Origin of the sequence: Paraburkholderia tropica (assembly GCF_900109265.1) — a bacterium.
GTDB classification, from domain to species: Bacteria; Pseudomonadota; Gammaproteobacteria; order Burkholderiales; family Burkholderiaceae; genus Paraburkholderia; species Paraburkholderia tropica.
This window is the reverse complement of sequence record NZ_FNZM01000003.1, coordinates 285736-342423: the sequence shown is the minus strand read 5'-3', so window position 1 is coordinate 342423 and position 56688 is coordinate 285736. Positions and strand designations below refer to the sequence as shown.

Annotated in this window: 53 protein-coding genes and 1 riboswitch (2 of these 54 cut by a window edge); of the genes, 14 read left to right on the top strand and 39 right to left on the bottom strand. The window is 64.3% G+C overall.

The window, feature by feature from the left end; genetic code table 11:
• The 6 genes in view from BMY06_RS06035 to BMY06_RS06010 are tightly spaced (at most 8 nt apart) and all read right to left on the bottom strand, a layout consistent with a single transcriptional unit that may run on beyond the window.
• On the bottom strand, positions 1–797 hold the start of the coding sequence (locus tag BMY06_RS06035) for an AMP-binding protein (RefSeq protein ID WP_074982217.1). Its footprint begins 1012 nt before the window's first position; only the first 797 of its 1809 coding nucleotides appear in the window; it begins with the start codon at positions 795–797; its stop codon lies beyond the left edge, outside the window.
• The gene (locus BMY06_RS06030; protein ID WP_176081252.1) at positions 794–1432 is read right to left on the bottom strand and encodes a COG4648 family protein; all 639 of its coding nucleotides are present in this window, start codon (positions 1430–1432) and stop codon (positions 794–796) included. The genes BMY06_RS06035 and BMY06_RS06030 overlap by 4 nt, the downstream gene beginning before the upstream one ends.
• A gap of 8 nt (positions 1433–1440) precedes the next feature.
• Complete coding sequence (locus BMY06_RS06025; protein WP_065060839.1) at positions 1441–1692, bottom strand: acyl carrier protein; 252 nt, start codon at positions 1690–1692, stop codon at positions 1441–1443.
• Between the two features lie 3 nt (positions 1693–1695).
• Complete coding sequence (locus BMY06_RS06020) at positions 1696–1995, bottom strand: phosphopantetheine-binding protein (protein ID WP_065060840.1); 300 nt, start codon at positions 1993–1995, stop codon at positions 1696–1698.
• Positions 1970–2764, bottom strand: a complete 795-nt coding sequence (locus BMY06_RS06015) for a lysophospholipid acyltransferase family protein (protein WP_074982029.1) — start codon at positions 2762–2764, stop codon at positions 1970–1972. Before BMY06_RS06015 ends, BMY06_RS06020 begins: the two co-directional genes overlap by 26 nt.
• Complete coding sequence (locus BMY06_RS06010; RefSeq protein ID WP_074982027.1) at positions 2748–3464, bottom strand: beta-ketoacyl synthase chain length factor; 717 nt, start codon at positions 3462–3464, stop codon at positions 2748–2750. The genes BMY06_RS06015 and BMY06_RS06010 overlap by 17 nt, the downstream gene beginning before the upstream one ends.
• Before the next feature lie 354 nt (positions 3465–3818).
• Here BMY06_RS06010 and BMY06_RS06005 point away from each other — a divergent pair, with 354 nt between their 5' ends.
• The 4 genes from BMY06_RS06005 (at position 3819) to BMY06_RS05990 (ending at position 6825) form a co-directional block, all read left to right on the top strand.
• Complete coding sequence (locus tag BMY06_RS06005; protein WP_309251713.1) at positions 3819–4577, top strand: LysE family translocator; 759 nt, start codon at positions 3819–3821, stop codon at positions 4575–4577.
• 28 nt (positions 4578–4605) lie between these two features.
• The gene (locus BMY06_RS40090) at positions 4606–5721 is read left to right on the top strand and encodes a methyltransferase family protein (RefSeq protein ID WP_244144272.1); all 1116 of its coding nucleotides are present in this window, start codon (positions 4606–4608) and stop codon (positions 5719–5721) included.
• A gap of 109 nt (positions 5722–5830) precedes the next feature.
• Positions 5831–6421, top strand: a complete 591-nt coding sequence (locus BMY06_RS05995; protein WP_244144271.1) for a GNAT family N-acetyltransferase — start codon at positions 5831–5833, stop codon at positions 6419–6421.
• On the top strand, positions 6418–6825 hold the full coding sequence (locus tag BMY06_RS05990) for a RidA family protein (protein WP_074982025.1): 408 nt from the start codon (positions 6418–6420) through the stop codon (positions 6823–6825). Before BMY06_RS05995 ends, BMY06_RS05990 begins: the two co-directional genes overlap by 4 nt.
• On the opposite strand, the gene BMY06_RS05985 is transcribed toward BMY06_RS05990, so the two are convergent.
• The 7 genes from BMY06_RS05985 to BMY06_RS05955 all read right to left on the bottom strand — a co-directional run bounded on the left by BMY06_RS05985 (position 6810) and on the right by BMY06_RS05955 (position 14680).
• Positions 6810–7886: a helix-turn-helix transcriptional regulator gene (locus tag BMY06_RS05985; protein WP_074982023.1), complete on the bottom strand. Its 1077-nt coding sequence runs from the start codon at positions 7884–7886 to the stop codon at positions 6810–6812. The two genes, BMY06_RS05990 and BMY06_RS05985, sit on opposite strands and share 16 nt — an antisense overlap.
• A gap of 180 nt (positions 7887–8066) precedes the next feature.
• Positions 8067–8351: a hypothetical protein gene (locus BMY06_RS05980; protein ID WP_074982211.1), complete on the bottom strand. Its 285-nt coding sequence runs from the start codon at positions 8349–8351 to the stop codon at positions 8067–8069.
• Between the two features lie 60 nt (positions 8352–8411).
• Positions 8412–8804 (bottom strand): hypothetical protein, encoded by a 393-nt coding sequence (locus BMY06_RS39515; RefSeq protein ID WP_156773773.1) that lies wholly within the window; start codon positions 8802–8804, stop codon positions 8412–8414.
• Between the two features lie 373 nt (positions 8805–9177).
• On the bottom strand, positions 9178–10059 hold the full coding sequence (locus BMY06_RS05970) for an NmrA family NAD(P)-binding protein (protein ID WP_074982021.1): 882 nt from the start codon (positions 10057–10059) through the stop codon (positions 9178–9180).
• A gap of 124 nt (positions 10060–10183) precedes the next feature.
• Positions 10184–10768 (bottom strand): TetR/AcrR family transcriptional regulator, encoded by a 585-nt coding sequence (locus BMY06_RS05965; protein ID WP_074982019.1) that lies wholly within the window; start codon positions 10766–10768, stop codon positions 10184–10186.
• A 97-nt stretch (positions 10769–10865) separates the two neighbouring features.
• Positions 10866–13439, bottom strand: a complete 2574-nt coding sequence (locus BMY06_RS05960) for a response regulator (RefSeq protein ID WP_074982018.1) — start codon at positions 13437–13439, stop codon at positions 10866–10868.
• A gap of 17 nt (positions 13440–13456) precedes the next feature.
• Positions 13457–14680: a hypothetical protein gene (locus tag BMY06_RS05955; protein WP_173816916.1), complete on the bottom strand. Its 1224-nt coding sequence runs from the start codon at positions 14678–14680 to the stop codon at positions 13457–13459.
• Between the two features lie 318 nt (positions 14681–14998).
• Between BMY06_RS05955 and BMY06_RS05950 the strand changes: the two genes are divergently transcribed.
• The gene (locus BMY06_RS05950) at positions 14999–15508 is read left to right on the top strand and encodes a GNAT family N-acetyltransferase (RefSeq protein ID WP_065060849.1); all 510 of its coding nucleotides are present in this window, start codon (positions 14999–15001) and stop codon (positions 15506–15508) included.
• Between the two features lies 1 nt (position 15509).
• Here the strand turns inward: BMY06_RS05950 and BMY06_RS05945 are convergent, their stop codons facing one another.
• A complete protein-coding gene (locus BMY06_RS05945) occupies positions 15510–16400 on the bottom strand; it encodes a LysR family transcriptional regulator (RefSeq protein ID WP_074982016.1) in 891 nt (296 codons plus the stop codon).
• Positions 16401–16537: 137 nt separating this feature from the next.
• On the opposite strand from BMY06_RS05945, the gene BMY06_RS05940 reads away from it, so the two are divergent.
• Complete coding sequence (locus BMY06_RS05940; RefSeq protein ID WP_074982014.1) at positions 16538–18118, top strand: MFS transporter; 1581 nt, start codon at positions 16538–16540, stop codon at positions 18116–18118.
• 53 nt (positions 18119–18171) lie between these two features.
• On the opposite strand, the gene BMY06_RS05935 is transcribed toward BMY06_RS05940, so the two are convergent.
• From BMY06_RS05935 to BMY06_RS05920, 4 genes are all read right to left on the bottom strand, one after another.
• Positions 18172–19359 (bottom strand): M20 aminoacylase family protein, encoded by a 1188-nt coding sequence (locus BMY06_RS05935; RefSeq protein ID WP_074982012.1) that lies wholly within the window; start codon positions 19357–19359, stop codon positions 18172–18174.
• 74 nt (positions 19360–19433) lie between these two features.
• Complete coding sequence (locus BMY06_RS05930; protein ID WP_074982010.1) at positions 19434–20771, bottom strand: DUF3100 domain-containing protein; 1338 nt, start codon at positions 20769–20771, stop codon at positions 19434–19436.
• 37 nt (positions 20772–20808) lie between these two features.
• Complete coding sequence (locus tag BMY06_RS05925) at positions 20809–22317, bottom strand: aldehyde dehydrogenase family protein (RefSeq protein WP_074982008.1); 1509 nt, start codon at positions 22315–22317, stop codon at positions 20809–20811.
• 64 nt (positions 22318–22381) lie between these two features.
• The gene (locus BMY06_RS05920; RefSeq protein ID WP_074982006.1) at positions 22382–23263 is read right to left on the bottom strand and encodes an NAD(P)-dependent oxidoreductase; all 882 of its coding nucleotides are present in this window, start codon (positions 23261–23263) and stop codon (positions 22382–22384) included.
• A 162-nt stretch (positions 23264–23425) separates the two neighbouring features.
• Between BMY06_RS05920 and BMY06_RS05915 the strand changes: the two genes are divergently transcribed.
• The gene (locus BMY06_RS05915) at positions 23426–24334 is read left to right on the top strand and encodes a LysR family transcriptional regulator (protein WP_065060855.1); all 909 of its coding nucleotides are present in this window, start codon (positions 23426–23428) and stop codon (positions 24332–24334) included.
• A gap of 18 nt (positions 24335–24352) precedes the next feature.
• Here BMY06_RS05915 and BMY06_RS05910 read toward each other — a convergent pair whose 3' ends face one another.
• Entirely contained in the window at positions 24353–25558 is a 1206-nt protein-coding gene (locus BMY06_RS05910) for a phytanoyl-CoA dioxygenase family protein (protein WP_080180792.1), read from the bottom strand.
• A gap of 106 nt (positions 25559–25664) precedes the next feature.
• On the opposite strand from BMY06_RS05910, the gene BMY06_RS05905 reads away from it, so the two are divergent.
• Complete coding sequence (locus BMY06_RS05905) at positions 25665–26756, top strand: LacI family DNA-binding transcriptional regulator (protein WP_074982004.1); 1092 nt, start codon at positions 25665–25667, stop codon at positions 26754–26756.
• Here the strand turns inward: BMY06_RS05905 and BMY06_RS05900 are convergent.
• The 7 genes from BMY06_RS05900 to BMY06_RS05870 all read right to left on the bottom strand — a co-directional run bounded on the left by BMY06_RS05900 (position 26738) and on the right by BMY06_RS05870 (position 36715).
• Positions 26738–27652, bottom strand: a complete 915-nt coding sequence (locus tag BMY06_RS05900; RefSeq protein ID WP_065060857.1) for an ABC transporter ATP-binding protein — start codon at positions 27650–27652, stop codon at positions 26738–26740. The genes BMY06_RS05905 and BMY06_RS05900 overlap by 19 nt on opposite strands.
• Positions 27653–27735: 83 nt before the next feature.
• The gene (locus BMY06_RS05895; protein WP_074982002.1) at positions 27736–28707 is read right to left on the bottom strand and encodes an ABC transporter permease; all 972 of its coding nucleotides are present in this window, start codon (positions 28705–28707) and stop codon (positions 27736–27738) included.
• A gap of 79 nt (positions 28708–28786) precedes the next feature.
• Complete coding sequence (locus BMY06_RS05890; RefSeq protein WP_065060859.1) at positions 28787–29785, bottom strand: ABC transporter substrate-binding protein; 999 nt, start codon at positions 29783–29785, stop codon at positions 28787–28789.
• A 74-nt stretch (positions 29786–29859) separates the two neighbouring features.
• Positions 29860–31683, bottom strand: coding sequence for an allophanate hydrolase (gene atzF / locus BMY06_RS05885; RefSeq protein ID WP_390970743.1), 1824 nt, complete (start codon positions 31681–31683; stop codon positions 29860–29862).
• A complete protein-coding gene (locus BMY06_RS05880) occupies positions 31680–35279 on the bottom strand; it encodes a 5-oxoprolinase/urea amidolyase family protein (protein WP_074981999.1) in 3600 nt (1199 codons plus the stop codon). The genes atzF and BMY06_RS05880 overlap by 4 nt, the downstream gene beginning before the upstream one ends.
• Positions 35279–35932, bottom strand: a complete 654-nt coding sequence (locus BMY06_RS05875; RefSeq protein ID WP_074981997.1) for an urea amidolyase associated protein UAAP2 — start codon at positions 35930–35932, stop codon at positions 35279–35281. The genes BMY06_RS05880 and BMY06_RS05875 overlap by 1 nt, the downstream gene beginning before the upstream one ends.
• Positions 35933–35941: 9 nt before the next feature.
• Entirely contained in the window at positions 35942–36715 is a 774-nt protein-coding gene (locus BMY06_RS05870) for an urea amidolyase associated protein UAAP1 (RefSeq protein WP_080180791.1), read from the bottom strand.
• A gap of 56 nt (positions 36716–36771) precedes the next feature.
• A riboswitch (guanidine-I (ykkC/yxkD leader) is annotated at positions 36772–36911 on the bottom strand.
• Here BMY06_RS05870 and BMY06_RS38490 point away from each other — a divergent pair.
• Both BMY06_RS38490 and BMY06_RS05865 read left to right on the top strand, forming a co-directional pair.
• Positions 36911–37180 carry a hypothetical protein gene (locus tag BMY06_RS38490; protein WP_124263113.1) on the top strand — a complete coding sequence of 90 codons (270 nt, stop codon included), beginning with the start codon at positions 36911–36913 and terminating at the stop codon, positions 37178–37180. It overlaps the preceding riboswitch by 1 nt.
• Before the next feature lie 295 nt (positions 37181–37475).
• Positions 37476–37877, top strand: a complete 402-nt coding sequence (locus tag BMY06_RS05865; protein WP_074981995.1) for a hypothetical protein — start codon at positions 37476–37478, stop codon at positions 37875–37877.
• Between the two features lie 45 nt (positions 37878–37922).
• Here the strand turns inward: BMY06_RS05865 and BMY06_RS05860 are convergent, their stop codons facing one another.
• Entirely contained in the window at positions 37923–38135 is a 213-nt protein-coding gene (locus tag BMY06_RS05860; protein WP_065060864.1) for a DUF1059 domain-containing protein, read from the bottom strand.
• A 457-nt stretch (positions 38136–38592) separates the two neighbouring features.
• On the opposite strand from BMY06_RS05860, the gene BMY06_RS05855 reads away from it, so the two are divergent.
• On the top strand, positions 38593–39987 hold the full coding sequence (locus tag BMY06_RS05855) for an FAD-binding oxidoreductase (RefSeq protein ID WP_065060865.1): 1395 nt from the start codon (positions 38593–38595) through the stop codon (positions 39985–39987).
• A 64-nt stretch (positions 39988–40051) separates the two neighbouring features.
• Positions 40052–40345, top strand: a complete 294-nt coding sequence (locus BMY06_RS05850; RefSeq protein WP_065060866.1) for a GYD domain-containing protein — start codon at positions 40052–40054, stop codon at positions 40343–40345.
• A 10-nt stretch (positions 40346–40355) separates the two neighbouring features.
• Here BMY06_RS05850 and BMY06_RS05845 read toward each other — a convergent pair whose 3' ends face one another.
• Positions 40356–41603: a hypothetical protein gene (locus tag BMY06_RS05845; protein WP_143064408.1), complete on the bottom strand. Its 1248-nt coding sequence runs from the start codon at positions 41601–41603 to the stop codon at positions 40356–40358.
• A gap of 249 nt (positions 41604–41852) precedes the next feature.
• Between BMY06_RS05845 and BMY06_RS05840 the strand changes: the two genes are divergently transcribed.
• Positions 41853–42509, top strand: coding sequence for a helix-turn-helix domain-containing protein (locus tag BMY06_RS05840; RefSeq protein WP_065060868.1), 657 nt, complete (start codon positions 41853–41855; stop codon positions 42507–42509).
• A 16-nt stretch (positions 42510–42525) separates the two neighbouring features.
• Here BMY06_RS05840 and BMY06_RS05835 read toward each other — a convergent pair whose 3' ends face one another.
• The 7 genes from BMY06_RS05835 to BMY06_RS05805 all read right to left on the bottom strand — a co-directional run bounded on the left by BMY06_RS05835 (position 42526) and on the right by BMY06_RS05805 (position 49221).
• Positions 42526–43551, bottom strand: coding sequence for a substrate-binding domain-containing protein (locus BMY06_RS05835; protein WP_074981991.1), 1026 nt, complete (start codon positions 43549–43551; stop codon positions 42526–42528).
• A 178-nt stretch (positions 43552–43729) separates the two neighbouring features.
• Positions 43730–44722, bottom strand: a complete 993-nt coding sequence (gene rbsB / locus BMY06_RS05830) for a ribose ABC transporter substrate-binding protein RbsB (protein WP_065060870.1) — start codon at positions 44720–44722, stop codon at positions 43730–43732.
• A gap of 84 nt (positions 44723–44806) precedes the next feature.
• A complete protein-coding gene (locus BMY06_RS05825) occupies positions 44807–45748 on the bottom strand; it encodes an ABC transporter permease (protein WP_301947693.1) in 942 nt (313 codons plus the stop codon).
• Positions 45749–45819: 71 nt separating this feature from the next.
• Positions 45820–47337, bottom strand: coding sequence for a sugar ABC transporter ATP-binding protein (locus tag BMY06_RS05820; protein WP_301947692.1), 1518 nt, complete (start codon positions 47335–47337; stop codon positions 45820–45822).
• A 7-nt stretch (positions 47338–47344) separates the two neighbouring features.
• Complete coding sequence (rbsD, locus tag BMY06_RS05815) at positions 47345–47743, bottom strand: D-ribose pyranase (RefSeq protein ID WP_065060872.1); 399 nt, start codon at positions 47741–47743, stop codon at positions 47345–47347.
• A gap of 6 nt (positions 47744–47749) precedes the next feature.
• Entirely contained in the window at positions 47750–48640 is an 891-nt protein-coding gene (rbsK, locus tag BMY06_RS05810) for a ribokinase (protein ID WP_074981987.1), read from the bottom strand.
• Between the two features lie 290 nt (positions 48641–48930).
• Complete coding sequence (locus BMY06_RS05805) at positions 48931–49221, bottom strand: hypothetical protein (RefSeq protein ID WP_065060874.1); 291 nt, start codon at positions 49219–49221, stop codon at positions 48931–48933.
• A gap of 111 nt (positions 49222–49332) precedes the next feature.
• On the opposite strand from BMY06_RS05805, the gene BMY06_RS05800 reads away from it, so the two are divergent.
• Positions 49333–50298: a GlxA family transcriptional regulator gene (locus BMY06_RS05800; RefSeq protein WP_074981986.1), complete on the top strand. Its 966-nt coding sequence runs from the start codon at positions 49333–49335 to the stop codon at positions 50296–50298.
• Between the two features lie 48 nt (positions 50299–50346).
• Here the strand turns inward: BMY06_RS05800 and BMY06_RS05795 are convergent, their stop codons facing one another.
• From BMY06_RS05795 to BMY06_RS05780, 4 genes are all read right to left on the bottom strand, one after another.
• Positions 50347–51747 (bottom strand): sensor domain-containing diguanylate cyclase, encoded by a 1401-nt coding sequence (locus BMY06_RS05795; protein WP_065060876.1) that lies wholly within the window; start codon positions 51745–51747, stop codon positions 50347–50349.
• 109 nt (positions 51748–51856) lie between these two features.
• On the bottom strand, positions 51857–54802 hold the full coding sequence (locus BMY06_RS05790) for a bifunctional diguanylate cyclase/phosphodiesterase (RefSeq protein ID WP_074981983.1): 2946 nt from the start codon (positions 54800–54802) through the stop codon (positions 51857–51859).
• Complete coding sequence (locus BMY06_RS05785; protein ID WP_074982205.1) at positions 54799–56040, bottom strand: ABC transporter substrate-binding protein; 1242 nt, start codon at positions 56038–56040, stop codon at positions 54799–54801. Before BMY06_RS05785 ends, BMY06_RS05790 begins: the two co-directional genes overlap by 4 nt.
• Positions 56041–56617: 577 nt before the next feature.
• A protein-coding gene (locus BMY06_RS05780) for an SMI1/KNR4 family protein (protein WP_074981980.1) crosses the window boundary here: on the bottom strand, positions 56618–56688 show its 3' end. It continues 343 nt past the right edge of the window; only the last 71 of its 414 coding nucleotides appear in the window; its start codon lies off the right edge, out of view; its stop codon occupies positions 56618–56620.

Genomic DNA, 56688 nt, shown 5'->3' with positions numbered 1-56688 from the left:
TAACGCAGCGCGGCATCGGCGGAGAGCGGTCCGCCCGACGAGAAAAACGCGCGCGGCACCGGCGCGAGCGTCGCGAAGCCCGGCAAATCGGGCCAACGCGAAAGTTGCGCGGGCGTCGACACCACCACGGTCGCGCCGCATTGCGCGATCCGCGACTGCAATTGCGCGGGGTCGGCGCAAGTCGCGCGATCGAACGGCCGCCCCGCCGCCAGCGGCCAGAACACGCGGAACAGCAGCCCGTAGATATGGTGATGCGGCACGCTCGCGAGCACGGTCGCGTCGCCGAGGAGCGTGCCCCATTCGGCTTCGAGCGTGCGCACTTCGGCGTCGAATTGCGCGAGCGTCTTGTGGACCGGCTTCGGCGTGCCGCTGCTGCCCGAGGTGAACAGCGTGAGCGGGGCTTGCGGGTCGATCGCTTCAAACCATGCGCTCGATTCGCTCGATCCACGCGACGGCGATCCGGCAACAGCGCCATCGGCGCACCACGCGGCGAATTCGCTGTCGTCGAGCACGGCGTCGTAAGCGTCGCGCAGATCGGCGAGATAACCGGGCGTGGCGTTGGCCGGAATCACCGGCACCTTGCCCGCCGCGAACACGCCGAACAGCGCGCACGCGAACACGTAAGGGTCCTCGCTCCAGAGCGCGATGCGTCGCGCGTCGCGCTCGCGCAAACGCGCGGCAATCGCACGCGCCTGCGCCTGAAACGTCGCGAAGCGCGTGACGCTCGCGCCTTCGATGCAGACCACCGTCTGCGCCTCGCGCGCCGACGCCGCGAGCAATGCGTGCAGCGCGATCACAGCGCCTCCTGTCGCGCCGCGCGCGGCAGCATGATCCATTTGCGCCACGCGATCTCGCCCACGATCAGCAGGCCGATCAGCGCATACGCGAGCGCCCCGTTATAGAGCGACCACAGTTTCGGCGGCCAGGCGAACGCCGTCCACGCGGAAAACGCGCCATTCGCGGCGAAGAATACGCACCAGAGCTGCGTGACGCGGCGCGTATAGCGCACGATATGCGCGGGCGGTTCGGGATAGGTCCGCTGCGCGAACTTCTCGATCATCGACGGACCTTTGACGAGCGTCGCACCGAACGCGACGAGCAGCCCGAGATTCACGAATGCGGGATACAGACGCATGATCCGCGCGCTATCGGTAAACACGATCGCCACCGAAGCAAGGTTCAGCGTAATGGCCACGGCCCAATCCACGCGCGTGAGCTTGCGCAGTTGCGCCGCGATCGCGCCGGTGCCCGCCACGCGTTGCAGCCAGAGCAGCGCGAGCAGCATCAGCCCGACGAGACGCGGCGACTCCCAGCGCCACGCGCACAGAATCACGACGGGATACGCGAGATTGGCGAGCAGCCGCAGCTTGCCCGGCGCACGCGCGGCGACGGGCGCGAGCGGCGCGTCGGCGTGCGCGGAACGAACGGTCACGGACGGCCTCAAGCCTGGGTCGCGAGCAGCGACTCCACAGCGGCGATCACGTCGCCCACCGTGCGCACCGACTTGAACTCTTCCGGCTTGATGCGGCGGCCCGTCATTTCCTGCAGCTTGATCGCCAGATCGACGGCGTCGATGCTGTCGAGATCCAGCTCTTCGAACAGGTGCGCTTCAGGCGTGACGCGCGACGGCTCGATGTCGAAATTTTCCTGAAAGATCTCGCGGATGCGCCCGAGAATTTCTGCGTCGTTCATGATTCAATCCCCCTTGCCTGCAGTGGCTTCCAGCGTTTCGTTTTCGTTGCGATGACCCGCGACCAGCGCCGCGAGCGTGGTGATCGAACGAAAATGGCCGCGTACGTTTTCGTCGTCGGCAGCGATGGTCAGTTGATAGTGTTGGCGCAGCACGATGCCGATCTCCAGTGCGTCGATCGAATCGAGCCCCACGCCGTCGGTATCGAACAGCGGTGCGTCGTCGTCGATATCGGCTGGCGTGAGGTGCTCCAGATCGAGCGCCTCGATCAGGAGCTGCTTAATTTCCAGTTTTAAAGAATCCATAGTCGAACAGGTACTGGGTGATGTGCGCCTCGATGGCGCGCGTGACGTTGCGTGCAGCGAGCGCCGAGGGCATCTCGCGCGGCGCGAGCCGCTCCACGCCGATGGGCGCCAGCACGTTCACGGTCATACGAAAGGGCCGCTCCGGCACGTGATACCAGCGCATCTGCTTGGTGAAGGCGGGCGGGTCGCAGTGCATCAGCACCGGCTGGATCGGCACGCCGGCCTCCAGCGCCGTATGCGCGAAACCGCGCGAAAACGCATGCAGACGATTCGGCGCGGGACTGCGCGAGCCTTCGGGAAAAATGATCATGCTGTAGCCGTTCGCGAGCTGGCGCGCGCAGTCTTCCACGAAGCCCTGCGGATCGGCGTTGCTCACGTACTCGGCCGCGCGCACGATGCCCCACAGACACGGATTGCTCCAGTGCGCGTTCTTGACGACGCAGCAGGCCGACGGCATCAGCGCAAGCAGCACGACCACGTCGAGATAAGTGGGATGGTTCGCGACCACGATGGCGGGCGTGCCCGAGCGCAGCGCCTGCACGCCTTCGACATCGAGCTTCATGACGCCCATGCGCTGCAACGCGGCCACGAGCGCGCGGAAGAACGCGTGAATGATGGCCGACATGGCGCGCTGACGCGACGCGCGATGCGGCCAGACGCACGCAAGCGGAAACGCGACCAGCGAAAACAGCAGCCCGCACACGCCGAACACCACGAAACTGAGCGCCGTGGCGAACAGACGCCAGCCGTAATCAAGCCGTGCCGGCATGCCAGCTCCATTGCCATGTGCCGCCCGCGCCGTCCCACGCAGCACATTCGCCCGCGCTCAGGCAGTGATGCAGCGCTTCGCTCTGCGTCGCGAATTTGCGGAGCGAAGCGGGATTTTGCGTATGAGTTTGCGTAGAAGCATCGGGCGCCACCGAGCACGCGAGGCGGCCTTGCGAAGACTCGCCCGCATCGAGCAGCAACGCGAACGCGCCGCCCTGCACTTCCTGTTCGATATCGCCGTAACGCGCGTGCGCCGGTTCGTCGGCGTAAATCACGAGGACCGGCGCGCCCGGCTCGCTTGCGTATTGCGCGTGCGCTTCGAGCAGCGCGTAGCCCAGCGTTTCAGCGCCGGCCGAGACCGCCGTGGCGGCGGAGCGGTCGCCGCGCGCGATGCCGAATAACCCCGACATGGCGTTGAGCACCGAAAGACTGAACGCGTTCGGCGAGACCGGTTTGCTGGCTTCGATGTCGCCCAGAATGTCGGTCGTGCGGCGCAACTCGCCATGCCGCGACGCGAACACCACGCGCACCGGCGTGCTCGCATCGACGCAATCGCCCGCCACTTTCAGGGCCATCCGCGAAAGCGAACTCAGCCGGCGGCGCATCATCGGGTCGACGAATGCAACAGCCGGCGGGCTTTCCGAAGTGGAAGACCAGAAGGACCATCGCGCCACGGGCACGGTCCAGGCTAAATCAGGCATAGGAGGTGGTCTTGGCGACACAAGCGAGTGTGTCGCGCCCCGAACGGTGTATGTTTATTGTTCCCGCCCCGCGTCAAGGCAGGGGCGAGATCTCGCGCTCACTTTAACGGCATCTCATGAGCTTTATTTAGGGATATCGCCGAAATATTTTAGAATTCCGCGACTATAATCAATACTCACTTTTAAATCAATGGCTTAACAATGTTTTAACATCACCTTCAAATTGACGGCAGAAATAGCCCAATTCGTCAATACGATTCATTCCGCATAGTCTGAATCCGCGCGCCGCTCCGTTCCGCCCCTTATATGGCTGCGTTAGCAACTTTATAGTCATGGCACTCTGCGCGCAAAAACGTGAAGCCCGGCAATAAACCAGGCAGCGGCCGCGAAAGTCGTAAAATGTCGGGCTCACGGCAAGGTTGCGCGCTTCTGGCGGCTACTCTGCCTTTTTGCCGCCCCGCTGCTCGCTCGATGCGGGCCGGCACGCTTGTATCGGTCACTCGTGCTCACCTCATGTTCACCCTTTCCTCTGCCGCGCTGATGGCGTCGGGCTGCGCGATCGTGCTGCTCATGCCCGGACCGACCAACACCCTGCTCGCCGCCGCCGGCTTGAGACTGGGTTTTCGGCGCTCCGCGCATCTGACCGCTTTCGAACTGGCCGGTTATCTCGTCTCGATTACGGTCTGGGGCCTCTGCTTCACGCACGCTTCGCAATCGCTGAGCTGGTTGCCCAAGATTCTGCGCGTGGCCAGCAGCCTGTATCTCGCGTGGCTTGCAATACGTCTGTGGCTCACGGCCGATTCGATCGAAACATCGAACGTTAAAGTGATTGGCCCGCGCACGCTGTTTAGCGCGACGGTGCTCAATCCGAAAGCCATTCTGTTTGCGGGTTCAATTTTTCCGCCCGCGGCATTCGCCACGTTTTCAATCTGGCTGGAAGCCATGGCGTTATTCGCGATTCTGCTGATTCCAATTGGCTGCGCGTGGATTGCCATTGGCGCGGCGCCACGCGAAGGCCGTCTGCCGCTGTTGCGGCCCGCGATTATCCAGCGCTGTGCGTCGGTGGTCGTGGCCTTGTTTTCAGGTTCGCTGATCTGGGCGCTCGCGCATTGAGCGTCATTGAATTCGCGCACGCATAGCCGTGCGGCGAATTCAAACCGTTTCGTCGATACCGATTCACTGCGTATCGACAGGCGGAAAACATCGCGGCATCGCCGTGCTGTTCATTTCGACGATATTCGCGCGCATCACGCCGTATCTCGTGCGGCCCGACCCGCTGCCGATCGCCATCACTGAAGCGTATCCGTTCTACGTCCCCGCTGTGTCCTTACAGCGCGTAACGCTCCGCGCTGCTTTTCAATCTGTTTACGACGAAGTGCTTACTGAACAGTCGCCTTCGATACGCCAGGCCATCGCCGGAATAGCTATATGCGGCACGGGTGATCAATGGCGCAACTCACTACAACGCCTTACGATTCCCTACAGAAATCGAATTCGGCGACCGTTATTGCATGAACTGTCGTCATCGCGCCGCTATTGCGGCAGCCAACCCGAGTTTGTCGAGCGCCGATCCATGTCCCCACCTGCACCCGCGACCCTGTCCGATCCGCCCAAGGCGGACGCTGCGGCTACGCGCGGCGCAACGGCATCGGCAATCGCCCTGGAAATCGTGTTGCGGACCGGCAGCGTACTCCTGCTGCTCCTCTTTCTCCACACGCTGCTGAAACAGTATCGACTCGACGAATCGCGCATTACCTTGCTGATTCTCGCGATTGGCGAAGCCGTGACGATTGCCGTCTCGTTGATGGCGCGCCTGCCGCGTGCGCGCGACTGGCATCCGTTCAGCATCTTCGTAACGTTTGGCGCGAGCTGGTATTTTCTGTTTGTCCAGTTGCGGCCCGGTATTCATCTGCTGCCGGATACCGTGGGCGCCACGCTGCAAATCGGCGGCGTGCTGTTTTCGATCTGGGCGAAACTCTGTCTGCGCCGCTCATTCGGGCTGCTGCCGGGCAATCGCGGCGTGGTCGTGAATGGACCTTATCGATGGGTCCGGCATCCGGTTTATCTCGGCTATTTCATCCGAGATATTGGCTTTCTGCTGCCGAATTTCGGCATCAGAAACCTCGCGGTGATTCTGTGCCTCTGGGCGCTGCAAATCAGCCGTATCGTGCGCGAAGAGCGGCTGTTGTCAAACGATCCCGCCTACCGTGATTATCGCGAGCGCGTGCGTTTTCGGCTGCTGCCGAGGTTCTTCTAAAGGAATCGCGCGCATTCGGGCGCGCATGCTGGCAATCAACCCGTTCGCGAATTGCTAAATGCCAGGGGTTGAAATATCCTGCGCCATTCACACGCGGATATTGCTCGCCATGTTCGAACCTGTCACGCTGATCACGGCACGCCTGCGCGTGCGCCCGCTCGAACAAACCGACGCGCGCGCATTCTTCGCCATCTGGTCCGACGCACAAGCCATGCGCTATTTTTCGTTCGCGCCCATGCAGCACGCGCACGAAGCCGAAGCGCGCGTCGAGAAAGTCCTGCAATCGGCCGCCAATGGCGAAGTGTTCGTGAGCGCCATTGAGACGCTGGATAGCGGCGAAGTCATCGGCGGTTGCGATCTCTTTCATCTGAACGCACAATGCCGCCGCGCCGAAATTGGCTTCAGCCTGCAACGGCGGCATTGGGGCAAAGGCTATATGAGCGAGGCGGCGGCGGCCGTCGTCGATTACGCGTTCGATATCGCGAAGCTCCATCGCCTCGAAGCCGATATCGATCCGCGCAATCTTGCTTCCGCGCGCGTGCTGGAGCGGCTCGATTTCGTGCGCGAAGGTCTGTTGCGCGAACGCTGGATCGTCGGCGACGATATCAGCGACAGCGCACTATACGGGCGATTGCGGCGCGATTGGCGTGCGGGTTTGAAATACGCCCAGCCTGCTTTTACCGAAGGATCGCGTTCATGACCGACCGTGAAGTCATCATTCCGCCTGCCATGCAGCGCATTGTCGAGCACGCGGGCTACGCGCCCGCCGTGAAGGTTGGCGCAACCGTCTATTGCGCCGGACAAGTCGGGCGCACCGCCGACCTCGACGTGATCGCCGATCCCGAGGCGCAGTTCCGCGCGTGCTGGGACAATCTGCGTATCGTGCTGGAGGCGGCGGGCTGCACATTCGACGATATCGTCGACATGACGACATATCACGTTCAGATGCAGGCGCACATGGCCGTCTTTCGCGAGGTGAAGAATCGCGTTTTCCCGCGCGGAACCTGCGCCTGGACGGCGATCGGCGTAGCGGAACTCGCGCATCCAGGCTTGCTCGTGGAAATCAAGTGCGTGGCGGTGCAGCGCGCTCAGGGCGCGGTGTAAGCGTCGACGTCGGAGTCCACGTCGGAATTCCCATAAGGCGTCGCATAGCGTGTAGCCGCCGCCATCAGCGTCTGGGCAATCTCCGCACGCAGGTGCGCTGGCGAAAGCAGTTCCACCGTGGGCGCGTGTTCGAGCAGCAGATTGCGCAACGCGCGCGAAGGCGTGAGTGTCGCCGTGAGAATAAAACCGCCCGCAACTTCCTCGATCACCTGATCGTCCGAGAGACGCGCCGCGCGAAACGCACTCGGAATGCCATTCGTCTCCGTCACGCGCAACACGCACCGCTCGGGCATTTCCGGAAACCATTCGAAAACGCGTTCGCTGCGAATGAACGCGGCGAGATCGAAATTCGTATCGCGCTTCAAATCGTAGCCGCGCGGTGCGACCGATTGCACACGGTCCATGCGTAGCAGGAAGGGCGCACCCTGCGCGCCGCTCGAACGGCGCAGACTCACGACCAGATACCAGAACGGCGCTTTCTCGACGATCGCATACGGCAGCACGAGATAATCGCGCGTGGCGCCTTCGCTCGCGTCGGCGGATCGATAGGTGATGTGCAGCGTTTCGTCGCGATAGAGCGCAGCGCACGCCGTATCGAACACGGTCTCGTCGATTTCCGGTTCAAGCACCGGATAACCGGGCGCGACGCGCGCGGTCTTGCCGATCCAGGCCTGTGCGTCGCGCGTGCGGGAGTCGAGCGGCGGCACACCGAGCACGCGATTCGCGCCCGCGAGATATTCCCGGAAGTCGCCGATTTTTCCCGGCGGCAAATGGTGTCGCGCGAGTTGACGCAGTTTCAGCAGAGCCAGCGAAATATCGACGGGCGGCCGAATGGTTTCGCTCGGCCCGCGCGCGAGCAGTATCCACGTGGTATTGCGGCCGTTGCCGTCGCGCTCGATCAATGCATCTTCTTCGAGCTTCACAAATAACCGGCGCACGGTCTTCTCGCCCAACTCCGGCAGCCGCGCCAGCACCGCTTCCTTAAGAATATTCGAAGGCCACGCGCGATCCGGCTGCGTGCCCATGATATCGAGTACGGTTTTCTCTTCCTGAGTAAGCATGGAGACTGCTGGTCATTTTTGTTTATCCCTGTGCTTATCGTCAGACCACACGAAAACTTTACGGTGATATTGGCGCATCGTCGCCGAATCACTTTTTCGTTTATCGCAATGATGGATTCAGCAAGGACGTCGTGCTTTACTTGAGCAAACGCCTCAAGTTTTGGCAAACGTTTGCCCGGTTTATTTCGGCGTTTTAACGGGCGCGTGAAGAAAAAAATCATCGACGATTTTTCGTGCGGCGCTATAACCGCCCATGAGCGCGTCGATATCGGTGGCGAACGGACGACCGCCAATATCGCCGAATCTCAATGGAGAAAACACCGAGACTACCTCGCCCCGCCAATAGAGGGTGACGACCGCCACATAGCCCCCACGCTTGAGCGCATGAGGCACGGAGCCGACCATGACGCCGGACTCGACGGACACTTCGAACGTGTAACCTTCGTACTCGTAGTTGCGCAACATGATGCACACCATTCAACGGGCCGAAAGACCAGGCAGCAATTTCGATTCCCGCCCGGCCCGTCAACCCGGCGTCGCACACCGTCGCGAGTCTTCGAGACGATCGAGACGCGCAAGCAGTGCTTTCGCCTGCTTTTCGATGTGAATCGGCAAAAGCGGCATGGCCAGCAAGGTTCGCACTCGCGCGCGCCAGTAGTTCAGGCTGATGCCTGCGCCGGTCGCCGCGGCGCTGTCTTTCCCGGCCGTATGCTCGAGATGGCCCAGGATATTCTGGATGTGCGCCAGATCCTTCTCCGCGAAGTCATAGCCCACGATTGCCCCCGTTGTGTGCACAATAACCACCCCTGAATTTCTATCAGGATGACTAACGACGTACTCGCGTCCAGCGGCACCAGTCGTGATGATCCAGATGACGCAGCAAGTCAGCGCGTCGGCGTTCCCGGCGATAGTGCGCACGCGTGGACATCGCTACCAACGCCAGCACGATTGCACCGGCCGCCAGCCCGATCCAGGATTGCTCCATGTCCGCCTCCTCTACTTCGCCGTCGTCGTTATGTACGCTCGCGCACACAGTTCAGGCCGCCGTCCCGCCGTTGCATTTGCGACCTAGAGATTTCATTCTAACTTTGTTAAATCCGCGTGGAAGGGTGATGCGATTTGGGAGTTTCCCCAATATATGGAACGCCGGCACGCGTGAGTCCCCGACGGCTCAAGGCCGGCGCGCGGACATGACGACTATTTGACGTTCACGTGAACGCTTTAAGGCAATTCGCCGCCAGCGATAAACACGCGAACGCCCGCTCATCCGCGAGCGGGCGTTCAGCACGAATCATGCTGAAAAAAGCTGACTATTGGTGCGCACGAATGCTTCAACGGTTTGCGGCGCCTTGCCAGTCACCTGCTCGATAATATGGTCGCTGCCTTTAAACACACCATTGCGGTAATCGACGGCGACTTCAATGAAATGCTGGATCGCAAACTCCGGCAAATCGTAGCGTTGCAAATGCGCACGATAGTCGTCCAGCGTGCCGGGGTTATAGACAATCTTCCGGCCGATGACTTCGCTGATCTTCTGCGCGATCTCGTGATGATCGAGTTCGACCGGCCCGCACAGCTCGTAAGCCTTGCCGATATGCGCGGACGGCTGCGTGAGCATCGCCGTGATGAAGCGCGCCTGATCTTCCGCCGCGATCGGTGCGTGACGCCCTTCGCCATAAGGCAGCGTGATCTGGCCTTCCTTGACGATCGTGTCGCGCACCCACGGGAAAATCAGCCATTCCGAAAAGAACGTCGGACGAATGTGAACCGTCGGCACGCCCGACCAGTCGAGCACACGCTCGGCAATCCAGTGATCGCGGGCAGCATGGCTTTTCGCATCTTCACGCGCGGAGATTTGTGACATTTCCACGACCACGTCGAGGCCCGCGCGGCGCGCGGCGTCTGCGAAATACGCGGTGCCTTGAATGAAGCCCGGATGCACCGGGTAGCACAGATACGCGCCCGTCACGCCATCGGTCGCGCGAAGCAGATCGTCGTGATCGAGCAGATCGCCCACCACCACTTCGGCGCCCGCCTCGCGCAGCGCGGCGCTGCGCGCGTCTTCGCCGTGAACCATGGCGCGAACGTCGTGGCCCGCCGCCAGCAGATTGTTGACCGTGTAGACGCCGGTTTTGCCGGTCGCGCCGGTAATCAGGTATTTGCGCTTTTCCATGATGACTCTCCGTTCAGGTTGGGTTCAGATGCGGACAAAGAATCGGCTATCGATTCGATATCCTTATTAGTGCATATGCACATACAGCAGTAAAAAAATGCAGCGCGCGATACGCACCGCTCGTTCAGATCGTTTCGAGTTGTTGTTTGATCGTGTTCAGCAGCGAGGCCGAAGCCTCCGGGTCCGCGACGATGCGCGATAGCGTGAGCCCGCCCACCATCGCCGAGAATGCGAGCAGCGCACGCGAACGGTCCGCTTGCGCGTCCTCGCCTTCACCCGCGCGCTCACGGGGGCTGACGAGCAGATCGACCAGTTCGTCGATGCCGCGCGCGGCCACTTCACGCGTCGCGTCGTCCGCGCGCGCCAGTTCGCTGCCCATGCCCGCGATCGGGCAACCGCGCCCGGGCGCGTCGCGATGGCCGGTCGAGAGATAGGCGTCGACCACGGCCTTGAATGCGTCCTCGCCCGCCTGCCCTTGCGCGGCAGCCGCGAGCGTGCCGACGATGCCGCTCAACCCGGCCTCGCAGGCCTCGGCGACCAGTTGATCCTTCGATTCGAAATGGCGGTAGAAGCCGCCGTGCGACAGGCCCGCTGCGGCCATTACGTCGGCGACGCCGGTGGCGTGAATGCCGTCGGCCCGGAATGCCTCGGCGGCGACCGCCACGATGCGCTCGCGCGTTTCGGCGGTTTCGGCCCTCGATTTCCTCATGGTGCGCCTGCTCCGTGATTCGATGATTTAGATGCTAGTCGTCATCTAAATCGAAGTCAAGGCGCATTTCGCGATCATCCGGAGCGATGCAGGCGGCTCATAACGTTAGCAAACGCGTCGCGCTTGCGTTCGTCGCGCGGTCGGGATGGCGCAGCGGCGTGACCGAATCGAAATACGTTTCCAGCGCGTCGGCCGAGCGCTTGCCCAGCGCGGCGATCTGCTCGATCCAGTCGGGCTCCAGCGGCCACTGCCCGTCGACGATACGCGGATAAATCGTGCGCCCGAACGCATGCAGCGATTTCGCGCCGATATTGCCGCTCACGCCCAGCAGCCGATGCAGCGCCGTGTGCGCGGGCTCCGATTCCATCGAGCGCGCGCCGCGCACGAGTTCGTCGACGAGCGCGCGAATCTGCGCCACGCCGTCGAGAAAGGTCTGGTCGATCAACCCAAGCGCCGTCAATTCACCCAGTTGCAGTTCGTCGAGCAACTCGCGGCCGGTGGGCAGCGTGAGATCGTGCACCATCGGCGGCAACGGCGCCGGTTCCGCGCTCGCGGGCGACGCCTTCGCGCCGAGCCGCGCAATCTGCGTCGACACCGCCGCGCACAGCACGGCGGCCTGCACGGGCTTCACGAGCACGTCGTCCATGCCCACGCTCAGGCACTCGCGAATCGCCTCCATATCGGACTGGCCCGTGAGCGCGACGATCGGCACGTTCGCATACGCGTCCGTGCGCGCGCGGATCGCCGCCGTGGTGTCGGGGCCGCCCATGCCCGGCATGTTCATGTCCATGACAATGGCGTCGATGACCTCGCCCGCGCGCAAATGGTCGAGCACCGCGTGGCCGTGCTCGGCCTCGATCACGCGCGCGCCGCTGCGTTCGAGCCAGGCTTTGGCGATCGAGCGGCTATAGGTATCGTCGTCGGCGACGAGGATCGACTTGCCCGACAGCCGTTCGACGCCCTTGCGCGCCACGCGCCGGTCGCCGCTTTCGAACAGCGCCTGCAACGCGCCGATCAGCTCCAGCACGCTGCCCGCCTTGCCGAGCATGACGTCCATGCCCGCGCGGCGCGCGAGCACTTGCGCCACGCCGCCGGGCTGCGCCGCAAAGCCCGCGATCAGGATGTTCTGGATCGCCCGATGATTCGACGCGCGAATGCGCTCCGCGACCGCATAGCCGTCGAGCGCCGGCATGTTCGCTTCGATCAGCACGAGGTCGTAATGCTCGCCGCCGCGCTCGCGCAGCATGGCCAGCGCGAGCTGGCCGTTGTCGGCCTCGCTGACCTGTGCGCCCATGCCCGCCAGCACGCGACGCGTTTTCGCGCGCTGATACACGTCCTCGTCGCAGAGCAGAATGCGCTTGCCTTCGAAAACCGGACGCGCGCGATCGAGCATTTCGCGCTCGTATTCGGCCACTTCACGATCGGGAATCGCCGGAAAATGCAGCGCGAATTCCGTGAATTTGTCCACTTCGGAGCGGCACGCGATAGTGCCGCCAAACGCCTGCATCGCGCGCTGGCAATAGGCGAGACCGAGCCCCGTTCCCGCCGAATTGCCGGACGTGCGAAACGGCTCGAATAGATGCGCGAGCATCTCAGGCGCAATACCGGAACCGGTATCGCGCACGATAATGCTTTGCCGCTCGACCGTGAGCGTCAACGTGGACGATGCGCGCGCCGCCATGTGATGCAGCGCGTTCTTCATGAGATTGAAGAGAATGAACAGATAAACCGTTTCGTCGACCTTGAAGGTGAAGTCTTCACGCACGAGCAGCTTGACTTTGCTGCGTTCGTCTTCGTCGTCGAAACCGAACTCTTCGAGCGCCTTGCGCGTGGTGGCCGCCGCGCTCAGATACGCGAGACGGTCCGAGCGAATGGGTTTGGCGCTCACTTCGTCCAGCGTCATGGCGATAATGCGCAAACCGCGCTCGATCGACGTTTTGCCCTGCGCGAGATGCCGGTAAAGCGCAGCGGCCTTGTCGTGAGACAGCACCGCAGGACGATTCGGCTCGGTGGCCGCGGGCAGATTTTCCTCGACGTTTTCAAGCACGTGTTTCAACTGGCTCAGCGGATTACGCATTTCATGCGCAATAGATCCTGCAAGCGCCTGCAATACCCGATTCTTTTCAACGAAAATACGCCCAATGCTGATTGCATGACTGAATGCCATGCTGCACAACATCACCACGGGCAGCAAGGCGAGATCGGATTGATTGGCCGTGCTCAGCACAACAGGAACGGGCGACGTAACCACCGCCGCCACCGAACTGGTTGCCACGCCGACACCAATACAGGCCATCAGTAAAAGCGGACTGTCGATGCAGAGCGCCATGATAAAAATCATCATGACTTCCGTCATCATCCACATCGTCGAAAATCCATTACGAATAGCCAGAAACGTGCAGACGAACGGCAAGACGTAAATCAGGCAGGCGTGCCAGTAAAGCAGCAGGTAATGATTGAAACGCCGCGGCCAGTACGCCTGGAAGATCAACGGCACGCAAACGAGCGCCGCGCTCAAACGCAGGGCGAGATTGTCGTAGGGCTGCGGCAGGACATAGGTCCAGACCAGGTAATAGATGGGGTGGCACAGGAGGCCCAATATGCCTCCCCATCGGATAGCCAGCCGGCTACGTTCCAGCATCTCCCCCATGCGCTCGCGCGACATCACGATTGGGCCTCCGTTAATCGTTATGGTCCTACCAGTTCCGGTTTGCCGTCATGGCGCATATCCATTTCGATCGGCAAGCCATTTTTCCCGTGAAATGGCCCGACTGAAAAACCGTATTTCTTTACCAGTCCATGCGTATAGGATACGGACCACACGGGCGGACTGCCGATAATGAAATCGGACGCAATGCCCTCTTGCCACGCGGCATAACCTTCGGCAAAGCAGGTATAGCAATCGCGAGTGGACGGTAAGCGGAACGGGAATGCCGTATCGAGCCCAACCGGGCCACGGGCAAAACACTCAATATATAGCGTATGGCCACGCGAAGCGAGTTCCGCTTCGACACTCGCCGCACGCGGATGCGAATCGTCAATCCAGAACTGCGCGCGTTTGAGGTCGGCGGCGGTCAAATACGGCACGCTGGTGCTGCTCGCGAGAATGGCGCCGTCGAATTGTGGCAGCGGCGTGTCGGGGCTGAACGTATGCACGGACACTTTCGTGTGCCCGAGCAGATCCGACGCCAGCAATTCCTTCGCTTGATCGTGCAACAGATTCACCTTGTCGGGCAGATCGATCAGGATCAGCTCCTTCGGTGCGTCCTTGTACGTCGCGTAGCGCGCGACCGTCGTGCCGAGCCGTCCCGCCGCGCCGAACAACGCGAGCCGCGTCTTGCCGAAATCGAGCCCGACTTCGTTGCAGCAGTGCATGGCCCATTCCTTGAGCATCGCCGCCGTGGCCGCGTGACCGGTCGTGATATGAGGCGGCTTGATCGGACGCGGCAGCGCGCCGTAATTGCAGGCATAAGGCGTGGACGCGCCCATCGCCACCATGTTCAGACCCGCGCGGCGCGCCAGTTCGAGTGCCGGAAAAAATTGCGTCTCGCGAAAGCGCTTGATGCCGCGCGGACTGCCGAGCCACATTTCAAGCGGTACCGGACAGGCGATATTCGCGCCGATCATTTGCGTGCCCGAATAGATCGGCGACGCAATGAAAGGCGGCGTGCGCCACAACTCTTCCTCGAATGCCTCATTACGCGTCTTGACGTTATGGAATGAGAATGAAAGCGTCTCCCAGTCGGTGGCATGAAAAAGAAAGCCAATGCCGCCCTGACCGGCCGGCAGGTTGTCGCGGATCGATTCAGGATGAATCGTACGTTTGAGTGCTAACGGCGCGTGGACATCGCCCAGGTTGACGTCGGCAAGCTTGAACTCCGCAGCGAGTTCGTGGTGATAAGTCGTGCTCATCTAATTTTCCTTGGGTTGAGGTTGCGCCTGAAATCGGCGCGGTATCGCCGCTCGTGCATGACCGGCGATCCTTCAACTCTAGAGAAAACCCATAGCGTGTGGCCGTCTGTTCGGGCGCATGACGGTACTCGCCCGTTCGAATCAATCGTCTACCCGGATTTCGGCGATTTTTTATGCAATTTGAATAGCGTCGATAACGCCTGCGAATAGCGCCCCGAATAAGCCCGCCTTAGAGAATTTCGGCACCATTTTTTATTGTGCGACCAGAGAATTTGCTATCTTTCCCTCCCGCCTTTTTGCCCCGATTTCCCGATCCCCATGCGATCCATTCTGCTGAACCGCGTCACGCGCGCCGACGCGCCCGACCTGATTGCCGCGAACCTCGAAAGCCAGTCCCATCATCTGCCCTGGGTCACGTCCTTCACGGATCAGGCGGGTTTCGACGCCTGGTTCGGGCGCGGTCTGAGCGGCCCGAACGCGAGCCTGATTGCGCGCGAGGCCGCGAGCGGCGGCATTGTCGGCGTCATCAATCTCAGCGAGATCGTCGCCGGCGTGTTTCAGAGCGCGTATCTGGGCTACTACGGCATGGCGCGTTTCGCGCGCACGGGGCGGATGACCGAAGCACTGCGCGCCGCCGTGGCCTACGCCTTCGACGATCTCGGCCTGCACCGGCTCGAAGCGAATATCCAGCCGGAAAACAGCGCGTCGATCGCGCTGGTGCGCCGCGTGGGCTTCAGCAAAGAAGGGTTTTCGCCGCGCTATCTGCGGATCGGCGGCATCTGGCGCGATCACGAACGCTGGGCGATCGTCTCGGATCGCGACGCCTGAATCACCTCTCGCGAAACAGCTGCTCGCACATGAAGTCGACAAATACGCGCAGCTTCGGCATCAGTTGCCGGTTCGAGGGCCAGAGAATCGAAAACTGACCGGGCGCGATCGTGTGGTCGTCGAGCACGGTCACGAGCGAGCCGCATTCGAGCGCCTCGCGCGCGAGAAAGTCGGGCATGAAGCCGATGCCGAAGCCCGCGATCACCGCGCCGCGCAACGCCTCCATGTTGTTGCACGTCATCGCCGCGCCGAGGTGGGGCGGCTCCGTGCCGTCGGCTTCGAGCGTCCAAGGCTGCAATTTGCCCGTGGTCGGAAAGCGGTAGCGCACGCAACGATGCCGCGAGAGGTCCGCGAGCGAGCCCGGCAGGCCGAAGCGCGCCGCGTAATCGGGCGACGCGCACAGCACGAAGCGAAACGGTCCGAGGCGGCGCGACATCAGGCTCGAATCGGTGAGCGCGCCGCTGCGGATCACGGCGTCGAAACCGCCGTCCACCACATCCACGAGACGGTCGTTGAAATCGAGGTCGAGTTCGATCTCCGGATAACGCGCGCCGAACGCGGGCAAGACCGGCAGCAAAAAGCGGTAGCCAATCACGGGCAGGCTCACGCGCAGCCGCCCGCGCGGCGTCTGCGCGGCCTGCGAAAGCATCGCTTCGGCGTCGCGCAGTTCGTCGAGAATCCGCTGGCAGCTTTCGTAAAAGCGCCGCCCCTCCTCGGTCAACGTCACGCGGCGCGTGGTGCGGTGAAAGAGGCGCACGCCCAGCGAGCGTTCGAGCTTCGCAATGGTCTTGCCGACCGCCGACGCCGAAATGCCCAGATGCCGCGACGCCGCCACGAAGCTGAGCGTGTCCGCCGTGCGCACGAACGCGACGATGCCGTTGAGATTGTCCATACCCCGATTTGATCCGATCTTTGCCGACGTATTGCGGAATATAGCGCCGCAATTTACGGAACGGCACGTTCTTTTTCGCCGATTGAATCCGAATTATCGTGACTCGCTCCAGCATTCAAGCACTCAGGAGGAGCGTGATGCAACCTTCCCACCCCGGCGACCCGGCGCGACGCCTCGTCGTGCTCGCCGCCGTGTGCCTCGCGGCGCTCGCCATGCCGCTCGCATTTTCGGGCGGCGCGGTCGCCACGCCCGCCATCGGGCGCGATCTGGGCGGCAGCGCCGTCGCCATGAACTGGATCACCAACGCGTTCATGCTCGCCTTCGGCAGCCTGCTGATGGCGGCGGGCACGCTCGCCGACCGCTACGGCCGCAAGCGCATCTTCGCCTGGGGCGTGGCGGGCTTTACGCTCAGTTCGCTCGCGCTCGGCTTCGCGCCGTCGATCGTCGTCGTCGATCTGTTGCGCGGCGCGCAGGGCATGGCGGCAGCCGCGGCGCTCGCGGGCGGCACCGCCGCGCTCGCGCAGGAATTCGACGGCCACGCCCGCACGCGCGCCTTCAGCACGCTCGGGGCGACCTTCGGCATCGGGCTCGCGTTCGGACCGGTGATCGCAGGCGGTTTGATCGCGCAGTTCGGCTGGCGCGCGATCTTCGCGACGGGCGCCGTGGCGGGCGCGCTGTCGCTCGTCTTCGGCGTGCCGCGCATGCGCGAGTCGCGCGATCCGCACGCGCGCCAACTCGACCTCGCAGGCACGCTCACGTTCACCGCGGCGCTCACGGCCTTCACATGCGGCGTGATCGAAGCGCCCACGCGCGGCTGGACCTCCGCGCCCGTGCTCGCGCTGCTCGCGGCCTGCGCCGTGTGCGCGCTCGCGTTCGTGGCGGTGGAAACGCGCGTCGCACGGCCCATGCTCGATCTCTCGCTGTTTCGCTATCCGCGTTTCGTCGGCGTGCAGGTGCTGCCGATTGCGACCTGCTACGGCTACATCGTGCTGCTGGTGATGCTGCCGCTGCGCTTCATCGGCATCGACGGCGTAAGCGAAACGCACGCGGGCCTGCTGATGCTGGCCTTGTCGGCGCCGATGCTCGTCATGCCCTTCATCGCCGCGGCGCTCACGCGCTGGCTCTCGGCGGGCGTGATTTCGGGTATCGGCTTGACGATCGCGGCCGCCGGTCTGCTCGCGCTCGGCGCCACGCTGCACGACGTGGGCGACGCGACGTCCGCGAGCGCAGGCTGGGCGACCTGGGCGATGATCGCGCTTGGCGTGGGCGCGGGATTGCCGTGGGGGTTGATGGACGGTTTGTCGGTGAGCGTGGTGCCGAAGTCGCGCGCGGGCATGGCGACCGGCATTTTCAGCACGACGCGCGTGGCGGGCGAAGGCATCGCGCTCGCGGTCGTGAACGCGCTGCTCGCGGCGCTCGCGCAAGGGCATCTGCACGCGCTGACAACGCATGCCGATACGGCGACGCTCAACGCCGCAGCCGCGCGCCTTGCCACCGGCGATCTCGCGAACGCGAGCGCGCTGTTGCCGGGCGTCGCGCACGCGGCGCTGCAAGCGAGCTATCGCACGGCGTTCGGCGTGCTGTTGCAGGTGCTCGCGGGCATCACGCTGGTCTGCGCGCTCGCGGCGTTCGCGTTCCTCGCGCGCGTGCGCGCCCAGGACGAATGGCGCGACGCGCAAGCCTGCGAAGTCGGCGAAATCAGGACGAGCGCGCCGTGAGGATGCGCGGCGCGCGCGGCGAATGTCGAGCGTCGAAAGTCGAACGCCGAATCTCAGCCGAGGAAACGCTCGACGAGCTTCACGAAGTAACTCGCGCCGACCGGCAGCAGCGCATCGTTGAAGTCGTAGCTCGCGTTATGCAGCAGACACGGACCCGCGCCATGCCCCACCGCGCGATGATCGCCGCTGCCGTTGCCGATGAACGCATAGCAGCCCGGCTTCGCGCGCAGCATGAACGAGAAGTCTTCGGCGGCCATCGTCGGTTCGGCGGTGGCGTTCACGTGCTCGTCGCCGACCAGGTCGCGCATCACCTCGACCGCCAGCGCGGTCTGCGCGGGATCGTTGATCGTCGCCGGATACTGGCGCTCGAAATCGACCTCGCTCTCGCAGTCGAACGCCGACGCCGTCGCCGCCACCACCGCCTTCATGCGGCGCTCGATCAGATCGAGCGTTTCGTCGGAGAACGTGCGCACGGTGCCGCCGAGCCACGCGTCGGTCGGCACCACGTTGAGCGCCTCGCCCGCGTGAATCTGCGTGACGGAGAGCACCGCGCCCTCGATCGGATTGCGGTTGCGCGTGACGATGCCCTGCAGCGCGCTCAGCACCTGCCCCGCCGCGAACACCGGATCGCGGCCCAGATGCGGCATGGCCGCGTGACAGCCCGCGCCGCGCAGCGTGATGCGAAAGAGGCTCGTCGAAGCCATCAGCGCGCCCGGACGCACCGCGAAATCGCCCTCCGGAATGCCCGGCCAGTTGTGCAGGCCAAACACGGCATCGCACGGAAAACGCTCGAACAGACCGTCGTCGATCATCGCGCGCGCGCCGCCGCCCGCTTCCTCGGCGGGCTGGAAAATCACGTTGACGGTGCCGTCGAACGCGCCGTGTGCGGCCAGGTGTTGCGCCGCGCCGAGCAGCATCGCCGTGTGGCCGTCGTGGCCGCACGCGTGCATCGCGCCCGCCACCGTCGAACGATGCGCGAAGGTGTTGGCCTCCTGCACCGGCAGCGCGTCCATGTCGGCGCGCAGACCGATGGCGCGCGTGCTCGAACCGCGCGTGAGCGTGCCGACCACGCCCGTCTTGCCGACTTCGCGCGTGACCGCGAAGCCCCATTGTTCGAGCCGCCCGGCCACCAGCGCGGCGGTGCGCTGCACGTCGTAGCCAATCTCGGGATGAGCGTGAATATCGCGGCGGATCGCCTGCAACGCGCCGGCGTTCGCCTGAATGGAATCGATCAGTTTCATGCGGAGGAAAGCGGAAGAAAGCGCCGCGCGCCCGTCGCCGCACGAAGGCGGTACGGGCGCGCAGGCGCGTGAAATCAGATGTGGAAGAGCTGGGCGACGAGCGTCGCGCCAATGAACGTACCCGCGTTGGCGACGAACGACACCAGCACGATGCGCCAGCCGAGGCGGCGGAACGCCGGAATGTCCTTCGCGATCGAGAGGCCCGCGAAGGCCAGCATCGGCGTGGTCACGCCAAGGAAATCGTTGTGCGCGCTGAGGGCCGAAATCTGCGTGCCCCACGGGCACCACGGCGAAGTCAGGAACATCGCCACGACCGAGACCCAGCAGACGGCCGGAATCTTGCTGCCGGTCACGCGCGCGAGCGCGTCGCCGACGATGGTCGCGCCCACCATGATCGCGATGCCGGGCAGCCCGACCAGCGGCGTGGTGCCGTGCGCCATCCAGTCGCACACGAGCGCCATCGCGGCGGTCACGACCCACGCGAGCAGCTTGCCGCCGTAGCCGAGCGACGGCGCTTCGGTCTGCAAGTCGCCGAGCGACGGACGCGCGCTCGCGTCGTCCTGGGTCGACGCCTTCGTCGTGCGGCCGATCAGCGGTTCGAGTACGCGATAACCCCAGACCGCGAGCGGCAGCGAGATGAACAGCGTGAAATACGTGCCGATGGTCGTCGTGATCAGATTGCTGGCCGCCGCGAACGCGAGCACCGACTTCGCGGTTTCGGCGTCCTGCTGCGCGGCGATCGCGCCCGACGCGGCCGCCATCATGCTGCCCGAGCCGACGCCCGAACCCATCGCCATCGCGAGCGGATCGAAGATGCCGAGGCTCGCGACGAAGCCCGCGAAGATCGCGATGAACACCGCGCCGAACACGGTGCCGGTCAGGTATTCGGCCAGCACGCCGCGCCCTTCGGCGGAATCCATGCCGTACTTCTCGCCGATGATCGCGAGGCTCGGCTCGCGGCCCACCGAGAAGGTCGCGCCGATCGCTTCGCGCTTGATGCCGAGCAGCAGCGCGAGCGGCAAGCCCAGCAAAATCGTGCCGACGAAGTGCCCGAACTCCTGGAACGCGAGCGCCCAGCCCGCCGCCGCGAGCTTCGGCAATGCGCTGCCGACCATCAGCCCGAGCTTCGAGACGAACAGCAGCAGCGCCGGTTGCAGAATGGCCGCCGCGAGAAACTGATTCGACGTGTCGAGACGCGCCGCGCTTTTCCAGCGCTCGCTCGCGAGGCCGAGCGCCGCGCCCAGCAGCAGCGCCCAGATCATCGGCAGCAGCACGACCTTGCCGGGCCCGATCTTGAACGTGAACGAGCCGATTGCTTCCGCGATCAGCAGAATGCCCGCCGCGTACAGCATGACCTTGGCCGTGCCGCTGCCGCCGGCCTGCTGCCGTTCGATCCCCATGGTGTGCTCCATCTCAGTCTCCTTCGTCCAGGCCGCGCGTGCGCCCGTGTTACAGATAGCCGAATGCGGTCGGCGGCGCTTCCGCCGTCTCGACCCACACGCTCTTGGTCTGCGTGTACTCGTACAGCGCCTCGACGCCGCTCGAACGGCCATAGCCGCTCAGGCCGTAGCCGCCGAACGGCGACGCCACGTTGATGGTCTTGTAGCCGTTCACCCAGAACGTGCCCGCGTTGACCTGCGCGGCGACGCGATGCGCGCGCGCCACGTCGGTCGTCCAGGCCGCGCCCGCGAGGCCGAAGTCGGTGTCGTTGGCAATCGCCACGGCTTCTTCTTCGGTGTCGAACGGAATCGCCGCGACCACCGGCCCGAAGATCTCGGTGCGCGCCACGTCCATGTCGTTCGTCACGCCCGCGAGCACCGTCGGCGCGACGAAATAGCCGCCGTCGCCGCGCTCGGCCGAACCGGCCGCGAGCGTCGCGCCGTCCGCCACGCCGCGCGCGATCATCGACATCACGTGATCGTATTGCTTGCGATTGTTGATCGGCCCGACTTCGGTCGCGTCGTCGAGCGGCGCGCCCACGCGAATCTGCTTCGCGCCCGAGGCCACCATCGCCACGAATTCGTCGTACACGGCGCGCTGCACCAGCAGACGCGACCCGGCGACGCAGCTCTGGCCCGCGCCCGCGAAAATCGCGGCCTGGGCGGTGAGCGCGGCGCGCTTGAGGTCGGCATCCGCGAACACGATATTCGCCGATTTGCCGCCCAGTTCGAGCACGCACGGCACCACGCGGCGCGCGGCCGCTTCGGCGATGCGCGCGCCGGTCGCCGGCGAGCCGACGAACACGACCTTGCTGACCGTGCGATGCGCGATGGCCGCCTGGCCGACCGTGTGACCGAAACCGGCCAGCACGTTCACGAGACCGCGCGGCAGACCGGCCTGCTCGGCGATGCGTGCGAGCGCGAGCGAGGTGAACGGCGTCAGTTCCGAAGGCTTGAGCAGCACGCCGTTGCCCATCGCGACGGCGGGCGCGACCTGCCAGCCGCAGGTGAACACCGGCGCGTTCCAGGGCGTGATCTGCAGCACCACGCCGGCCGGTTCGCGGCGCGTGTAATTGAGGTGCGAAGTGGGCACCGGAATCACGCTGCCGTAGAACTTGTCGGTCCAGCCCGCGTAGTACTCGAACATCTCCGAGACCTTGGCGACTTCGCCGCGGCAATCGCGGATCGGCTTGCCCGAGCCCAGCGATTCCAGCCGCGCCATCGGTTCGACCTGGGCGCGGATCGCGCGCGCGACGTCGTTCATCACGCGACCGCGCGCCATGTGCGTGAGCGCCCACCATTCGCGTTGCGCGCGACGCGCGCTCGATGCGGCGTGATCGACGAGCGCCGCGCCCGCGTCGCGGTAGGTGAGCGAGGCGAGGCCGGTGGCCGCGTCGTAAAGCTGAACCGGTTCGCCCTGGCCTTCGACCAGTTCTCCGTCGATATACGAACCGAGCGTCTTCGCGCCCGGGAAGAAGTGCGCGAACGCGGCGAGCAAGAGGTCTGCGTGCTGGGTCATGTCCGTGATTCCGTGCTGATTACGTGCTGATGAGTGGGTGCGTGATGGCGAAAAGCGGCGGCGCTCAGTCCTGAGCCACCGTTTCGACGAACTCGACGATGCGGTTGAAATCCTCCGCGTCGCCGATCGACGCCGCGCTTTCGGCCCACAGACGGCCCGCTTCGCGCGCGACCGGCGCCTGGCTGTCCATCTTGTCGAGCAGCGCCATCGCGAGGCGCACGTCCTTGCGCATCAGCTTCATCGTGAAGCCGGAGTCGAACGCGCCGTTGAAAATCCACGTCGGGTAGTTCGTGAGCGTCGCGCTGTTGCGGCCCGAGCCGCCGTTGAGCGCATCGACGAGCTTCTCGGGATCGACGCCCGCCGCGCGCGCCGTGCGCACCGCTTCGCTCGCGACCAGCAGATGCACGCCGGTCAGCAGATTGTTGAGCAGCTTGGTGACGTGACCCGCGCCGACCGGCCCGACGTGCACGCGTTTCGCGCTGATGGTTTCGAGGATCGGCGCGACGGCTGCGATATGCGCGTCCGCGCCGCCGAGCACCATCGTCATGGTCGCGGTAGCCGCGCCCTTCGGGCCGCCGCTCACGGGAGCGTCGATGAAGCCGATGCCGCGCTCCGCCAGCTCCGCGGCCACGCGGCGCGTGCTGTCCGGATCGGCGGTGGTGGTGTCGATCACGATCGTGCCGGGGCGCGCATTCGCGAGCACGCCGTGTTCGCCGAGCACCACTTGCTCGACGATCGCCGAGGTCGGCAGCGAGAGCAACAGCACGTCGGCGTCGCGGGCGATATCGGCGATCGACTCGCGCGCGCTCACCACGCCCTGCTCCGCCAGCGCGGCGGCCACGCCCGGCGCCGCGTCGAAGCCCAGCACGTTAAAGCCGCCGCGTTGCAGCGAGCCGGCCATGCCGCGCCCCATATTGCCCAGACCAATCACGCCTACCGTTTTCATGCGCGTCTCCAGAAAAACCCTTGGTTCGGCCGGCGGCAAAGCCCCGCCGGCGCTCGATTGACCTCATGTTCGGCGACGCGAGCCGTATAATCAATCTCATCCAATATTGGTTTTGTTCTAATTTTTAGAACACTCGCCCGATCCTTTACCCCGAGCACGACGATGAGCGACACCCTGACCGACAGCCGGATCGTCTATTTTTACGAGGCCGTGCGCTGCGGCACGATCCGCGCGGCCGCCGACTGGCTGGACGTGGCGCCGTCCGCCGTGAGCCGCCAGATCGGCCTGCTGGAGCAGGAACTGGACGCTGCGCTGATCGAGCGCCACGCGCGCGGCGTCACGCCCACCGAGGCCGGGCGCTGCGTGATCGAATATTTCCGCGAGCAGCTCGCGCACCGCGACGACCTGCTCTCGCGGCTCGAAGAATTGCGCGGCATGAAAACTGGGCAAGTGAACGTGGTGCTGGGCGAAGGCTTCGTCTCCGACCTGCTCGCCGGACCGATGCAGCAGTTCTGCCGCCAGTTTCCGGGCATCCGCGTGAATCTGGACGTGGGCGGCACCAATGACGTGATCCGCAAGATTTCGAACGACGAAGGCGAAATCGGCCTCGTCTACAATCCGCCCGCCGAGCCCAAGCTCGTCTCGCGCGCCTCGAAGCGGCAGCCGATGATGGCGATCGTCGGGCCGGATTTTCCGCGCCGCACGCACAAGGTGCTCACGGTGCAGCAGATTGCGGCGTATCCGCTGGCCGCCACGCATCCGTCCTATGGCACGCGGCAAATGCTCGAAGCCGTCGAATACGCGGAACGCGTCAAGCTCGCGCCCACGGTCACAACCAATTCGTTCGCCATCCTGAAGGAATTCGTGCGCTCGGGTTTGGGCGTCGCGGTGATGCCGTCATTCGCAGTGGCCGCCGAATTGCAGGCGAAGGAACTGTTCGCGATCGACATCGCGCATCCGATTCTGGAGAACGCCGAAGCGCATATGGTCACGCGCGTGGGCCGCAAACTCTCGGTCGCCGCCAACAAGATGCTGCAATTGATGACTTCGCAGATGCGGGCGTTTCGTTGAGGCGTTAATGTCCCGCGGTTAATCTTCCACCATGCCGCGCTTCGCATCGTAAGCGCGCAACGCGTCACGAAGCGCGGCGTCGGTCCAGTTTTCCTTGAGTGCCTGACGCACGATAGCTTGCTGGCTCGGCGGCGCGAGTCCGCCCAACGGCGGGTCGCGGTCGAGATCGGTGGGAAACGGATAGCCCTCGGCGCACGACGCGATCACCGCTTCGATTTCCGCCGCCGACCACGCGCCGCTCGCTCGCGCCTCGCGCAACACGGGAAACACCGCTTCGCTCATGCGTCGCCGGTTCACCGTTTCCATCGCGCGCCCGAACGGCGACGACACCTGCAACAGATTGGCCATGCGCTGCACGTCGGCGGTGCGATTCGCGCCCGCCGCGTGAAAAAGCGCCGGGTTGAAAAACAGCGCGTCGCCTTTCGCAAGCGGCAACTGCACGCAATGCGCCTCGAAATACGCGCGAAAATCCTCCCGCCGCCACGCGACATAACCGGGCGCGTAACGTTGCGAATGCGGCAGCAGCCTGGTCGGCCCGCTTTCGACCGGCATGTCGCTGTGCGCCACCGCGCCCTGCAACGTGAGATACGCCGATACGCGATGCACGTGCGCCGGAAAACGCTGCGCCTCCTCCACGCTCAAAAAACCGAGGTGATAGTCGCGATGCGCGCGCTGCGCTTCGCCGCCCGGACGCACGACGTTGACCTGCGACGTCATCTGATAACCCGGCCCGAGCCACGCTTCGGAAGCCGCCGCGAGCACCGGATTGGCGAAATAGCACGCAAATACTTCGGGCGCGCGCACGCAGAGTTTCTCCTGCGCATTCCAGATGCGGTCGTTCGCGCCCGCCTTCGCGAAGTGATCGCCCGCACCAATGCCTTGCGTGCGCTCGCTCGCGATGATCGTCTCGAACACGGCGGTCGCGGCATCGACGGGCGCGGGATCGACATACGCGCCGCGCAACACGAACACGCCCGCGCCTGCGTCGAGCACCTGCGCCCACTCGGCCAGCAACGCGGCGCGGCGCGCTGGATCGGCGAGACTGGCCGCCAGCGCCGCGCAATCGTAGAGCGGAATCTTCTGCTGAATCTCGCTCGTGAAACGGGGGACGTGTGCCGGCTGTTCGATCAGCGCGGCGAATTCCTCCAGCGAGCACGCCTGCTCCGTGTAGGCGTGCGCCGTTTGCACCGCCTGCGCGGCCATTTCGATGCCTCGGTGATTCATCGCGTCTCCTGCGGCTTTTATCGTGATGAAACCCAGCATAGCGGCTCGCGGCGGCGCTGGGCTATCATGAATCCATCAAAAAACCATCAAGACCGAGGTGAGGTTCGTGGCGCACCGCTTTCTGGTCAAGGAGATCGCGCTTCAGGCCGGCGTTGGCCCGGCCACCGTCGATCGCGTGCTCAACGGCCGCGCGCATGTGCGCGACCATACGCGGCGGCGCGTCGAGCAGGCCATACGCGAGCTGGAAGATCAGCAATTGCAGATGGCGCGCACGGGCCGCAAGCTCGTCGTCGATGTGGTGGTCGAAGCGCCCGCGCGTTTCGCGAACGAGATCCGCGACGCGCTCGACGCCGAATTGCCCGGCCTGCATCCCGCCGTGTTCCGGCCGCGCTTCGATCTGCGCGAGACCATCGGCACCGAAGAAGTCGTGGCCACGCTCGCGGCGATTGCGCGGCGCGGCAGTCACGGCGTGCTGCTCAAGGCGCGCGACGTGCCCGCCATTGCGGCCGCCATCGGCGAGCTGCAACAGCGCGGCATTCCGGTCATTACGCTCTTCACCGATCTGCCCGATTCGGGCCGCGTGGCCTATGCGGGTCTGGACAATCGCGTGGCGGGCGCGACGGCGGCGTATCTCATCGGGCAATGGACGCGCGCACAGCGGGGCCGCGTGCTCGTCACGATGAGCGACGAACGCTTTCGCGGCGAGGAAGAACGCGAAATCGGCTTTCGCCACGCGCTGGAGGCGCGCTATCCGCATCTGGAGATCGTCGATGCGAGCGGCGGGCACGGACTCGACGCGCCCACCGAAGCGCGCGTGCACGCGGCGCTTGCGCAGCATGGCGAAATCGCCGCGGTCTATTCGATGGGCGGCGGCAATCCCGCAATCCTGCGCGCGCTCGCGCAACGGCAACCGAAACGACAACCGGAGCGGAAACAACATCCGGTCTGCTTCATCGGCCACGATCTCGACCGCGACAACGTGCGTCTGCTGCGCGATGGCCAGATTCACGCCGTTCTGCATCATGAATTACGGCAGGATCTGCGCGCGGCCTGCCATCACGTCATGGCGTTTCACAAGCTGCTGCCGGCTTCGGCTGTGTCGACGTCTTCGTCGGTCGTGGTCGTGACGCCGGAAAACATTCCGGCGTCGGTCATGGCGCGGCTCGGTTATTCGACCGCTTATTCGACCGAGTCGTGAATATCGGTGAGACGGATCATGTGCGGCTTCACGCTCGCGTCGTCGTCGGATTCGGCTTGCGCGGGCGGATGAATCAGCGCGTCGAGCCGCGCGCGCGTCGCGAGAAATTCCGGGGACGTGAACTGCGCATAGCTGCGCGGACGCGGCACCGGCACCTCGATCAGCTCCTGCACTTCGCCTGGATTCGCCTTGAGCACCAGAATGCGATCGGCGAGAAAAATCGCTTCGTCCAGATCGTGCGTGATAAAGAAAATCGTGATGTCGACATTGCGCCAGATATCGAGCAGATGCGCCTGCATCTTCGCGCGCGTCTGCGCATCGAGCGCACCGAACGGCTCGTCCATCAGCAGGATGCCGGGCCGGTTCGCGAGCGCCCGCGCAATCGCCACGCGCTGCTTCATGCCGCCGGAAAGCTGGTGCGGATACGCATTGGCGAACTTCTCCAGCCCCACGAGATCGAGCCATTGCAACGCTTCGCGCTCCGCCTGCGCCGCGCCCTGACCATTCATACGGAGTCCGAACATCACGTTCTTCTTCACGGTCAGCCAGGGAAACAGCGTGTAGCCCTGAAACACCATGCCGCGATCGGCGCCCGGTCCGCGAACGGCCTTGCCGTTCACGCGCACTTCGCCCGAGGTCTGCGTTTCGAGACCCGCGAGCATACGGATCAGCGTGGACTTGCCGCAACCCGACGGCCCGATCACGCAGACGAATTCGCGCCTGTGCGTGGTGAAGCTGACGTTGGACAGCGCGGTGTGCTCGCCTTGCGGCGTCGAAAAACGCTTGGTGAGATTGCGCACTTCGAGAATCGGCTCGCGTGCCTTCAGGCGCGCGAAACGCTCGCGCACGGCCTCGGATTGCAGGAGATAGTCGGGAACGGGCTGCGGATTGAACATGGCGACGTCCTGTGATGTGAAAACGCGACGCGTGCGCGAACGGTGTGCGGTGCTGTGAGCCTGGAAACTGTCAGCCTGGAAAATCAGGCCTTCAGCGTGCGGTCCCACGGAAACAGCTTGCGTCCGAGGAACGCGAGCACGATGTCGGTGCCAAGCCCGATGATGCCGATCATCATGATCGCGGCATAGACGTTGTCGAAATGCTGGTAACGCGCCTGCTGCGTGATGTACCACGTGATGCCCGAACTCGTGCCCACGAGTTCCGCCACGATCAGATAAGTCCACGCCCAGCCGAGCAGAATGCGTTGATCGCGATACAGGTCCGGCAAAATGCCCGGCACCACCACATGCGTGAGCAGTTTCAGACGCGACGTGCCGAGCGTCATGGCCGCTTCGAGCAGGCCGAATTCGAGCTTGCGCGTGGTGTTCGCAATGATCAGCACCTGCTGGAACAGCGTGCCGATCACGATAATGGCGATCTTCGGCGCATCGTAAATGCCGAGCACGGCCACCATCAGCGCGCCGAATGCGGGCGCGGGCAAATAGCGGAAGAACTCGAAGAACGGTTCCTGCAAGCGCGCGAGCACGCTATACGTGCCGCACACGATGCCGACCGGCACGCCGATCAGCGAAGAGACGAGAAAGCCCCAGAAAATAATCTGGATGCTGTGCCACAAACTCTGATGCAGCCACACGCCGTCCGCCGAAGCGGGTGGCGTCGTGAACGCGGTATAGAACGCACGCAGCACTTCATGCGGCGCGGGCAGATACACGGGATTGGCGGGCACGCCCGTCGGCAGCGCTGTGTGCGCTTCGCGCGCGTGCGTCAGTTCATCGGCGAAAATTGCCTTGTCGACCCGCATACCCGGCTGAAAATAATCGACGCTGCCGGGCTGCGTAATCAACATCTGCGGATGCCAGACGAAAGGCGCGTAACTCACCACGCACCACACCAGCAGCGGCAGCAGAAACGAGCCGAGTCCCAACATCCATTTGCCGCGCGGCGTCAGCTCGCGGCGCACTGCAAACACTCCGGTCTGGCTGATCTCTGCCATGAATCTCTCCTGCTGGTGGGGCGGGTTGTCACGCGCCAATACGCTTGCGCGCTTTATTTCAAGCGCTTATTTCAGCCGCTTATTTCAGGCTGCTCGTGAGCGACGGATCGACATAGGCGCTCACGTCCTGCGGCGCCTTGTAGACCTGATACTTCACGTTGAACGCATCGGCCGCGCGGCTCGAACCGTACAGCGACTTGAAGCCGTCGGCGTTCACATAAGCCTGTTGCGCTTCGGGCAGCGTGAGCAGCTTCGTGCCCTTGAGCAGAGGCAGATATTGCGCAGGCGTGAGGCCCACGCGCGCCGACATGATCTTCACGGCGTCGCCCTGCGTGGCCGGATCTTCGATGTAATGCACCACGCGATACCAGACCTTCGCGAGCTTCGCGTAGTCGGCCTTGTGCGCGGCGAGGCTCACCGGATTCACCGCCAGCACGTCGTAGATCAGGCCCGGTTCGTCGGCGGACGTGAACACCGGACGCGCGCCCGGCACCGCGCGCTGCGCTTCGCCCGCGTTCGGCTGCCAGGCCGCGATCGCCGCCACATCCGACGATGCGAGCACCTGCGGCGTCTCGGTCGTCTTCGCATTCACGAGCGTCACATCGCTCTCCTTCATGCCCGCGCGTTGCAGCGCGTCGAGCAGCAGCAGGTGATCGACCACGCCGAATTCCACGCCGATCTTCTTGCCCTTGAGGTCCTGAATCTTGCGCGCGGGCGGCTTCGCGATGACCATGTCGTTGCCGTTCGAATAATCGGTGATGAGCGCCATCACGTTCTTCGCGCCGTTCGCGCCCATCGTGAGCGCGTCGCCGTTGGTCACGAGCACCGCGTCGAGCTTGTTGGCCGCGAATGCATCCATCGACGCGGCGTAGTCGAACCAGTCGAACTTGACGTCGAGGCCCGCTTCCTTGAGCCAGCCCTTGTCGATCGCGACCTGCCAGGCGACCCAGCCCGGCCAGTCGCTATAGCCGATGCGCAGCGGCGCGGCGTTCGCGGCTTGCGCACCGGCGGCGAAAAGGCCCGCCGCGAGCGCGAGCCCCGACGCGATGCGTGCGAACGTGAAGTGCTTGGTCTTCATTGCGGTTCTCCAGGTGTAAAAAGTGCAGCGTGGGTTCGGTTGATGATGTCGTTGTCGGTGGAAACGAAGCGGGTTCAGGCCAGTTGCGCCGCGCTGCGTCGATACGCGCGCCAGCCGCCAAACGCGCTGATATCCTCCGCGCCGTCGAGCGCGAGACGCTCGCACAAAAAGCCCTGCACGAAGCCACCATTTGCGAGTTCGAGCATGCCGATGCCCAGCGGCGACGGGATCAGCGCGACGAACGAACCGTAGTGCTCGACGGGCATCTCCCAGACTTCGACTTCGATTGCGTGGCCGTCTTGCGCCACGCGCACGAGGCCTGGCTTTTCGATGCCTTGTGAAGCGGCTTTCGGCAACGCATAAAGGCGATAGTGTTTCGATGTCGTGGTCGCGGCAACGAGCTTCGCGGCGCGCGACGTCAACTGTGCGTTCAACGGTTCGCCACTCAGATGCGCGCCGACCACGGCCACGCGCACCGTTGCAGGCGCGGCCGACGTCACCGTGGCATTCGACGCCGCTTCGCCCAGCCACGTACGCGCGATATCGAGCAGCTTCGCGTCTTCGTGCGCGCGGCCGACGAAGGTGATGCCGAACGGTTTGCCCGCGTGCGCGCCGCTTTCGCAGCGCCCCGCCGGCACCGCCAGCGCGGAGAGATCGAGCAGATTCACGAAGTTCGTGTAATAGCCGAAGCGTGCATTCACGCCGATCGGATCGGCTTCGAGTTCCGCGACCGTGGAGGTGGTCGGCGAAGTCGGCGTGACGATGGCGTCGATCTCAGGCCACACGCGTTCGGCCTGCATCCGCAGCGCAGCGAGCGTGTCCTGCGCGGCGAAGGCATCGGCGGCGCTCCAGCGTGCCGCGCCGCCGATAATCGCGCGTGTGACCGGATGCAGCGCGTCGGGATGCGCTTCGTAAAACGGACGAATCGCGGCGAGTCGCTCGGCAACGAACGGCCCTTCGTAAAGCAACCGCGCCGTGGCGAGAAACGGCTCGAAGTCGATCTCGACGAGTTGCGCGCCCGCTGCACGCAGCGCGTCGAGCGCGGCGTCGAAGGCCTGCGCGTACGACGCATCGCCATAGAATTCGCGTTGCGACGCACGCGGCACGCCAAGGCGCAAGCCCTTAAACGCGGCGTGCGCGCCCGGATCGCCCTGCCACGCGCGCGCATACGGATCGTTCTGCGCCACGCCATGCGCGCTTGCGAACACGCGCTGCGCGTCGTCCGCCGTATGCGCGAAGATCGACACGCAATCGAGCGATCGGCACGCGGGCACCACGCCCAGCGTGCTCAGCACGCCCTTGGTCGGCTTGAGCCCGACGAGACCATGAAACGCCGCCGGCACGCGGCCCGAACCGGCCGTGTCGGTGCCCAGCGAGAACGCGGCGAGGCCCATCGCCACTGAGACCGCCGAGCCCGAACTCGATCCGCCCGACGCATACTCGGGATCAAGCGCGTTGCGGCACGCGCCATACGGCGAGCGCTGCCCCGACAAGCCCGTGGCGAACTGATCGAGATTGGTCTTGCCGACCGGAATCGCGCCCGCCGCAATCAAACGCTCGACCACGGGTGCGCTTTTCTCCGGCAAGTAAGCGTAATCGGGACAGCCTGCCGTGGTCGGCACGCCCGCGAGATCGATGTTGTCCTTGATCGCGAACGGGATGCCGTAGAGCGGCAGCGTGGCCGGGTCCCGGCTCGCGAGCGCATCGGCGTAACGCATCATCTCGTCGCGCGTGAGGGCGCGAATCCAGATGCGATGCGGATCGTCGCCCGCCGTGTGCGCCGCGATGCGATCGACGAGTTGCGCGGGCGTGAGGCTGCCGTCGAGATAACGCGCGCGCAACGCGGCGATCGTCATCGGCTGACCGGCGGCGTCCGGTGTCGTGGAAAGCAGATTCATTGGCATGCGGCCTCCTCGCCGCTCGGGCTCGTCGTCGTGCTGTCGGTTGTCGTTGCGCTCACGCGGATCGCCATCAAACGCTGGCCCGCCGTCACGGCGTCGCCTTCCTGGCAGGCGAGCGCTTCGATCACGCCGCTCGCGGGCGCGGCGACCGTCACTTCCATCTTCATCGATTCGAGGATCGCCACGTCCTGGCCTTCCTCCACGGCGTCGCCTTGCGCGACCAGCAGCTTCCACACGCTGCCCGATACGTCCGCGCCAATCGCGCGGCAATCGTCGTCGAGTTCGGTTTGCGACTGCGCATTCGCGCCGCCTTCCGCGCCCGGCTCGCCGACGTATTCGGCCTGGCCCGCCTCGCGCCAGCGCTCGCGTTCCGCTTCGAACGCCGCTTGTTGCGTGGCTTTGAACGCGGCAATCGACGCGGCTTCGTCGCGCAGAAAACGCTCGTATTCGCCGAGGTCGAACACCGATTCCTCGATGTGCAGACTGCGCCGCCCCGCAATGAATTCGCTGCGCCACTGCGCGAGTTCGCTCTCGCTCACTTCGTAGAAGCGGATCTCGTCGAAGAAACGCAGCAGCCACGGTTTGCCCGCCTCGAATTCCTTCGTGGTGCGATAGCGATTCCACATCTGCACCGTGCGGCCGACGAACTGATAACCGCCGGGGCCTTCCATGCCGTACACGCACAGATACGCGCCGCCGATGCCGACCGCGTTTTCGGGCGTCCACGTACGCGCCGGGTTGTACTTCGTGGTGACGAGCCGATGACGCGGATCCACGGGCGTGGCGACCGGCGCGCCGAGATAGACGTCGCCGAGACCGAGCACGAGATAGCGCGCGTCGAACAAAATGCGCTTCACGTCGTCGATGCTGTTCAGCCCGTTGATGCGACGAATGAACTCGATATTGCTCGGGCACCACGGCGCATCGGGCCGCACGCTCTGCATATAGCGCTCGATGGCCACGCGCGTCGACGGGTCGTCCCACGAGAGCGGCAGATGCACGACGCGGTTCGGCACGCGCATTGCATCGACGGCGGGCAATTGCGTTTCCGCATGCTTGAGATGGTCGAGCAGCGCGTCGAGCGAGAGCGTGCCCGGATCGATATGCACCTGGAGCGAACGAATCCCCGGCGTGAGATCGACGATGCCGGGCAGGCGATGCTCAGCGAGCCAGTTCATCAGCGCATGCACGCGAAAACGCAGCTTGAGGTCGAGCACGGGCGGGCCGTATTCGATCAGCAGATTGCGATCGCCCGAGCGGCGATAGACGACGTCGACTCCGCTTTCGCCGGTGCTTTCGCTGCGATGAAGCACACACTCGTGCGTCGCGTTCTCCTTCGCGGGCACGAAGCGCACCGTATCGCCGGGACGCAACTGGCCGAGCTTCCACAACTCGTCGCCCACCACCGTCACGGGACATACGAAGCCGCCGAGACTCGGGCCATCGGGACCGAGAATCACCGGCATGTCGCCCGTGAAATCGACCGCGCCGATCGCATAGGCGTTGTCGTGAATATTCGACGGATGCAGGCCCGCTTCGCCGCCGTCCGTGCGCGCCCATTGCGGCTTCGGCCCGATCAGGCGCACGCCCGTGCGGCTGGAGTTGTAATGCACAGTCCAGCGCGCGTCGTAGAGCATCGCGATGTCGTCGGGCGTGAGGAAATCGGGCGCGCCGTGCGGGCCGTCGAGCACCGCGAGTGCCCATTCGTGCGTGAGCGCGGGCACGTCGCCGGGCGGCAGCGTCGCGCCCGCCTCGCCCTTGCCCGCGCCCGGCGCGAGATGCAGCACATCGCCCTTGCGCAATGCGCGGCCCGCGTGGCCGCCGAACTGCCCGAGCGTAAACGTCGCCTTGCTGCCGAGATAATCGGGCACCTGCAGGCCGCCGCGCACCGCGAGGCACGCGCGCACGCCCGCGCCCGTCACGCCGCCAAGCTTGAGCACGCTGCCGGCGCGCGCGCGCACGACTTGCCAGAACGCCACGGGCGCGCCGTCGAGCGACGCCGCGAGCGGCGCGCCGCCGAGCACGAACAGCGTCTCGCAGTTAAAGCGCAGCGTGGCGCCGACCATCGTGAATTCGAGGCCCGCCGCGTCGGCCGCGTTGCCGAGCAAAGCGTTCGCGAGCGTGAACGAGCGGTCGTCCATCGGGCCCGAGGGCGGCACGCCCACGTCCCAGTAGCCCAGGCGTCCCGGCGTCTGCTGCACGGTCGTCTGCACGCCGCCGTCGAGCACGTCGACGGTGTGCGGCGCGAACACGAAGCGGCCGAGAAAACCCGTGGTCTGCTCGCCCGCCGCAAAGGTCGCCGATCCGACCACGGCGCGCAGATAGTCGAGATTGGTTTCGATGCCGTAGAGCTGCGTGCGGTCGAGCGCGTTCGCGAGCGTGGCGAGCGCCGCTTCGCGCGTATCGCCGCTGGCGATGAGTTTGGCGATCAGCGGATCGTAGAACGCGCTGACTTCCGTGCCCGCATCGACCCAGGTGTCCACGCGCACGTCGTCGGGAAAACTCACGTGCGTGAGCAGCCCCGAACTCGGCTGAAACTGGCGATTCGGATCTTCGGCGTAGATACGCACCTGCACACTCGCGCCGCGCGGACCTCCGCTCAGCGACTGCGCGAGCGCGTCGAGCGGCGCGAGCGAGCCTTCCGCCTGACGAATCATCCACTCGACGAGATCCACGCCGTAGACCTGCTCGGTCACGCCGTGCTCCACCTGCAGTCGCGTATTCACTTCGAGGAAATAAAACGCGCGCGCGTGCGCGTCGAACACGAACTCCACCGTGCCCGCATTCGCGTACTGCACGGCGCGCGCGAGACGCACGGCGGTTTCATGCAGCGTGGTGCGCTCCGCCTCACTCAAACCCGGCGCGGGCGTTTCCTCGATCACTTTCTGATTGCGGCGCTGCACCGAGCAGTCGCGTTCGCCGAGCGCGATCACGCCGCCCTTGCCATCGCCGAAAATCTGCACTTCGATATGGCGCGCGTGCTCGACGAATTTTTCGAGGTACACGCCCGCGTTCGCGAAGTTGCTCTGGCCGAGCCGCGCGACCGAGGCGAAGGCCGCTTCGAGTTGCGCGGCGTCGCGGCACAGCGACATGCCGATACCGCCGCCGCCCGCCGTGCTCTTGAGCATGACCGGATAGCCGAGCGAAGCCGCCGCATCGAGCGCGGCCTGGACGTCGGCCAGCAAGCCGGTGCCGGGCAGCAGCGCCACGCCATTCGCTTCGGCGATTTCGCGCGCCGTGTGCTTCAGGCCGAACGCCGTCATCTGCTCCGCGCGCGGGCCAATGAACGCAATGCCCGCGGCTTCGCAATCGCGCGCGAACGCGGCATTTTCTGAAAGAAATCCATAACCGGGATGCACGGCCTGTGCGCCGGTCTTGCGCGCCGCGTCGAGAATGGCCGCCGCGTTCAGATAGCTCTGCGCGACCGGCGCGGGCCCGATGCAGACCGCTTCGTCGGCGAGCATGACGTGCATCGCGTGACGATCCGCTTCCGAATACACCGCCACCGACGCGATGCCGAGCCGCTTGAGCGTGCGGATCACGCGGCACGCAATCTCGCCGCGATTGGCGATGAGGATCTTGTCGAACGCCATCACGCCTCCCACACGAGCAGGCGCACCGGCGTCGGGTTATAGCCGTTGCACGGATTGTTCAGTTGCGGACAGTTCGAAATCAGCACGGTCACGTCTTCTTCGGCGCGCACTTCCACGTATTTGCCGGGCGCGGAAATGCCGTCTTCGAACGTGAGTTTGCCGAGCGGCGTGACCGGCACGTTCATGAAGAAGTTGATGTTGCTGACGAGATCGCGCTTGCCCAGTTGCGAAGCCGCGCCGCACGAGCAATGCGCGAGCGCGTTCAGATAACTGTCGCGACAGCTGTGCATGTGGCGCTTGTCGAGCGCGTAACGCACGGTGTTGCTCTCGGCCGCGCACGCGCCGCCGAGCGTGTCGTGACGCCCGCAGGTGTCGGCGACGATGGTGAGCATCGGGCGGCCGAGATTCGACATCAGCACGCTGCCCGCGCTCAGATACAGATTGCCCTGCGTGCGAATGGTGTCCTGCGCGCTATAACGTTCGGCGGGATCGTCGCTGCGATAGAACAGCGTGTCGACGGCCTGATTGCCTTCGAGATCGACGATACGCAGCGTCTCGCCGCGCTTGATGTCGTAGAGCCACGGCTCGCCCGCGGGCAGCGTGAAGTCGTAACGGGCGGTGCGCGCGTCGAACGCGCTTTCGATGATCGGCATGGCGGCTCCTCAGGCGAACAGGCGGTCGGTGTTGGTGAACGCGCGGCCGTTTTCGGCGCACGCGTTGCGGCACGGATCGTCGGCGGGCGCGGAGGACTCCGCGGGATAGGCGCGCCATGCAATCAGCTTCACCGGTTTCGGCGTGTACTCGCGTTGCGGATCGAGCGGATGCGGCGCCGTGGAAAACGCCGCCAGCGTGTTCATCTCGAAGCGCAGATCGAGCGCAGCGCCCGCGCGCGAATGGCCGCTCACATAGCTGAGCGCGCCGTCGTCGCCCACGGCGACCTTGCTGAAGAAGTTCACGTTCGCCGCAAGATCGCGCGGCCCGAGGCCGTACTTCGCGAGTTCGAGCACGAGGCTGTCGCGGCCATTGCGGATCATCTCGTTGCGATGCGCCTGATAGCGGCGCTCGCCGTATTTGCGCGCGAACAGCGCCGCGTCGCCGACACCGCCGAGCGGATCGTGCCAGCCCAGCGTATCGCCCGTAATCGAGGCGACGACGCGGCCCATGTCGGTATGCAGTGCGTGGCCGCGCGTGAGGTGGGCCGTGTGCTGCGCCTTCAGCGTGTCGGCCATGTTGTAGCGTTCGAGCGGATCTTCCTGGCGATGAAACACGGCGGCGAGATTCGCGCCGCCTTCGATATCGACGATCCGCAGCGCGAGGCCGCGACGCAGAATGCCGGACCAGTGCGTGCCCGCGGGAATCACGGCTTCCCAAAGCGGCGCGGCGACCGGCGCGAGGTCGTTGAAATCGTCGAGTTCAGTGAGGAGGCTGGACGGCATGGAGGCTCCGGGTGGCGAAGGGAATAAGCGTGAGAGGGCGACCGAACGACATCGCGACCTCCCGGGCTTTTATCCCTCCGTGGAGCCTCATCGCCGCCTTGCGTGCAAGGTGGGAGACGAGACCGGATTGCTCTCGGACCAGGCATCGGCACACTCCACAAACTGCGCGCCGACCGGAACCCTAGCGATCCTAAGATGATGCAAATTGCTTCGCACCTCTCGCAGGCTGATGTAGCGAGATCCGTGCCAATGTTCTTGGCGTGGCGTGAAGTGCCTTATGCGGCGGCGCTTTTCAGGCGATTCGATCCGCGTGAAAACGCGTTGGGCGAATGGCGCGTTGCACCGCGAAGCGGCGCTCGCTTGCCCCAACATGGTGATCGGCGCGACACCGATTTGCGCGCGGCACATTTTCTGTGCGGACGTTTTCTTTCTCTCCGCACGTTCAATGCGTTGATACGCGCATGACAAGGACGCTGCGCGATTGGCATGGCTGTTGCTCGCAGCACAGCGTTCAATCCGAATCATCCACGGGAATCCGCATGAGCCGAGCAACGCGATTTCGACAATTTCTCTACGCGCTCTTCGCGGCGCGCTTCATTGAGTTGCAACGCGCCGACGCGCGGCGTTAAATCCCATTTCTTCACGCGCGCGTTATTCAATCTGTTTTGCAGCTAGCGTTTCCCCGCACCGGACGCCTCGCGCGCGCGGTGTACGATGCGAATGAGCCGCATGTGCTGCGGCCTCGTTCGGGGAACGCGCCATGAAAGTGTCGTGGCAACGCCGCATCACCTTGTTCGTCCAGCGATTCTGGCAGCCGACCAGCGCGTGCATGACCTGCATGCCGGGCAGTTGGGCCAACGTCATGAGCCTCGCGCATTGGGCGATCGCCTTCAAGACCGGTCTGCTCACCGGCGTGCTGGCGCTGCTGCTCACCTTCACGCCGGCGGCCAGACTCTTCGCGAATCGATATGGCAACGCGCTGGTGGTCGGTTGCCTGACCACGATCGGCGACGCGTATTCGCACACGAGCCACTACCGCATTCCTGTTCTGGAGCACCTCGTCACGGGCGCGATCTCGGGGCTGTTCGCGCTCGCCGCATCGTATCTGTTCGAGGACCGCGCGCGCCGCATCCGCACGGTCTGGGTGCGTATCTTCGGATGATTCGATTCGCCCGGTTTCGATCAGATTGAATGCCATGCCCCGCGCTCACGCCGCACGCGGCGATGCAACGGGCGGCGAGCCGTCATGGAACAGACCCGCGAGTTGCGTGCGCAATTCCGGCGAATCGGCATGATGGTGAACAGTGACCGCATGCTGCACGGCGGCTTCGAGCAGTTCCTGATCGGAATCCGCCGAGATGGCCACCGAGCAGTGCATTTCGCTGGGAAATTCCCGGCAATCTATATACTTGCGAGTCATGGCACGACTCCTCGTTAATCAATTAACTCCAGTCCGATGCATGCCTGCACAACGCTGCGGTCATGCGACAAAATTATAGGTTCTCAGCATTCCAGTTGCTAAAATAAGCAGAAGACGACGCTGCGCACGCACTTAAAAACAAGCGCAGCGTGCGTTATCAAACGGACGCTTTACATTATTAGTCAGGTTATCTAATCAATCAGGCGGCGTGTCCGGCTACCTGAATTCAATCCGGCTGCGTTCACAAAACGCGCCCCGGCCGGACTGCGCGGCCTCGCCTCCTTCGTGCGCCTGCTGCCTTCCCGAAAGCACGGCATTTCCGGCTTTCCCCACGGGACGCACGCTGCGTCCCACTCACGACTCCTTCCGCATGCTTCGCCACGCGCCGCCGCTCGCACGCATTCGCCACGCCCGTCGCGCCATGCGGATTCGCGAACTGCCGAATGAGAGGTGTGCAATGTCCAGCTTGTCGAGCGATTCCATCGAAACATTCAAACGCGCGCTGCGCGGTCAGGTGCTGCAACCGGACGACGCGGGCTACGACGCAGCCCGCCAGCTCTGGAACGCGATGATCGACCGGCGTCCCGCCTTGATCGTGCGCTGCCAGGGTTGCGCCGACGTGCGCCAGGCCGTCGCGTTCGCGCGCGAGTCCGGGCTCGCGCTCGCCGTGCGCGGCGGCGCACACAACATCGCGGGTAGCGCGATGTGCGACGACGGCCTCGTGATCGACCTGTCGGCGATGAAATCGGTGCGCGTCGAGCCGGCCACGCGCCGCGCGTTTGTCGAGCCCGGCGCGACGCTCGCCGACTTCGACCACGAAGCGCAGGCCTTCGGCCTCGCCACGCCGCTCGGCATCAACTCCACCACGGGCGTGGCCGGACTCACGCTGGGCGGCGGCTTCGGCTGGCTGAGCCGTCGCTTCGGCATGACGGTCGACAATCTCGTGGCCGCCGACGTGGTGACCGCCGACGGCAATCTGCTGCGCGCGAGCGCCACCGAGCACCCCGACCTCTTCTGGGCGATTCGCGGCGGCGGCGGCAATTTCGGCGTGGTGACGATGTTCGAATTCGCGCTGCACGCCGTGGGACCGGAAGTCTATGGCGGACTGGTGGTGCTGCCCATCGCCGCCGCAAAGGAAGCGCTGCAACGCTACCGCGAAGCCGCCGTGGCGATGCCTCGCGATCTCACCGTCTGGAGCGTGCTGCGCTTCGCGCCGCCGCTGCCCTTCCTGCCCGAGGACGTGCACGGCAAGCCCGTGATCGTGTTCGCCATCTGCTATTCGGGGCCGCCCGAGAACGCGGCGGCGGCCGTCGAACCGGTCCGGCAATTCGGCACCGCGTGCGGCGAACATCTCGGGCCGATGCCCTATACGGCGTGGCAGCAGGCCTTCGATCCACTGCTGACACCCGGCGCGCGCAATTACTGGAAGTCGCACAATCTCGCGCAATTGCCGGACGGCCTCATCGATACGCTCACCGCCGCCATCGACACGCTGCCTTCGCCGCAGTGCGAAATCTTTTTCGGCCAGATCGGCGGCGCCACCACGAGCGTGCCGCCGGACGCCACCGCGTATCCGAATCGCGACGCGCTCTTTGTGATGAACGTGCACGGCCGCTGGACCGAACCCGACGACGACGCCCGCTGCATCGGCTGGGCGCGCGACTTCTTCGAAGCTTCGGCGCCGTATGCGCTCGGCAGCGTCTACGTGAACTTCCTCACCGACGACGAACGCGCGCGCGTGAGCGACGCCTACGGGCCGAACATGGAACGGCTGATCGCCGTGAAAACGCGCTACGACCCGCACAACCTCTTCAACCGCAATCAGAACATCGCGCCTGCCGCCAACACCTGATGTGCGGATCGTTATCCACGTTCGCCGGGTTCGAACACACCTGGCAATCCTCAGGAGAATCGTCATGCTGACTTATGTGGTGCTCGCGCAATTCACCGATCAAGGCATCCGCACGGTCAAGAACAGTGCGCAGCGCGCCGGTCAGGCCGCCGAACTGGCCCGCACGTTCAAGTGCGAAATGAAGCAGATCTACTGGACGCTCGGCCAGTACGATCTGGTCACGATCGTGGAAGCCGAAGACGAAGCGGGCTTCATGGCGTTCGGTCTCGCGCTCGGCTCGGCGGGGAACATCCGCACGCAAACGTTGCGCGCGTTCGACAAGGACGCCTTCGGCGCGATGCTCGGCAAGCTCGGTTGAGCCGGGACGCTCAGTGATGACTCCATACCGGCAGTTCGCGCGGCATCATGCCGGCGTCCTGCTGATCGCGCTCCGATGAGGCGTTCTCATAGCGCGCGCTGCGCTCGTTCGCGGCGCGCGCGAGCCACCACCTGGCCTCGCGGCTCGATGCGTCGATCGCCAGCGCGCGCGCCGCGTCGTGACGCACGCAGCCCCACTGGCCTGCGCGCCCGCAGCGATGCGCGTAGGCGAGCAAGGTGTCGCGATCCTGCTCGCGGGTCGTCAGTTCGGCGCGCATGCGCTGGGCGGCGTCGTTGTCGGGTTGCGCGGCCAGCGCGCGGGCGAGCGCGGCGTGCGCCGCCGCGAGGCGGTTCTGGTCGAGGTACGCGCGGGCGCTGGCGAGATTGGCGGTCACGTCGGACCGCGCGCCCGCTGCCGATTTCGATGCCGGCGACGTCCGCGCACCGGTGGCGGCCGCGGAGGTCGACGTGATCGGCGGCTTGCTGCCGGACCGCGGCGCAGGCACCGCTGTGGCAGCCGCGGCGGTAGCGGCGGCCACAGCCGGCTGTGCGCCGGAACCCGCGTCGGCGGCCGGCGACCGTCCGATTACCGCGCCCTCGGCCACCTGCGCCGCGGAAGCCCGCGCGCCGTCGTCGCCGCGGTGGCCGATCAGAAACGCTGCCAGCACCGCGAGCGCCGTCAGGCTCGCGCACGCCACGAGCGGCACGCGCTTGCGACGCGCGAAATCGGCTTCATCGTGTGATTCGTATTCAAACGTCCGGATCGGTGTTTCGACGCCCGGCATGCGGGCGGGCGCGACGCGCGCGCCCGCATGCCGTGTCGGCGATAGTGCGGTCGACGCGGCCACGCCAGGCGGTGCAAGCGCGCCCGTCGCACCCATTGCCACCGACGACAACGGTTGCGCGCCGCCTTTGCGCGTCTGCACAACCGGCGCAGCCAGTCTATTCACGCCGCATCGCGGGCAGAAAATCAATGGCGCGTGAAAGGCGGCGCCGCAGCGCTCGCACTGCTCGCCTTGCTGAACGGCGGAGTCGCTTCGACCAGGTTCGCTGAACATGGGAAGTACTAAACGATGGAAGGAGGATCGTCGAAAATCGCCTGAACGCCCGTCGCCAAAAGGGGCCGCCTCAATATGGGCCACTTCGTGGGCAAGATCAATCGGAGGATTCCGCCAGCGTGGCGGATACAGACAGGCCGCTGGCGCGAGAAGCCGGGCGCGCAGGCACAGAGAAGCGCGCGTGGCCGCAATGCCGGACAAACCCACTCGGGTATTTAGAGGCAAAGTCTCAAAAAACAGACGCTGATAAGCCGCAAACCCCGTCGCTACGAATGCGCGTCATTTTGCCGCCCGCGACCCATCAGTCCCTGGTGTGACAATGCTCGAAACGAACCAAGGAGTCATCCGATGCTGTCACCCGCCGCGGTATCCGACATCGTTGTACGTCGTATCGGACGTACCCCTACGGCGCCCGCCGTTTCGGCATCCGCACGATGCTCGGGATGTGCGATGCGCCACCTTTGCGTGCCCCAAGGCATGGCATCGGACGACATGCCCAAACTCGAAGCGGTCATCTGCAGCGCGCGCCGTGTGCGCCGCGGCGAGTCGCTCTACCGTTCGGGCGAGCGTTTCGACAATCTCTACGCCGTGCGCTCCGGCTCGCTCAAGACCACCATCGTCCATCGCGACGGCCGCGAGCAGATCACCGGCCTGCGCCTCGCGGGCGAAGCGCTCGGTCTCGACGGCATCGCCACTGACGTGCATGCGTTCAGCGCGGTGGCGCTCGAAGACAGCTCGATCTGCATCATTCCCTACGACGCACTCAAGACGCTGTGCCGCGAAGTCGGCACGATGCAGGATCGCATGAACCGCCTGATGGGCGATCAGTTCAACCGCGAAGCCTCGCAGATGATGGTGCTCGGTTCGCTCTCCGCCGAGGAGCGCGTGGCGGCTTTCCTGCTCGACGTGTCCGATCGCAACGCGCAGCGCGGCTACTCGCACGCCGAATTCCATCTGCGCATGTCGCGCGAAGATATGGGCAGCTATCTCGGCATCACGCTCGAAACGGTGAGCCGGATTCTGTCTCGTTTCCAGAAGCGCGGTCTGATCGAAACGCAGGGCAAGTTCATTCGTATCGACGACCTCGAAGGTCTGCGCGCGCTTTAAGCTTCCCGCCCGGCGTTCACTGGTTCGCGGCGCGCCGCTGCCGATAGTGAATCTGCGCGGGCACGCGCAGCGACTCGGGCGCGGCCTTGCCTTCGAGCAGCGAGAACACGCAGCGCAGGCTGTGCTCGGCGAGTTGCCCGCTGTCCTGCACGATGGCGTCGATCTGCAACGGCAGGCAGTCGAGCAACTGATGATCGTCGAAGGTCATCAGGCGGCCCGGCGCCTGCGCGAGCCGGTGCGCTTCGTTAATAAACTCCAGCACGCCTTCCAGCAGCGTGATCGAGCCCGCGAACAGCGCCTCGGGATAGCGGCCGTGCGTCTCGAACCACGCCTTCATCAGCGCATAGCCCGACTCGCGCTGATAGTCGCGCTGGAACACCCAGTCGTCCTGTTCGGCCACGCCTTGCGTCGCGAGCGCGTGCCGGTAGCCCGCCAGACGGTCGCGGCTCGCCGACAGTTCGGGCTGGCCGCCGAAATACACCACTTCGCGCGCGCCCTTCGCGAGCGCTTCGCCCACCAGCGTCGCCACGGTTTCGGCCGCGTCGGTCACAACGTAAGGAATCGTGCTGGTTTCCACGCGGCGGTCGGCGAACACCAGCGGCAGACGCTTGACCCATTGCTCGTAGCGCGGCGCATCGGCCGTGCACGGCACCACCACCACGCCGTCCACCTGATGCGAAACCAGATGCGCGATGCCTTCGGTCTCGCGCACGGGGTCTTCGTCGCTCGTCACGATCACGAGCTGATAGCGATACTGCTCGCGGCACTGCGATTCGAGCGCCTGCGCGAGCGCGGCGTGCGCGGAGTTGGTCAGGTCGGGAATCACGAGGCCGAGCGTGTTGCTGCGCCGCGAACGCAGCGCGCGCGCCGACTGCGACGGCGTGAAATGATGATCCCGCGCCACCTGGAGCACGCGCTCGACGGTAGCCGCCGAAATGCGGTAACGCTCGGCGTTGCCGTTCAGCACCATGCTGGCCGTGGTGCGCGAGACTTCCGCAAGGCGGGCGATGTCGTCGATGGTCAGACGCTCGAACTGGGACACGCGGGCTTCCTGCTGGCTTGTGGGTGAAATCGATACGGCGGCGCGCTTTACAACGTCTGCGTGAAAAGCACCGGCGCGGCGCGCGTGAGAGAACGGCGTGAAAGATGCGCCCCGATCGTGTCGGGGCGCATGAGACGCAACGGGCGCGGGTCTTCGCGCCCGATGGTACTACGGAAAATTACTGCTTGTAGAGATTCAGCGGCACCGGAATGAACTTGTCGACCGGCTGGCCGTCGACGAGCTTCTTCGCGGTCTGCACGCCGTACTGGCCGATCAGTTCCGGCTGCTGCTGCACGGTCGCGGCCATCTGGCCGGCCTTCACGGCGGCGATCGCGTCGTCGGTGGCGTCGAAGCCCACCACGGCCACGTCCTTCAGGCCCGCCGCCTGCAGCGCCTTGACCGCGCCCAGCGCCATTTCGTCGTTCTGCGCGAACACGCCCTGGATGTCCTTGTTGCTCTGGATGATGTTTTCCATCACCGAGAGACCCTTCGCGCGGTCGAAGTCGGCCGGCTGCTTCGTGGCGATCTTCACGCCGCCCTTCGCGGCGATCTCGTCGTCGAAGCCCGCGCCGCGCTCGTTGGCCGCCGAGGAACCCGGAATGCCTTGCAGCTCGACGATATTGCCCTTGCCGCCCAGTTTCTCGACGAGGAAGTCGGCCGCCATCTTGCCGCCGGCCTTGTTGTCCGAGGCGATATGCGAGCTGACTTCAGCGCCGTTCACGCTACGGTCAAGCGAGATCACCTTGATGCCCTTGCTGGTCGCTTCCTTGACCACGTTCGCCACCGCCGACGAATCGGTCGGGTTGATCAGGATGACATTGACCTTCTTCTCGATCAGGTCTTCGACGCTCGCCTGCTGCTTCGCGGGGTCGTTCTGCGCATCGACGGTGATGAGGTTCACGCCGTCTTTCTTCGCTTCGTCCTCGGCGCCCTTTTTGAGCGAGACGAAGAACGGATTGTTCAGCGTGGAGATCGACAGACCGATCGTGACCGCGCCGCCCGAAGCGGGCGCCGCCGCCGATGCGCCGCTCGCGCCCGCGTCGGACGAACCCGACGAGCCCGGACCTTCCTTCGAGCAGGCCGCGAGGCCCAGCGCGAGCGAACCGGCGACGAGCGCCGCAAAGAGTTTCGAGAACGTCGGCGATTTCATGGTGGTGTTCGATTGCTGCATAGTCATCCTCCTCGTATTTATGTGTGGAGTTGCATCGATGGTGATTCGGTTAATCAGGATTGCTTTGCAATTACAACGCTGCGCTTACGACTTCTTGTTACCGCGATCGATCAGCACGGCGAGCAGGATCACGCCGCCCTTGATGACCTGCTGATAGAACGACGACACGTCGAGCAGATTCAGGCCGTTGTTCAGCACGCCGATCAGCAGCGCGCCCACGAGCGTGCCGAAGATCCAGCCGCGCCCGCCCGTGAGGCTCGTGCCGCCCAGCACCACGGCGGCGATCGCGTCGAGCTCGTAGCCCGTGCCCGCCGTCGGCTGCGCCGAGTTCAGGCGCGACGTAAGGACCACGCCCGCGAGCGCCGACATCACGCCCGAGATCGTGTACACCCACAGTTGAATGCGATCGACCTTCACGCCCGAGAGCTTGGCCGATTCCGCGTTGCCGCCGGTCGCGTAGACATGGCGGCCGAACACGGTCTTGCGCAGCAGCACCCAGAACACGCCGAACATCACGAGCATCAGCACGACGGGAATCGGAATCAGACGCGCGACATAACCGCCGCCGAGCAGCGAGAAGAAGTCGCTGTTGAAGCTGCTGATCGGGCTGCCGTTCGAGACCACCAGCGCGAGACCGCGCAACACCGTCATCGAGCCGAGCGTGGCGATGAACGGCGCCACCTTGCCCTTGCTGATGACGAGGCCGTTGGCGAGACCCATCAGGCCGCCCGCCGCGAGGCCCGCGACGGTCGCGACCAGCGCATTGGTGCCCGAACTGAGGAGCGTCGCGATGATCACCGACGACAGCGCCAGCACCGAGCCCGCCGAAAGATCGATGCCGCCGAGCAGAATCACGAGCGTCATGCCGAACGCGATCAGCGCGTTGATCGACGCCTGCCGCATCACGTTGAGCAGGTTGTCGACCGTGAGGAAGTCGCGGCTCACGATCGACAATGCGACCGCTATGATCAGCAGCGCGATAAAAGGTCCGAGCTTTTGCAGCGTCGCCTTGCTGCTGGGAGTCATCGTCAGTTGCGCCATGTCGAATCTCGCGAATGTGCTGTAGAGGTGCTGTGTTTGAAGTGCGCGGCCTGGACTCAGGCCGCCGCTTGCGGCGCGTCGTGCTGCGCCGCATGGCCGCCTGCCGCGGCCGTCATGATCTGTTCCTGGGTGGCGCTCGCCGCCTCGAAAATGCCGGCCTGACGACCCTGGTGCATCACGAGAATGCGGTCGCTCATCGCCAGCACCTCGGGCAGTTCGGACGACACCATCACGATCGCCACGCCCTGCTCCGCGAGCTGGTTGACGATCGTGTAGATCTCGGCCTTGCCGCCCACGTCCACGCCGCGCGTGGGTTCGTCGAGCAGCAGCACCTTGGGTGGCTTCGCGAGCCACTTGGCGAACACCACCTTCTGCTGGTTGCCGCCGGAGAGCGACTTCACGTCGAGTTCCGCGTCGCGCGTGCGCACGCGCAATTGCTTGATGAGGCCGTCGACCGCGCCGCGTTCGGCTTTGTCGTTGACGAAGCCGAGCTTCGCGTAACGGTCCAGATGCACGAGCGTCGCGTTCTCGCGCACCGACATGCCGAGCACGAGACCTTGCCGCTTGCGGTCTTCCGTGACGAAGCCGATGCCCGCCGCAATCGCGCTCGAGGCGTCGCGCACGTCGAGCGGCTTGCCGTCGAGCTTCACGGTGCCCGCACGCTTGCGGTTCGCGCCAAACAGCGTGCGCAGAATCTCGCTGCGGCCCGCGCCCATCAGCCCTGCGATGCCGAGCACTTCGCCCGCGCGCACCTCGAAGCTCACGCCTTCGATATGGCCGTCGTCGGCGAGATTCTCGACCTGCATGCGCACGTCGCCCGGCGTGTGATTGCGCTTGGGAAAACGCTCGCCGAGTTCGCGGCCCACCATCAGTCGCACGATCTCGTCGAAATTGGTGTCGGGAATCGCGCGCTCGCCCACGAAGTGGCCGTCGCGCAGCACGCTGATCTTGTCGCAGATACGGAAGATTTCTTCCATGCGGTGCGAGACGTAGACAATCGCCACGCCGCGCGCCTTCAGTTGCTGCATGATCTCGAACAGCGTGTCGATTTCGCGGTTCGTGAGCGCGGCGGTGGGCTCGTCCATGATCAGCACCTGCGCGTTCAGCGAGAGCGCCTTGGCGATTTCCACGAGCTGCTGCTGGCCGATCGACAGCGTGCCTGCCTCGGTTTGCGGATCGATGCGCTGCGCGCCGACCATGTCGAGCCACGTGCGCGCCTGCTTGCGCATCGCGGCGGTATCGACCATGCCGAAACGGCTCGGCTCGCGGCCGAGAAACAGGTTCTCCATCACCGTGAGCTGCGGAATCAGATTCAGCTCCTGGTGGATGATGGCGATGCCCGCGCGTTCGGCGTCCACGGTGCTGCGGATCTGCACGGCTTGACCGTCGATCAGCACGGCGCCCGCGTCGGCCTGATACACGCCGCTCAGAATCTTCATGAGCGTCGATTTACCGGCGCCGTTCTCGCCCATCAGCGCGTGAATCTCACCCGCCTCGATGTGGAAATCGACGCCTTCGAGCACCCGCACGGGGCCGAACGCCTTGCCGATGCCCTGCATCTTCACTTGCATCATCGACCTCCTAGAAGATCACGCCCGAATGCAGGATCACATTCGCGTAAGGGCTGCATTCGCCGGTGCGGATCACCGCTTTCGCTGCACGGCAGCGGCGCTTGAATTCTTCGTGCGGCACTTCTTCGATGACGACCTGCGCAGCAGCCAGCTCGCGCTCGCGTGCGACCACGGCGGCGTTATGCGTCTGCGCCTCGCTCGCGAACACCGCGCGCTCGGCCTTGAAGTCGGCGAGCACGCTGTCGAGCACGTCGAAGAAGCCCGGCACGCCGAGCGACATCGACAGGTCGATGCATTCGACGCCCTCGGGGATCGGCAGACCGCAATCGGCGATCACGAGGCTGTCGGTATGGCCCATGCCGGCCAGCACGCGCGCGATGTCGCGATTCAAATGTCCGTGTTTTTTCATCGCGTATTACGCCCGCTGTTTCAAGAGTGCTTCGAGTTCGGCGAGCGTGGGCATGCCGCCCTGCGCGCCCGCACGCGTGACGGAGAGCGCGCCCGCCGCGTTCGCGCGGCGCACGGCTTCACTCATGCCCAGATGCCAGAAGGCCGCCAGCGCGCCGTTGAAGGTGTCGCCTGCGCCGGTGCTGTCGACCGCTTCGACGGTGAAACCCGGCTGATGCGCGAGCGTGCCGTCGGCCTGCGTGAAGTACGCGCCTTCCTTGCCGTGCGTCATCGCAATGCGGCCCGGACGGCTTGCCAGCGTGCGCGCCCAGTCGGCTTCGGGCTGCTGCAGCGCGGTCGCGAGTTCGTGTTCGTTGGGCGTGAGCAGCGTGGCCAGTTCGACGAGTTCGTCGCTGAGCGCCACGGCGGGCGCGGGATTCAGGAAGAACGGCTTGCCGTGCTCGCGCGCGCGGCGCGCGGCGTGGATCACGGTCGCCATCGGCACTTCGAGTTGCGCGAGCACGACGTCGGCCTGTGCGAAGGCGTCGCTCGCCGCGTCGATATGCGCAGGCGTGAGTTCGTCATTCGCGCCCGGCACGACGATGATCGCGTTGTCGCCGCCCGACACCGTGATCGAGGCGATGCCGGTGGCCTCGCGGCCGGTGCTCACGTGGCGGATGTCCACGCCTTCGCGCGCGAGCGTTGCCTTCATCTCGTTGCCGAACGCGTCGTCGCCCACGCAACCGATCATCGTCACGTCGGCGCCCAGACGGGCCGCAGCCACCGCCTGGTTCGCGCCCTTGCCACCCGGATGCGTCGAGAAACGCGTGCCGAACAGCGTCTCGCCCAGGCGGGGAAACGTCTCGGTCGCGACGACCATGTCCATGTTGATACTGCCCACCACTACGACGCGCGCCATGGCACTCCTTTCGACGGCTTTCGGCGCGTTATCCGCGCCTGCGATTTTTCACCGTGCTAAAACGTAATCAGCTTGGGAGCGCATTTATAGCAGAGTTCTGGCGGACGAGAAATAGCCCCAGGGTAATACCGGATAGGTTGTCCGAAATGAGGGAACGGACGCGCGCAATATGGAGAAAAACTACATGATTTAAGTAGAAAAACTACGCGCGCTCGATGCAAATCGAACGCGCGCGAATACTGCTTTGATAATCTGGATTGCTGATTATTTTTCGATGTTTTCCAACACCCTTATTGCGGAATCAGACGACCGAGCGGCGCGAGCGGACCCACCGGCGTGAGATCGAACGTCATCAACCCGTTTTCGACCAGCGGCAGCGTGTCGAGCGAAGCCTTGGCCTCTTCCACGGTCGCGGCGTTCATCAGGAAGATCACGCCGGGCGTGTCGTGACGAAACCAGAACTGGTCGATCTTGCCGTCGAGATAGAGTTGAAGCGTGTGCGGCACTTCCTTCGGCATGATGCGTTGCTGCTCTTCATCGGTGAGCGGCTTGACGATCGTTCCGACTGCGAAAACCTTCATGGGAAATCTCCTGTATTCGAGCGTCGTTGCGACGTGCAACGGAGATCACTGTAGCGTTCCGGCCGGAAAAGCAGTATCGTCGCAAATGACAACTTTAGGGTCATTTACGCCATGCGCATCGCCGTGCTCGCCCTCGACGGACTCTTCGATACCGGACTCGCCGTGGTGCTCGACACGCTGCGGGCCGCCAACAATCTCGGCGCGCGCGTGACGGGCGGCGCGCCGCGTTTCGAGGTGAGCGTGGTGGGCGTGCGCAAGCGCGTGCGTTCGGGCCACGGCTTCACGATTCCGGTGCAGCCGATCACGGCCGACCTGAAGCCCGACTGGGCGGTCGTGCCCGCGCTCGCGGCCGTCACGCCCGAGACCCTGCTGCCGGCGCTTGCGCGCGCGGACGTGCGCGACGCCCAGGCGCAGTTGCGTGCGTGGCGCGATCAAGGCGTGTTCGTGGCGGCGTCGTGCATCGGCACCTTCGTGCTGGCCGAAGCGGGTTTGCTCGACGATCGCGACGCCACCACCACCTGGTCGCTCGCGCCGCTGTTCCGGCAGCGCTATCCGCGCGTGCGGCTCGACGAAACGCGCATGCTCGTGGCCACCGACGCGGGCGCGACGGCGGGCGCGGCGATGGGCCATCTCGACCTCGCGCTGTGGCTGATCCGCAAGCAGAGTCCCGAACTGGCGACGGTGGTGTCGCGTTATCTGCTCGCCGATATCCGCAGCTCGCAGGCGCCGTACATCATCCCCAATCATCTCGCGCAGGCCGACCCGCTGATTCAGCGCTTCGAGCAATGGTCGCGCACGCACCTCAAGCGCGGCTTCTCATTGCAGGAAGCCGCCGGCGCGCTGGCCACGAGCCCGCGTTCGCTGCAACGGCGTTGTCAGGAAGTGCTGGGGAAATCGCCGCTGGCGTACTTTCAGGATCTGCGCGTCGAGCGCGCGCAATCGCTGCTGCACGGCAGCGGTCTGGACATCGACGCGATTGCCGCCGAAGTGGGCTACGAAGATGGGGCGACGCTGCGCACGTTATTGCGTCAGCGTCTCGGGCGCGGCGTGCGCGATCTGCGCGCCGCGCTGCGTTGAATCGATACGAATAAAAGCGGCGGCGCCGTTTATACCGTCGATGGCGAATCAGCCTTCAACAGTTGCCGCCGACGAAGCGAGCGGCACGATCGACGGCAGCGCGCTCGCCATCACCTTGTCGCGGCCCGCGGCTTTCGCGCGATAGAGATTTTCGTCGGCAGCCCTAAGCGGATCGACAGCGAATTCATCGCCGAAATCGCTGGTGAACGCACCGATCGACACCGTCACGCGCTTCGCCTGCGTGCGCGCGCGAATGTCGAGACTGCGCACGGCCACGCGCATCGCTTCGCCAATCGCAATGGCCGCGTCGCGCGCGCAACCGGGCAACAGCACCACGAATTCTTCGCCGCCGTAGCGGCACACGGCGTCGTCCGTGCGCCGCAAACAGGCTTGCAGCGCATCGGCGATCAAACGCAGACAGACGTCGCCCGCACCGTGCCCGTAGGCGTCGTTGTATTGCTTGAAGTGATCGACGTCGACCATCAGCACCGAAAGCGGACTCGCGCGATGACGCGCGGAAAGATGTTCGCGCGCATACGCGGCGTCGAACCAGCCGCGGTTGTAGAGGCCCGTCAAGGCGTCGCGATTCGCTTTCTGTTCGAGATCCTCGTTCATCTTCGCGAGCCGCGAATAGAGCATCGCGATCTCGACCAGCAACGCGGCCAGCAATGCCGACGACGCGATCATCGACGCCCCGCGCGCGCCATACCAGCCGATCGTGTAGCGCGCCGAACCGGCGAGCGTGAGGACGACATCGGCGAAAAAGGCGAGCAGCGCAATCGTCAGCCAGATGTCGAGCACCGTGCGCAGACGGCCCGAGACGAGTTGCGCGATGAGGGCCGCCACGCTCACGAACACGACCAGCGCCGTGACGGGGCTGTGCTGAAGCGCGGCATACGAGCCGTCGCGGATCAGCGCGGGCAGCCAGTCGCTCGCGCGCACCGCGACGAGACAACCGAGCGCGCTGGCGCCGAGCGCGAGCCACACGAGCGAACGTGCGTGCGGAAGGCGCAGCGCCGCCTTCTTGCCCGCGAGACGGCGCAGCGTGAAGCCGATCAGCACGATCGCCGGAAAGCCGCCGTGCCAGAGCACCCAGACCCACACTGCCGTCTGCTTGCCGGCGCCCAGCAGGCCGGTAGGCGAGAACACGCCGGGGAAAATCAGCAATTGCACCGCGCAGGTCAGGCTGCTGAACGCGTAGGCCGCCGACAAGGCCGCGTCGAGCGGCGACTTGCCCATGCGGTAACGCACCCACATCAGCAGCGCAGTAATCGATTCGGTCACCACGACCGCCGTGCAAAAAACAGGCACGAAAGGCAGACACGCCGGCAAAGGCGTGGCCGCGCGCGGCAGAATCGCCGCGACCAGCAGTCCGATGCACAGCGCCATGCCCACGGCAATCCAGCGATGCAGGCGCGTCGGACGCCGAGAAGTGATCAACTTATTCATTCTTTTTACAAACGGCTTGCGAAAGGAAGCGCGGCGCAGGTCTTGATTCGACACCTGGATAACGACCGCCGCACCGCGCACCTTTAACACGAATACGGCGTATTCGCGATCAGTTTCGTACCGGCTCTACGCTTTCTTCGATGAGCGGCCAGACCAGCGCCTCGAATTGCGCGCGCGGCACCGGCGCCGAATAATAAAAACCCTGCGCGAAATCGCAGCCCACGGCCTTGAGAAAATCGCGCTGCTCGGCGGTTTCCACGCCTTCCGCGATGACCTGCAGCCCGAGTTTGTGCGCGAGCACGACCATGGCTTCGCAGAGCGCCTGATTGTCTTCGTTGACGCTGAGATCCTGAACGAACGAACGGTCGATTTTCAGGTAATCGATATCGAAACGCTGCAAATACGCGAGCGACGAATAGCCGGTGCCGAAGTCGTCGATCGAAATCCCGATGCCCGCGCGCCGGAAACTTACGAGTTTCTCGTCGATTTTCGATTCGGCCTGCAACAGCAAACCTTCGGTGATTTCCACCACGACGCTCTGCCCCGGCACGCCTTCAATCGCGAGATATTCAGACCAGCGCGAGCACACGAGACTGTCCTGGCGCACCTGAACCGGCGACATGTTCACGCCAATCTGGAAACACGACTGATATTGATCGCGCCATTGGCGAACCTGCTGCACCGCTTGCCGGAATACCCAGTCGCCAATCGGCACGATCAGCCCGGTATCTTCCGCCAACGGAATGAAATCGAGCGGACTGATCATGCCGCGCTCCGGATGCAGCCAGCGCAGCAGCGCTTCCGCCTTGCAAATCTTCCCGGTCGCAAGATCGACAATCGGCTGATAAAACACCTGAAACTGATTGCCCGGCAGCGCGACGCGCAAATCATTGGTGAGCCGCAGTCGCTTTTCGGCTTCCACCTGCATGTCGGGCGTGAAATAGCTGAAACGATTGCGGCCCGCGCTCTTTGCGGCGTACATCGCCTGATCGGCGTTCTTGAACAGCACATCGAGTTCGCGCGCGTCGTCCGGATAAAACGTCACGCCGATACTCGCGGAAATAAAGACTTCGTCGGCGCCCAGTTTGAACGGCTCGGCAAGCTGCGCAATGATGGCTTTCGCCATGCGCTCGACGCTGTCGGGATCGTCGAAATTCGGCAGAATGACGGTGAATTCGTCGCCGCCCAGACGCGCTACCGTGTCGATGTCGCGCACGCAATCGCCAATGCGCTTGCCCGCTTCGATCAGCAATACGTCGCCCCTGTCGTGGCCGAGCGAATCGTTCACTTCCTTGAAGCGGTCGAGATCGATCAGCATGAGCGCGATGCGCTGCCCCGAATGGCGCGAATGCATCGCTTCGCGGTCGAGTCGATCGAGAAACATCTGACGATTGGGCAGGCCGGTCAATGCGTCAAAATTCGCCTGTTTCCAGATGGTGGCCTCGAACGCCATACGGTCGGACAGATCGCGGCCCACGGCCAGCACGGAATTCACCACGCCCGCACGATCGATTTCCGGCGTAATGCGAATATGCGTGCATTGCTCCTCGCCGTCCTTGCCGACCCAGCGCAGTTCGAATTGCGCACTTTTACCGCTCGCAAACACCTCGCCGATTTTCTTTTCGTAGACCAGCGCGTTGGGGCCGCCCGGCAACTCCGAAGGCCGCTTGCCGAGCGAGTCGGTCAGCGTGCATCCGGCCGACGCGCAAAATGCCGGATTGGCGTAAATGCGCCGCGCCTCGCGGTCGTAGCGCGTGATCGTATCGGGCGAATTCTCGATCAGCGTGCGCGACTCGCGTTCGCGTGTGACGAGCTCCGCCGTGCGATCCGCCACGGTCTGCTCAAGCGACGCATTGATTTCGTTGATCTTCTGAATCTTCTGCTGAATCGCGTCGTGCATGCGTTCGAAACGCAGCGCGAGGCGCCCGAGTTCGTCCTGGCCGCCGGCCTTATCGCTCGCGTGCAGCGTGTCGTCCACATTCGCGCCCACGTCGTCGCCGGAGTCGTGCATCTTGCGCACCAATTGACGCAACGGCGCGGAAATACTGTGCGAAATGAAATACGCCAGAAAGATCGACAGCAGGAAACCCGAAATACCGACGAGCACGATCTGGTTGCGCACGGTCTGCGCCTCGACAGTCAGCTTTTTCTCCGCGATCGTGCTGACCACATACCATGTCGTGCCGGGGACTTTGGAAAACGCCGCCAGATAGCGGCCGCCGTGTTTCGTCGCCAGCATCACGACGCTGCTGGTCTCGCCCGATTGCGCGCTACGCGCGATGGTTTCGGCCAGCGCGGCATCGGGCGCGGCGTCGGCATTCGCGGACGCGTTATCGGCGCGCAGAATGATCTTGTTGTTGCTGGCGTCGAAGATATCGATTTCGGTGCCGCTGCCGGTGGCCACGTCGTTGAAGATCGTCGAGAAATACTCGGGCCGCACAATCAACACCAGATTGCCGATCTTCTGGTTATTGGTCTTGTCGAAAATGACGCGCACCATGCCCAGATTCTGTTGCCCGACACCGTTGTCGTAACTGCCCCAGTATGTGCGCTCATTCACGCCCTGCGCCTGCACGACAAGATTCGTCACGCCTTGCGTGAGCTGCGCGAACGCCTGCGTATCCAGCACCTGGTTGTTGCGGTCGAGCAGATACTTTTGATTGATGTAATCGACCGAACCGTAATGGTCCAGCAACAGCCGCGTCATAGCCTGACGCGCCTCGCTCTGTTCCTTGAGGCGGCCACTCGAAGCGCGCGCCAGCGCACCCTGCACGCGATCGGACAGCACGAGCAGATTGCTTTCCGTTTCGATCTGCTGCATGCGAAGCTGGATATTGCGCGAGACCTGTTTGACCACTTCCTTCGAAAAGATCTCGGCATTCTCCTTGATGGCCGCAATCGATTTCACATAGGAAATGCAGCCCGACACGAAAATGGGCAGCAGCGACAACAGGATGAATGCCGCAATCAAGCGATAGCGAATTTCGACCCGTCGCAACAAATCCTGAGAGAGATAGTCGAAAGCGCGTCGTAGCGAAACGGGGATGGCGTTCATTTGTAGTGCATCTTCGCTTCGTTTTTTACCGACGCATCGAGGCGCTGCGCGGCCTGCCTCGGCGTCATTTTCTTGAGCAGCACGTCCTGCATCAGTTCATGCAGCAATTCGATCGTGTTCGACGGCAACGTCGAGTAATACGGACTCGCCGTCACAGCGTAGCGGCTCACGGCATTCGTGTAATCGACAATTTCCGGATCGCTCACCGCTGTGCCCGCGCCGTGCTGAAACGGCGAAATGTTATGACGCTTCGCCTGCAGAACCGAAAAGCCCTTCGCGGCGATGAATTCGAGGAAACGCATGGCGGCCGCCTTATTGCGCGTTTCGCAAACGGCGAAACCCGTTTCGCTGCCGAGCACCGGCACGACTTTCTCGCCGCGCGCGTTCCATGGCGGAATAAACAGGCCAACGGGAAATGCGTTCCCGTGCAGCATGGGGCCGGCGGCCCAATTCCCCTGAAATGCCATGGCGACCTTGCCTTCCTTGAAAAGCCGCATGCCTTCGTCGTAACCCGTCGACATGTAATCCGGCTGTACATAACCGCGCGCGGGAATCAGCGCCATCTTTGTGAAGATATCGGCGACTTCAGGCGTATTCAGATCGAGCGAACCGTCGGCCATCTTGTTGCGCCAATCGGGCTCGCGCGCGACGACATTATTCGCGAAGCCCGAACTGAACGGCCCATTGCCGAGCATGTTGGGAAAGCCGCCATTCCAGACGACAGGCGTCAATCCCGCGCGCTTGAGTTTCGCACAGTCCTGCAGAAATTCGTCGAAATTCGCGGGCGGTGCAGTGATGCCGGCTTTAGCGAACATATCGCGGTTGTAGTAAATCATCGTGGTCGCGACGCCGCCGGAAATGCCAAAGCCTTTACCGCGATGACTCGTCCAGTCGCGCTTGAGCGGTTCGAGCATGCTCTGCCATGCCGCTGTGTGGCTGAGGTCGGCGAGAATGCCCTGATCGGCCAGTTCGGCCGCGTACGCGTTGGGATTGACGCTCACGAGATCGGGCAAGGTGCCGGCCGCGATGCGCGGCTTGATGTTCTCCTCCACCGAATTGCCGACCATGAACTGAACGTCGACGTGCACGTCCGGATTCTGTTTGCTGAAATCGGAGGCGATGCGCAGCATCTCTTCGGGCCAGTCCGGCGCCCAGACGAGCGCGGTGATGCTGGTGCGCGCTGGGGCCGACGTGGCGACCGACGCTGCATCGCGCGAGTGACAGGCGCCCAGAAACATCGTGCAGATCAAACCGGACAGCAGGCAGGCAAACTTGATTCGTCGCACGTCATGCTCGCTTTCGAGTTCGAATTGAACCGCCGTGGCGCGGCAAGCGTGTGGACGACACGGCCCGCCCCTCGATCGGCGCGCCAGACAGCGTTGCCTTCAAATGGCATACGGATTCAGCCGGACGCTGGATAACCGTATCTGCATATCGGCAGGTTGGGTGAAAGCTTTAGTGGGGGCTCGGTTGATTGAGCGGAGCGTGGAGTTCGAGCGCTCGTGCGGTGAGGGTAAGGCGAGGTAAGTATTGCTGAGGGCGTTGATGTAAACGTTTGCTTTCTTTTCAGAAACTTTTTACTAGCGGGATTTAAAGCTAAGGTACTCGTGGATACGGTGAATGTGCGAGTGGTCTCCTAACAAGGGGAACCGTCCAACGGGCCGCTTCATCAGCAGCCCGCAGTTATCCGGACTATGAAGTGATGCACCTATACATCAAGGGGAGATTCGCGCGGCCACCCGTCATCCGACCATCTAGAATCGGCGAATCTGCTTTATCCCTTAGACGTGACATCACCTCGTCCTCTCCGCTCTACTACGATACTTGAAGACCGTTCAAAAACTGGTCAAATGAATTACAGACGAAAAAGATATCCTTAGTATCCG

What these genes read in the sequence shown, in the direction of transcription:
- BMY06_RS05965 (WP_074982019.1), bottom strand. Translation starts at nt 10,768, where the DNA reads ATGAGGAAATCGAGGGCCGAAACCGCCGAAACGCGCGAGCGCATCGTG.
- BMY06_RS05945 (WP_074982016.1), bottom strand. Translation starts at nt 16,400, where the DNA reads ATGGACAATCTCAACGGCATCGTCGCGTTCGTGCGCACGGCGGACACG.
- BMY06_RS38490 (WP_124263113.1), top strand. Translation starts at nt 36,911, where the DNA reads ATGATGCAAATTGCTTCGCACCTCTCGCAGGCTGATGTAGCGAGATCC.
- BMY06_RS05875 (WP_074981997.1), bottom strand. Translation starts at nt 35,932, where the DNA reads ATGCCGATCATCGAAAGCGCGTTCGACGCGCGCACCGCCCGTTACGAC.
- BMY06_RS05920 (WP_074982006.1), bottom strand. Translation starts at nt 23,263, where the DNA reads ATGAAAACGGTAGGCGTGATTGGTCTGGGCAATATGGGGCGCGGCATG.
- BMY06_RS05820 (WP_301947692.1), bottom strand. Translation starts at nt 47,337, where the DNA reads ATGATGCAAGTGAAGATGCAGGGCATCGGCAAGGCGTTCGGCCCCGTG.
- BMY06_RS05930 (WP_074982010.1), bottom strand. Translation starts at nt 20,771, where the DNA reads ATGGAGCACACCATGGGGATCGAACGGCAGCAGGCCGGCGGCAGCGGC.
- BMY06_RS05825 (WP_301947693.1), bottom strand. Translation starts at nt 45,748, where the DNA reads ATGACTCCCAGCAGCAAGGCGACGCTGCAAAAGCTCGGACCTTTTATC.
- BMY06_RS05890 (WP_065060859.1), bottom strand. Translation starts at nt 29,785, where the DNA reads ATGAAGACCAAGCACTTCACGTTCGCACGCATCGCGTCGGGGCTCGCG.
- atzF (WP_390970743.1), bottom strand. Translation starts at nt 31,683, where the DNA reads ATGAATCTGCTTTCCACGACACCGGACGCCGCCGGTCAGCCGATGACG.
- BMY06_RS05860 (WP_065060864.1), bottom strand. Translation starts at nt 38,135, where the DNA reads ATGACTCGCAAGTATATAGATTGCCGGGAATTTCCCAGCGAAATGCAC.
- BMY06_RS05995 (WP_244144271.1), top strand. Translation starts at nt 5,831, where the DNA reads ATGTTCGAACCTGTCACGCTGATCACGGCACGCCTGCGCGTGCGCCCG.
- BMY06_RS05895 (WP_074982002.1), bottom strand. Translation starts at nt 28,707, where the DNA reads ATGGCAGAGATCAGCCAGACCGGAGTGTTTGCAGTGCGCCGCGAGCTG.
- rbsD (WP_065060872.1), bottom strand. Translation starts at nt 47,743, where the DNA reads ATGAAAAAACACGGACATTTGAATCGCGACATCGCGCGCGTGCTGGCC.
- BMY06_RS05955 (WP_173816916.1), bottom strand. Translation starts at nt 14,680, where the DNA reads ATGAGCACGACTTATCACCACGAACTCGCTGCGGAGTTCAAGCTTGCC.
- BMY06_RS06025 (WP_065060839.1), bottom strand. Translation starts at nt 1,692, where the DNA reads ATGAACGACGCAGAAATTCTCGGGCGCATCCGCGAGATCTTTCAGGAA.
- BMY06_RS05795 (WP_065060876.1), bottom strand. Translation starts at nt 51,747, where the DNA reads ATGAATAAGTTGATCACTTCTCGGCGTCCGACGCGCCTGCATCGCTGG.
- BMY06_RS06010 (WP_074982027.1), bottom strand. Translation starts at nt 3,464, where the DNA reads ATGCCTGATTTAGCCTGGACCGTGCCCGTGGCGCGATGGTCCTTCTGG.
- BMY06_RS05970 (WP_074982021.1), bottom strand. Translation starts at nt 10,059, where the DNA reads ATGGAAAAGCGCAAATACCTGATTACCGGCGCGACCGGCAAAACCGGC.
- BMY06_RS05865 (WP_074981995.1), top strand. Translation starts at nt 37,476, where the DNA reads ATGAAAGTGTCGTGGCAACGCCGCATCACCTTGTTCGTCCAGCGATTC.
- BMY06_RS05805 (WP_065060874.1), bottom strand. Translation starts at nt 49,221, where the DNA reads ATGAAGGTTTTCGCAGTCGGAACGATCGTCAAGCCGCTCACCGATGAA.
- BMY06_RS05850 (WP_065060866.1), top strand. Translation starts at nt 40,052, where the DNA reads ATGCTGACTTATGTGGTGCTCGCGCAATTCACCGATCAAGGCATCCGC.
- BMY06_RS05980 (WP_074982211.1), bottom strand. Translation starts at nt 8,351, where the DNA reads ATGTTGCGCAACTACGAGTACGAAGGTTACACGTTCGAAGTGTCCGTC.
- BMY06_RS05950 (WP_065060849.1), top strand. Translation starts at nt 14,999, where the DNA reads ATGCGATCCATTCTGCTGAACCGCGTCACGCGCGCCGACGCGCCCGAC.
- BMY06_RS06020 (WP_065060840.1), bottom strand. Translation starts at nt 1,995, where the DNA reads ATGGATTCTTTAAAACTGGAAATTAAGCAGCTCCTGATCGAGGCGCTC.
- rbsB (WP_065060870.1), bottom strand. Translation starts at nt 44,722, where the DNA reads ATGCAGCAATCGAACACCACCATGAAATCGCCGACGTTCTCGAAACTC.
- BMY06_RS05855 (WP_065060865.1), top strand. Translation starts at nt 38,593, where the DNA reads ATGTCCAGCTTGTCGAGCGATTCCATCGAAACATTCAAACGCGCGCTG.
- BMY06_RS05910 (WP_080180792.1), bottom strand. Translation starts at nt 25,558, where the DNA reads ATGAATCACCGAGGCATCGAAATGGCCGCGCAGGCGGTGCAAACGGCG.
- BMY06_RS05990 (WP_074982025.1), top strand. Translation starts at nt 6,418, where the DNA reads ATGACCGACCGTGAAGTCATCATTCCGCCTGCCATGCAGCGCATTGTC.
- BMY06_RS06015 (WP_074982029.1), bottom strand. Translation starts at nt 2,764, where the DNA reads ATGCCGGCACGGCTTGATTACGGCTGGCGTCTGTTCGCCACGGCGCTC.
- BMY06_RS05800 (WP_074981986.1), top strand. Translation starts at nt 49,333, where the DNA reads ATGCGCATCGCCGTGCTCGCCCTCGACGGACTCTTCGATACCGGACTC.
- BMY06_RS05790 (WP_074981983.1), bottom strand. Translation starts at nt 54,802, where the DNA reads ATGAACGCCATCCCCGTTTCGCTACGACGCGCTTTCGACTATCTCTCT.
- BMY06_RS05935 (WP_074982012.1), bottom strand. Translation starts at nt 19,359, where the DNA reads ATGAAACTGATCGATTCCATTCAGGCGAACGCCGGCGCGTTGCAGGCG.
- BMY06_RS05785 (WP_074982205.1), bottom strand. Translation starts at nt 56,040, where the DNA reads ATGTTTCTGGGCGCCTGTCACTCGCGCGATGCAGCGTCGGTCGCCACG.
- BMY06_RS05880 (WP_074981999.1), bottom strand. Translation starts at nt 35,279, where the DNA reads ATGGCGTTCGACAAGATCCTCATCGCCAATCGCGGCGAGATTGCGTGC.
- rbsK (WP_074981987.1), bottom strand. Translation starts at nt 48,640, where the DNA reads ATGGCGCGCGTCGTAGTGGTGGGCAGTATCAACATGGACATGGTCGTC.
- BMY06_RS05925 (WP_074982008.1), bottom strand. Translation starts at nt 22,317, where the DNA reads ATGACCCAGCACGCAGACCTCTTGCTCGCCGCGTTCGCGCACTTCTTC.
- BMY06_RS05915 (WP_065060855.1), top strand. Translation starts at nt 23,426, where the DNA reads ATGAGCGACACCCTGACCGACAGCCGGATCGTCTATTTTTACGAGGCC.
- BMY06_RS05840 (WP_065060868.1), top strand. Translation starts at nt 41,853, where the DNA reads ATGCGCCACCTTTGCGTGCCCCAAGGCATGGCATCGGACGACATGCCC.
- BMY06_RS05870 (WP_080180791.1), bottom strand. Translation starts at nt 36,715, where the DNA reads ATGCCGTCCAGCCTCCTCACTGAACTCGACGATTTCAACGACCTCGCG.
- BMY06_RS05940 (WP_074982014.1), top strand. Translation starts at nt 16,538, where the DNA reads ATGCAACCTTCCCACCCCGGCGACCCGGCGCGACGCCTCGTCGTGCTC.
- BMY06_RS05900 (WP_065060857.1), bottom strand. Translation starts at nt 27,652, where the DNA reads ATGTTCAATCCGCAGCCCGTTCCCGACTATCTCCTGCAATCCGAGGCC.
- BMY06_RS05985 (WP_074982023.1), bottom strand. Translation starts at nt 7,886, where the DNA reads ATGCTTACTCAGGAAGAGAAAACCGTACTCGATATCATGGGCACGCAG.